This window comes from Kribbella kalugense (assembly GCF_004365875.1).
Classification (GTDB): domain Bacteria; phylum Actinomycetota; class Actinomycetes; order Propionibacteriales; family Kribbellaceae; genus Kribbella; species Kribbella kalugense.
Genome location: NZ_SODF01000002.1, coordinates 448,789 through 505,652 on the forward strand (window position 1 = coordinate 448,789; position 56,864 = coordinate 505,652).

Annotated in this window: 55 protein-coding genes and 1 pseudogene (1 of these 56 running past the window's edge); 14 read left to right on the forward strand and 42 right to left on the reverse strand. The window is 68.1% G+C overall.

From position 1 onward, the window contains the following. Positions 1–421, reverse strand: partial view of a hypothetical protein gene (locus EV650_RS19770; protein WP_134120525.1) — the 5' portion only. Its footprint begins 251 nt before the window's first position; the window shows 421 of its 672 coding nt (coding positions 1–421); the start codon lies at positions 419–421; its stop codon lies beyond the left edge, outside the window. A 24-nt stretch (positions 422–445) separates the two neighbouring features. Between EV650_RS19770 and EV650_RS19775 the strand changes: the two genes are divergently transcribed. Continuing rightward, complete coding sequence (locus tag EV650_RS19775; protein WP_305000024.1) at positions 446–1,342, forward strand: HhH-GPD family protein; 897 nt, start codon at positions 446–448, stop codon at positions 1,340–1,342. A gap of 45 nt (positions 1,343–1,387) precedes the next feature. Here the strand turns inward: EV650_RS19775 and EV650_RS41430 are convergent, their stop codons facing one another. From EV650_RS41430 to EV650_RS19805, 6 genes are all read right to left on the reverse strand, one after another. After that, on the reverse strand, positions 1,388–2,332 hold the full coding sequence (locus EV650_RS41430; protein ID WP_134120527.1) for a DivIVA domain-containing protein: 945 nt from the start codon (positions 2,330–2,332) through the stop codon (positions 1,388–1,390). Between the two features lie 72 nt (positions 2,333–2,404). Continuing rightward, a complete protein-coding gene (locus EV650_RS19785) occupies positions 2,405–4,387 on the reverse strand; it encodes a kinetoplast-associated-like protein (protein WP_134120528.1) in 1,983 nt (660 codons plus the stop codon). Between the two features lie 346 nt (positions 4,388–4,733). Continuing rightward, positions 4,734–7,289, reverse strand: a complete 2,556-nt coding sequence (locus tag EV650_RS19790; RefSeq protein WP_134120529.1) for an ATP-dependent Clp protease ATP-binding subunit — start codon at positions 7,287–7,289, stop codon at positions 4,734–4,736. A 355-nt stretch (positions 7,290–7,644) separates the two neighbouring features. Then, entirely contained in the window at positions 7,645–7,974 is a 330-nt protein-coding gene (locus tag EV650_RS19795; protein ID WP_134120530.1) for a histone-like nucleoid-structuring protein Lsr2, read from the reverse strand. A gap of 226 nt (positions 7,975–8,200) precedes the next feature. Next, on the reverse strand, positions 8,201–9,721 hold the full coding sequence (lysS, locus tag EV650_RS19800; RefSeq protein ID WP_134120531.1) for a lysine--tRNA ligase: 1,521 nt from the start codon (positions 9,719–9,721) through the stop codon (positions 8,201–8,203). 10 nt (positions 9,722–9,731) lie between these two features. Continuing rightward, on the reverse strand, positions 9,732–10,943 hold the full coding sequence (locus tag EV650_RS19805; RefSeq protein ID WP_134120532.1) for an MFS transporter: 1,212 nt from the start codon (positions 10,941–10,943) through the stop codon (positions 9,732–9,734). 58 nt (positions 10,944–11,001) lie between these two features. Between EV650_RS19805 and EV650_RS19810 the strand changes: the two genes are divergently transcribed. From EV650_RS19810 to EV650_RS19825, 4 genes are all read left to right on the forward strand, one after another. Continuing rightward, complete coding sequence (locus EV650_RS19810; protein WP_202874773.1) at positions 11,002–11,571, forward strand: ArsR/SmtB family transcription factor; 570 nt, start codon at positions 11,002–11,004, stop codon at positions 11,569–11,571. Between the two features lie 73 nt (positions 11,572–11,644). Further along, positions 11,645–12,091, forward strand: coding sequence for an NfeD family protein (locus EV650_RS19815; protein WP_134120534.1), 447 nt, complete (start codon positions 11,645–11,647; stop codon positions 12,089–12,091). After that, positions 12,079–12,984: an SPFH domain-containing protein gene (locus EV650_RS19820; protein ID WP_134120535.1), complete on the forward strand. Its 906-nt coding sequence runs from the start codon at positions 12,079–12,081 to the stop codon at positions 12,982–12,984. The genes EV650_RS19815 and EV650_RS19820 overlap by 13 nt, the downstream gene beginning before the upstream one ends. Positions 12,985–13,042: 58 nt before the next feature. Next, positions 13,043–13,699 carry a DedA family protein gene (locus EV650_RS19825; RefSeq protein WP_134120536.1) on the forward strand — a complete coding sequence of 219 codons (657 nt, stop codon included), beginning with the start codon at positions 13,043–13,045 and terminating at the stop codon, positions 13,697–13,699. Here EV650_RS19825 and EV650_RS19830 read toward each other — a convergent pair. Next, complete coding sequence (locus EV650_RS19830) at positions 13,685–14,989, reverse strand: hypothetical protein (protein ID WP_238174334.1); 1,305 nt, start codon at positions 14,987–14,989, stop codon at positions 13,685–13,687. The two genes, EV650_RS19825 and EV650_RS19830, sit on opposite strands and share 15 nt — an antisense overlap. Positions 14,990–15,132: 143 nt before the next feature. Here EV650_RS19830 and EV650_RS19835 point away from each other — a divergent pair, with 143 nt between their 5' ends. Further along, positions 15,133–15,693: a carboxymuconolactone decarboxylase family protein gene (locus EV650_RS19835; RefSeq protein ID WP_134120538.1), complete on the forward strand. Its 561-nt coding sequence runs from the start codon at positions 15,133–15,135 to the stop codon at positions 15,691–15,693. On the opposite strand, the gene EV650_RS19840 is transcribed toward EV650_RS19835, so the two are convergent. The 7 genes from EV650_RS19840 to EV650_RS19870 all read right to left on the reverse strand — a co-directional run bounded on the left by EV650_RS19840 (position 15,681) and on the right by EV650_RS19870 (position 22,766). Beyond that, positions 15,681–17,129 carry a multicopper oxidase family protein gene (locus tag EV650_RS19840; protein ID WP_134120539.1) on the reverse strand — a complete coding sequence of 483 codons (1,449 nt, stop codon included), beginning with the start codon at positions 17,127–17,129 and terminating at the stop codon, positions 15,681–15,683. The genes EV650_RS19835 and EV650_RS19840 overlap by 13 nt on opposite strands. Continuing rightward, entirely contained in the window at positions 17,130–17,558 is a 429-nt protein-coding gene (locus EV650_RS19845) for a hypothetical protein (RefSeq protein WP_134120540.1), read from the reverse strand. A 70-nt stretch (positions 17,559–17,628) separates the two neighbouring features. Next, entirely contained in the window at positions 17,629–18,393 is a 765-nt protein-coding gene (locus EV650_RS19850) for a type III pantothenate kinase (RefSeq protein WP_134120541.1), read from the reverse strand. Then, complete coding sequence (gene nadC, locus EV650_RS19855; RefSeq protein WP_134120542.1) at positions 18,393–19,265, reverse strand: carboxylating nicotinate-nucleotide diphosphorylase; 873 nt, start codon at positions 19,263–19,265, stop codon at positions 18,393–18,395. Before nadC ends, EV650_RS19850 begins: the two co-directional genes overlap by 1 nt. Next, positions 19,258–20,925 (reverse strand): L-aspartate oxidase, encoded by a 1,668-nt coding sequence (locus EV650_RS19860; RefSeq protein ID WP_134120543.1) that lies wholly within the window; start codon positions 20,923–20,925, stop codon positions 19,258–19,260. Before EV650_RS19860 ends, nadC begins: the two co-directional genes overlap by 8 nt. A gap of 141 nt (positions 20,926–21,066) precedes the next feature. Next, entirely contained in the window at positions 21,067–21,894 is an 828-nt protein-coding gene (gene panC, locus EV650_RS19865) for a pantoate--beta-alanine ligase (protein ID WP_134120544.1), read from the reverse strand. Next, positions 21,891–22,766, reverse strand: coding sequence for a Rossmann-like and DUF2520 domain-containing protein (locus EV650_RS19870; RefSeq protein ID WP_134120545.1), 876 nt, complete (start codon positions 22,764–22,766; stop codon positions 21,891–21,893). The genes panC and EV650_RS19870 overlap by 4 nt, the downstream gene beginning before the upstream one ends. An 82-nt stretch (positions 22,767–22,848) precedes the next feature. Between EV650_RS19870 and EV650_RS19875 the strand changes: the two genes are divergently transcribed. After that, positions 22,849–23,415, forward strand: coding sequence for a 2'-5' RNA ligase family protein (locus tag EV650_RS19875; RefSeq protein ID WP_134120546.1), 567 nt, complete (start codon positions 22,849–22,851; stop codon positions 23,413–23,415). Here the strand turns inward: EV650_RS19875 and EV650_RS19880 are convergent. Beyond that, positions 23,405–26,179: an AAA family ATPase gene (locus tag EV650_RS19880; RefSeq protein WP_134120547.1), complete on the reverse strand. Its 2,775-nt coding sequence runs from the start codon at positions 26,177–26,179 to the stop codon at positions 23,405–23,407. The genes EV650_RS19875 and EV650_RS19880 overlap by 11 nt on opposite strands. A 217-nt stretch (positions 26,180–26,396) precedes the next feature. Here EV650_RS19880 and EV650_RS40695 point away from each other — a divergent pair. Further along, positions 26,397–27,038: pseudogene (locus EV650_RS40695) on the forward strand (SAM-dependent methyltransferase); the annotation flags it as partial. A 104-nt stretch (positions 27,039–27,142) separates the two neighbouring features. Here EV650_RS40695 and EV650_RS19890 read toward each other — a convergent pair. Together EV650_RS19890 and EV650_RS19895 are read right to left on the reverse strand one after the other, a co-directional pair. After that, positions 27,143–28,549, reverse strand: a complete 1,407-nt coding sequence (locus tag EV650_RS19890; RefSeq protein ID WP_166678221.1) for a PH domain-containing protein — start codon at positions 28,547–28,549, stop codon at positions 27,143–27,145. After that, a complete protein-coding gene (locus EV650_RS19895) occupies positions 28,546–29,034 on the reverse strand; it encodes a PH domain-containing protein (RefSeq protein WP_134120549.1) in 489 nt (162 codons plus the stop codon). Before EV650_RS19895 ends, EV650_RS19890 begins: the two co-directional genes overlap by 4 nt. Positions 29,035–29,060: 26 nt before the next feature. Here EV650_RS19895 and EV650_RS19900 point away from each other — a divergent pair, with 26 nt between their 5' ends. Next, on the forward strand, positions 29,061–30,254 hold the full coding sequence (locus tag EV650_RS19900) for an NADH-quinone oxidoreductase subunit D (protein WP_134120550.1): 1,194 nt from the start codon (positions 29,061–29,063) through the stop codon (positions 30,252–30,254). 67 nt (positions 30,255–30,321) lie between these two features. Here the strand turns inward: EV650_RS19900 and EV650_RS19905 are convergent, their stop codons facing one another. From EV650_RS19905 to dacB, 15 genes are all read right to left on the reverse strand, one after another. After that, a complete protein-coding gene (locus EV650_RS19905) occupies positions 30,322–31,278 on the reverse strand; it encodes a hypothetical protein (protein ID WP_134120551.1) in 957 nt (318 codons plus the stop codon). Between the two features lie 58 nt (positions 31,279–31,336). Further along, positions 31,337–32,125: an inositol monophosphatase family protein gene (locus EV650_RS19910; RefSeq protein WP_134120552.1), complete on the reverse strand. Its 789-nt coding sequence runs from the start codon at positions 32,123–32,125 to the stop codon at positions 31,337–31,339. A gap of 12 nt (positions 32,126–32,137) precedes the next feature. After that, a complete protein-coding gene (locus EV650_RS19915) occupies positions 32,138–32,494 on the reverse strand; it encodes a hypothetical protein (protein WP_233714909.1) in 357 nt (118 codons plus the stop codon). Positions 32,495–32,589: 95 nt separating this feature from the next. Beyond that, the gene (locus EV650_RS19920; RefSeq protein ID WP_238174335.1) at positions 32,590–33,108 is read right to left on the reverse strand and encodes a DUF3180 domain-containing protein; all 519 of its coding nucleotides are present in this window, start codon (positions 33,106–33,108) and stop codon (positions 32,590–32,592) included. A gap of 2 nt (positions 33,109–33,110) precedes the next feature. Further along, positions 33,111–33,668, reverse strand: a complete 558-nt coding sequence (gene folK / locus EV650_RS19925) for a 2-amino-4-hydroxy-6-hydroxymethyldihydropteridine diphosphokinase (RefSeq protein ID WP_134120555.1) — start codon at positions 33,666–33,668, stop codon at positions 33,111–33,113. Beyond that, on the reverse strand, positions 33,665–34,054 hold the full coding sequence (gene folB, locus EV650_RS19930) for a dihydroneopterin aldolase (RefSeq protein ID WP_134120556.1): 390 nt from the start codon (positions 34,052–34,054) through the stop codon (positions 33,665–33,667). The genes folK and folB overlap by 4 nt, the downstream gene beginning before the upstream one ends. Further along, positions 34,051–34,524, reverse strand: a complete 474-nt coding sequence (locus EV650_RS19935; RefSeq protein WP_238174336.1) for a nuclear transport factor 2 family protein — start codon at positions 34,522–34,524, stop codon at positions 34,051–34,053. The genes folB and EV650_RS19935 overlap by 4 nt, the downstream gene beginning before the upstream one ends. Next, entirely contained in the window at positions 34,521–35,318 is a 798-nt protein-coding gene (gene folP / locus EV650_RS19940; RefSeq protein WP_134122572.1) for a dihydropteroate synthase, read from the reverse strand. Before folP ends, EV650_RS19935 begins: the two co-directional genes overlap by 4 nt. Positions 35,319–35,450: 132 nt before the next feature. Further along, positions 35,451–36,596: a S1 family peptidase gene (locus EV650_RS19945; RefSeq protein WP_134120557.1), complete on the reverse strand. Its 1,146-nt coding sequence runs from the start codon at positions 36,594–36,596 to the stop codon at positions 35,451–35,453. A 131-nt stretch (positions 36,597–36,727) separates the two neighbouring features. Further along, a complete protein-coding gene (gene folE, locus EV650_RS19950) occupies positions 36,728–37,300 on the reverse strand; it encodes a GTP cyclohydrolase I FolE (RefSeq protein WP_134120558.1) in 573 nt (190 codons plus the stop codon). A gap of 83 nt (positions 37,301–37,383) precedes the next feature. Next, complete coding sequence (gene ftsH / locus EV650_RS19955) at positions 37,384–39,423, reverse strand: ATP-dependent zinc metalloprotease FtsH (RefSeq protein WP_134120559.1); 2,040 nt, start codon at positions 39,421–39,423, stop codon at positions 37,384–37,386. Positions 39,424–39,598: 175 nt separating this feature from the next. Further along, positions 39,599–40,150, reverse strand: a complete 552-nt coding sequence (hpt, locus tag EV650_RS19960) for a hypoxanthine phosphoribosyltransferase (RefSeq protein WP_134120560.1) — start codon at positions 40,148–40,150, stop codon at positions 39,599–39,601. A 4-nt stretch (positions 40,151–40,154) separates the two neighbouring features. Next, positions 40,155–41,207 carry a tRNA lysidine(34) synthetase TilS gene (gene tilS, locus EV650_RS19965; RefSeq protein ID WP_134120561.1) on the reverse strand — a complete coding sequence of 351 codons (1,053 nt, stop codon included), beginning with the start codon at positions 41,205–41,207 and terminating at the stop codon, positions 40,155–40,157. Beyond that, complete coding sequence (locus EV650_RS19970) at positions 41,179–42,273, reverse strand: zinc-dependent metalloprotease (protein WP_134120562.1); 1,095 nt, start codon at positions 42,271–42,273, stop codon at positions 41,179–41,181. Before EV650_RS19970 ends, tilS begins: the two co-directional genes overlap by 29 nt. A gap of 39 nt (positions 42,274–42,312) precedes the next feature. Next, positions 42,313–43,662: a D-alanyl-D-alanine carboxypeptidase/D-alanyl-D-alanine endopeptidase gene (dacB, locus tag EV650_RS19975; protein WP_134120563.1), complete on the reverse strand. Its 1,350-nt coding sequence runs from the start codon at positions 43,660–43,662 to the stop codon at positions 42,313–42,315. 50 nt (positions 43,663–43,712) lie between these two features. Between dacB and EV650_RS19980 the strand changes: the two genes are divergently transcribed. Further along, positions 43,713–44,201: an inorganic diphosphatase gene (locus EV650_RS19980; RefSeq protein WP_134120564.1), complete on the forward strand. Its 489-nt coding sequence runs from the start codon at positions 43,713–43,715 to the stop codon at positions 44,199–44,201. Positions 44,202–44,495: 294 nt separating this feature from the next. On the opposite strand, the gene EV650_RS19985 is transcribed toward EV650_RS19980, so the two are convergent. After that, positions 44,496–44,927 carry a MarR family winged helix-turn-helix transcriptional regulator gene (locus EV650_RS19985; protein ID WP_134120565.1) on the reverse strand — a complete coding sequence of 144 codons (432 nt, stop codon included), beginning with the start codon at positions 44,925–44,927 and terminating at the stop codon, positions 44,496–44,498. Positions 44,928–45,014: 87 nt separating this feature from the next. Here EV650_RS19985 and EV650_RS19990 point away from each other — a divergent pair, with 87 nt between their 5' ends. The 3 genes from EV650_RS19990 to EV650_RS20000 are packed head-to-tail and all read left to right on the forward strand — an operon-like array spanning position 45,015 to position 47,635. Then, a complete protein-coding gene (locus EV650_RS19990) occupies positions 45,015–45,977 on the forward strand; it encodes a quinone oxidoreductase family protein (protein WP_134120566.1) in 963 nt (320 codons plus the stop codon). Positions 45,978–45,990: 13 nt separating this feature from the next. Continuing rightward, a complete protein-coding gene (locus EV650_RS19995) occupies positions 45,991–46,881 on the forward strand; it encodes a LysR family transcriptional regulator (protein WP_134120567.1) in 891 nt (296 codons plus the stop codon). Positions 46,882–46,927: 46 nt separating this feature from the next. Next, positions 46,928–47,635, forward strand: coding sequence for an SDR family oxidoreductase (locus EV650_RS20000; RefSeq protein ID WP_202874775.1), 708 nt, complete (start codon positions 46,928–46,930; stop codon positions 47,633–47,635). A 9-nt stretch (positions 47,636–47,644) separates the two neighbouring features. On the opposite strand, the gene EV650_RS20005 is transcribed toward EV650_RS20000, so the two are convergent. The 5 genes from EV650_RS20005 to EV650_RS20025 all read right to left on the reverse strand — a co-directional run bounded on the left by EV650_RS20005 (position 47,645) and on the right by EV650_RS20025 (position 53,451). Beyond that, a complete protein-coding gene (locus tag EV650_RS20005) occupies positions 47,645–49,057 on the reverse strand; it encodes a C40 family peptidase (RefSeq protein ID WP_134120569.1) in 1,413 nt (470 codons plus the stop codon). Positions 49,058–49,302: 245 nt separating this feature from the next. Then, positions 49,303–50,115, reverse strand: a complete 813-nt coding sequence (locus EV650_RS20010) for an endonuclease/exonuclease/phosphatase family protein (RefSeq protein ID WP_134120570.1) — start codon at positions 50,113–50,115, stop codon at positions 49,303–49,305. Positions 50,116–50,178: 63 nt separating this feature from the next. Continuing rightward, a complete protein-coding gene (locus EV650_RS20015; protein WP_134120571.1) occupies positions 50,179–51,249 on the reverse strand; it encodes a WD40/YVTN/BNR-like repeat-containing protein in 1,071 nt (356 codons plus the stop codon). Positions 51,250–51,270: 21 nt separating this feature from the next. After that, positions 51,271–52,542 (reverse strand): ThuA domain-containing protein, encoded by a 1,272-nt coding sequence (locus tag EV650_RS20020; protein WP_134120572.1) that lies wholly within the window; start codon positions 52,540–52,542, stop codon positions 51,271–51,273. Between the two features lie 42 nt (positions 52,543–52,584). After that, positions 52,585–53,451 (reverse strand): helix-turn-helix transcriptional regulator, encoded by an 867-nt coding sequence (locus EV650_RS20025; protein WP_134120573.1) that lies wholly within the window; start codon positions 53,449–53,451, stop codon positions 52,585–52,587. 99 nt (positions 53,452–53,550) lie between these two features. Here EV650_RS20025 and EV650_RS20030 point away from each other — a divergent pair, with 99 nt between their 5' ends. After that, positions 53,551–54,291 carry an SDR family oxidoreductase gene (locus tag EV650_RS20030; protein ID WP_134120574.1) on the forward strand — a complete coding sequence of 247 codons (741 nt, stop codon included), beginning with the start codon at positions 53,551–53,553 and terminating at the stop codon, positions 54,289–54,291. On the opposite strand, the gene EV650_RS20035 is transcribed toward EV650_RS20030, so the two are convergent. Genes EV650_RS20035 through EV650_RS20045 form a run of 3 tightly spaced genes read right to left on the reverse strand, consistent with a single transcriptional unit; the run spans position 54,280 to position 56,814 of the window. Next, complete coding sequence (locus EV650_RS20035) at positions 54,280–54,579, reverse strand: thiamine-binding protein (protein ID WP_134120575.1); 300 nt, start codon at positions 54,577–54,579, stop codon at positions 54,280–54,282. The genes EV650_RS20030 and EV650_RS20035 overlap by 12 nt on opposite strands. Positions 54,580–54,615: 36 nt before the next feature. Next, positions 54,616–56,196: an MDR family MFS transporter gene (locus EV650_RS20040; RefSeq protein ID WP_134120576.1), complete on the reverse strand. Its 1,581-nt coding sequence runs from the start codon at positions 56,194–56,196 to the stop codon at positions 54,616–54,618. Positions 56,197–56,208: 12 nt separating this feature from the next. After that, on the reverse strand, positions 56,209–56,814 hold the full coding sequence (locus EV650_RS20045) for a TetR/AcrR family transcriptional regulator (RefSeq protein WP_238174337.1): 606 nt from the start codon (positions 56,812–56,814) through the stop codon (positions 56,209–56,211). Positions 56,815–56,864 lie beyond the last annotated feature (50 nt).

The window sequence follows — 56,864 nt, forward strand, 5'->3', positions numbered from 1 at the left end:
CGGTGCCGATCGTTGCCTTGCACCCGTCACCGAGCGGGGCCAGCTGGACGACGAAGTTCAGCACGGAGCCGGAGACGATCTTCCGGTTCCCCGGCAGCGCGTCGATCCGGAGGTCCGAGCCCTTGCAGGTCAGGTCCGCGGGTGGCGTGGTCTTCGTCGGCGTCGGAGTCTTGGACGGCGTTCGAGACGGCGTCGTACTGGCGCCTGTATTGGGAGCTGTGCTCGGTCCGGTGGCCGGCGGGGCGCCGGACGGGTTCGGCTGGGGGTCCGTCGCGGCTGTGTTCCGGGCGTCGTCGCCACCGCCGGAGAAGAGCCGGGAGAGCAGGAAGACCAGCAGCACTACAACCGCGAGCACCAGTCCCCGGCGGAACCAGTACACGCTGGCGGGCAGGTGCCCGACCGGACGGAGCAGGCTGCTCATGAAGCGCACTCTAGTATCGGCCCCGTGCTGGACCACTCAGGCTCGCCGCTAGCCGCCGCTCTCCACGACCCGGTACTGCGTTGGTACGACGCCAACGCGCGAGTGCTGCCGTGGCGGGAGGCGGGTGCTGGGGCGTGGGCGGTGATGGTCAGCGAGTTCATGTTGCAGCAGACACCGGTCAATCGGGTGCTACCGGCGTACCGGAGCTGGCTGGAGCGTTGGCCGAAGCCGGTGGACCTCGCCGCAGAGGCGCCTGGTGAGGCTGTGAGGGCCTGGGACCGGCTCGGGTACCCACGGCGCGCCCTCCGGCTGCACGCGGCCGCTCAGGCGATTGTGGAGCGTCATGGCGGCGAGGTGCCGGACGACCACGCGGCACTGCTCGCACTACCCGGCGTCGGGACGTACACAGCCGCCGCGATCGCGTCGTTTGCCTTCGGCCAACGTCACGCGGTCGTCGACACCAACGTGCGCCGCGTACTCGCCCGAGCCCTGACCGGCGTAGCCCAGCCGAGCATCTCCCCCACCGCCGCCGACCAACGCCTGGCCGCGACCGCACTACCCGCCGACGAATCCACAGCCGCTCGCTGGGCAGTGGCCTCCATGGAACTAGGCGCCCTCATCTGCACCGCCCGTACGCCGCGATGCGCCGACTGCCCGATCCGCACCCAATGCGCCTGGGTCCTGGCCGGCAGCCCGCCGTACGACGGCCCGCCGCGCCGAGGCCAAACCTACGAAGGCACCGACCGCCAGACCCGCGGCCGCCTCCTCGCCGTACTCCGCGACGCCTCGGCTCCCGTCAGCAAAGCCCAACTGGACGCCTGCTGGCCCGACGCCGTCCAACGCGAACGCGCCCTGGACGGACTGGTGGCCGACGGCCTGGTCGAACCACTCAGCCGCGGGCGTTATCGGCTACCCGAATAGCAAGAGGCCGGCTCGACGACTCGAGCCGGCCTCTTAGGTCGTGCGTCAGTTCTTCTTGCCGGCGGCTTGTTCTTCGTCGTCGGCGAGCAGGTCGAGCGGCATCGCCGGCTGGCCGGACAACGTCGCCAGCATCTGGCGGACGTTGGTCAGCTGCGCGTTGATGCTGTCCCGGCGCTGCGTCGCGGCCGCGAGCTCGCGCTCGGACTCGGCACGGATCCGCTCGGACTTGTCCTTCGCGGCGGCGACGATCTCCTGGGCCTGCCGGTTCGCGTCGGCCAGCTGCTGCTGGGACAACCGCTCGGCCTCGGAACGCGACCGGTCGGCCTCCCGCTGCACCTGCGCGGCGCGGTCGGTGACGGCGGCCAGCTGCTGCTCGGCAAGCGCCGTACGGGCGGCGAACTCCTGCTCGACCTTGCCCCGGCGCTCGGCCAGGGTGGTCTCGAAGGCGGCCGCGGCCTGAGCGGACTTGGCCCGCTCCTGCTCGTACAGCGCCTGGGCCTCGCTGCGCCGCGCGGTGGCGTCGCGCTCGGCCTCGTCACGCATGTCGTCGGCCTGGGTCCGGGCCTCTTCGAGGATCCGGGCGGCCTCGGCGTCGACCTCGCTCTTCCAGTCCAGGGAGTACTGCTCGGCCTCCTTGCGGACCTTCTTCGCGTGCGCCTCACCGTCGGCGACGATCGCCTCCGCATCGGTGCGGGCGCGGGTCACCAGGTCACGGGCCTCGTCGTCGGCCAGCGACAGGATCTTCGCCACCCGCTCACCGAACTCGGTGAAGGTGGGCGCGCGGTCCTTGGAGTCCTCCTGGGCGGAGATGACGGCCGCTTCCGCCGCGTCCGTGCGGGACTGCAGCTCCTGCACATGACGCTGCAGCTGCTCTGACTGCTGCTGCAGCGCAGTCAGAGAGGTGGTCAGCTCACGGATGTGCTGGTCCACCTGGGCAGGCTCATAGCCACGCAGAACGGTACGGAACGGGGTTGGGCTTTCACTGCTCATGTTTTCCGATGCTCACTTCGATGGGTGGGTGGATCACACATTGTCACTGACAAGGATCTGACTGTCACGTCCTCATCCTGATTCCCCCGTGGAACCCTCACTGGAAGACATTCCACCACCTGGGCGGAACCCCGGTACAGCGAGTGCCTCGATCACACCCGAAAGCTGGGTGAGCTCCTTGGTGATCTCATCACGGCGCTGGTTCAACGCTGCGACCCTCGCCTCGGCGTCGGCGAGAAGTTTCCGGGCCTGGGCTCGCAGGTCGTCTGCGTGCTCACGGGCCTGCGCTTCGAGCTGCTGAGCCTCGGCGCGGGACTTGCGGATCACGTCGTGCGCCTGACGCTGCGCCTCGGACAGATCGTTGGCGGCGCGCTCCCGCAGTACCTGCGTGCTCGCCTCGGCCTCGGCCTCGCGGCGGTTGGCCCGCTCGATGATCTCGCGCGCGTCCTCCGCGGCCGAGCCCTTCAGCCGGTCGGCCCGGGCCTGTGCCTGGGCGGTGACCCGCTCGGCCTCCTGCTTGGCCGACGCCAGCGTCGCCTCGGCCTGCTCGCCGGCCGAGTACAGAGTGGTCTCGGCGAGTGCCGTCAGCTCGGCGTTCTCCTTGGCGATCGCGTCCTGGGTCTGCTTGAGCCGGCTGGTCGACCGGCCGACCACGCGGCGCAGGTGCGCGCGCTTCTGCCGGAGCAACTCGGTCGCTTCGGCGGCGGCTGTCTCGCGGATCGACTGCGCCTCGGATTCCGCGGCGCCGATCAGGTCGTCGACGGTCTTCTTGCTCCACAGCGTCTGCTTCTCGGCCTCGGCCATCGCCGCTTCGGCAACCTTGTTGGCGTCCTCGACAATTCGCTGCGCCTCGCCGCTCGCAGTACGGCGGTCTGCCTCGATCGAGTCCACGACCAGCTTGGCCTGCGCTCGCGCGTCCGCCATCAGTCGCTCGTTGCCGGCCTCGGCCTCGGCCTTCCGCTCGGCGATCTCGGCGACCGCCTCCGCGCGCAGCTTGTCGATCTCCAACGAGATCGCGGCCAGCTTGGCCCGCTCGGTTTCCTCGAGCTCCGCGGTACGGCGCTCCAGCTCGGTCCGGTTCTCGCCACGCAGCCGCTCGATCTCGGCATGCGCTTCGCCGATCTCACGCCGGGACTTCTCCCGGGCCAGCTCGACCTCGCGCTCGACCGAGGCCCGCAGCTCACTGGCCTCGGACTCGGCCCGCGCAATCAGATCGGCTTCGTTGCGTACGGCGGCCTGTGACACCAGCGCGGCCTGCTCACCGGCGTCGGCGACCAGCTGCTGCGCTTCCCTGCCGGCCCGGTCGACGTTGGCCTGCGCAGACTCGCGGGCCAACCGGGCGTCGGCGAGCAGCTCGTCGGCTTCTTCCTTGACCCGGGCGGCTTCGCTCTCGGCGACCACGATCCGGCGCTGGGCCGCGGCCTGAGACTCGGCCCGCAACTGGTCGGCCGCTGCCTGGCTCTCGATCTGCAACTGCTCGGCCGCCGCTTCCGAGTCAGCCCGACGCTTCGCGACCTCGTCGGCCACAGTGGCCCGGAGCTGCTCGGCGGCGGACTCGGACTCGGACTTCAACCGCTCCGCGATCGCGGCGGCCTCGGTCCGCACTCGCTCGGCAGCGGCGGTCGAGTCGGCCGTCAGCTTGTCGGCCGCGGCGGCGGCATCTCGTCGTACCCGCTCGGCTTCGGCGGTGGACTCGGCGCGCAGCCGGTCGGCGGCTTCCTCGGCTTCGGAGCGGACCCGCTCGGCGTCGGCGGTGGATTCGGTGCGGAGTTGCTCGGCGGCCCGCTCGGCGTCGCTCAGCACCCGCTGGGCGGCCGTCATCGCGTCCGTCCGGAGCTTGCGGGCGGCAGCCTCGGCCTCGGCCTGCAGGCGCTCGTTCTCGGCGCGGATCCGGCCGGCCTGGTCGCGGGCCACGTCGTTCTCGTGCTCGGCCTGCTCGCGCAGGGTGTCGGCAATCCGCTGCGCCCGCTCGAGCACACCGCCCGCCTGCCGCACGCCAAAGGAACCGGTGTCGGCGACCGGTTCCTGGGTCAGCGGAAGACGCGGAGCGTCCATGCGACGAGATGATTCCATCACCGGCCCCCTTTCCGACAGTCCGGGTCCGAACAGTGTGGTCACAGGGTTACAACGCGGCAGACAGGCCCAGGTAACTGCTTCATCAGCAGTTGCGCGATCTTCCCATCGAACCGAAGGCTGCCGCGAGTCGCTCCTGTATCGAACTGATCACGCTCCGCAGGACGATACGACCAATCAGTAGCCTCCGCGCAAATCAGGCGTGTCCGATCGGTACGCCGGGCCGCATCGCAGTACTCCGGCCTGGACCACTGTGCGCCGGCGAACGTGCAGAAGGCCCCGCCGAAGCGGGGCCTTCTGAGTTGCCGTGCTGATCAATCCTGCAGTCTTACGTGTCCTGCAGGCCGGAGGCCGTCCCGCCGCCGGTGGTGCCGCCGCCGGCCGTGAGGTCGGTCAGCTCCAGGTCGGAGGTCGAGGACTTCTCCGCACCGGTGAAGGTGAAGTACTCGGCCAGGCCGTCCTCGTTCACCGTGCCTTCCGGTGCGGCGTCGACCACGACGATCTGGCCGGGACGCAGCTCCCCGAACAGGATCTTCTCGGCCAGGATGTCCTCCACGTCGCGCTGCAGTGCGCGGCGCAACGGGCGGGCACCCAGGACCGGGTCGAAACCACGCTTCGCGACGAGTTCCTTCGCCGCCGGCGTGAGCTCGATGCCCATGTCCTTGTCCTTCAGCCGCTGCTCGATCTGGGCCACCATCAGGTCGACGATCTTGACGATGTCTTCCATGCCGTGCTGGTGGAACACCACGATCTCGTCGACACGGTTGAGGAACTCCGGCCGGAAGTGCTGCTTCAGCTCCTCGGTGACCTTCGACTTCATCTTCTCGTAGGAGCCGACGGTGTCGCTGGACTGCGAGAAGCCGAGGCTGCCCCGGGCGATGTCCTTGGTGCCCAGGTTCGTGGTCATGATGATGACGGTGTTCTTGAAGTCGACCACGCGGCCCTGGGCATCGGTCAGACGACCCTCGTCCAGGATCTGCAGCAGCGAGTTGAAGATGTCCGGGTGGGCCTTCTCCACCTCGTCGAACAGCACCACGCTGAACGGCTTGCGGCGCACCTTCTCGGTCAGCTGGCCACCCTCTTCGTAGCCGACGTACCCAGGAGGCGAACCGAACAGCCGGGAGGCGGTGTGCTTCTCGGAGTACTCCGACATGTCGAGGCTGATCAGCGCGTTCTCGTCGCCGAACAGGAACTCGGTCAGCGCCTTCGACAGCTCGGTCTTACCGACGCCGGACGGGCCGGCGAAGATGAACGAGCCGCTCGGGCGACGCGGGTCCTTCAGGCCGGCGCGAGTACGCCGGATCGAGCGGGACAGCGCCTTGACCGCGTCGGTCTGGCCGATGTAGCGCTTGGCCAGCTCCTTCTCCATGTCGAGCAGCCGGGAGGACTCCTCCTCGGTCAGCTTGAAGACGGGGATACCGGTCGCGGTGCTCAGCACCTCGGCGATCAGCTCCTCGTCCACCTCGGCGACGACGTCCATGTCGCCGGCCTTCCACTGCTTCTCCCGCTCGTTCTTCGCGTTGATCAGCTTCTTCTCGTCGTCGCGCAGTCGCGCGGCGCGCTCGAAGTCCTGCGCGTCGATCGCCGACTCCTTCTCCCGGCGAACCGTCGCGATCTTCTCGTCGAACTCGCGCAGGTCCGGCGGAGCCGTCATCCGGCGGATCCGCAACCGGGCCCCGGCCTCGTCGATCAGGTCGATCGCCTTGTCCGGCAGGAACCGGTCGGAGATGTACCGGTCGGCCATCTGCGCCGCGTTCACGAGTGCGGCGTCGGTGATGGTCACCCGGTGGTGCGCCTCGTACCGGTCGCGGAGGCCCTTGAGGATCTCGATCGTGTGTGCGATCGAGGGCTCGGCCACCTGGATCGGCTGGAACCGGCGCTCCAGCGCGGCGTCCTTCTCGACGTACTTGCGGTACTCGTCGAGGGTGGTGGCGCCGATGGTCTGCAGCTCACCACGGGCCAGCATCGGCTTCAGGATGCTCGCCGCGTCGATCGCGCCCTCGGCCGCGCCGGCCCCGACGAGGGTGTGGATCTCGTCGATGAACAGCACGATGTCGCCGCGGGTGCGGATCTCCTTGAGCACCTTCTTCAGGCGTTCCTCGAAATCACCGCGGTAGCGCGAACCGGCCACCAGGGCACCCAGGTCGAGGGAGTAGATCTGCTTGTCCTTCAACGTCTCCGGGACGTCACCGCGGACGATCTGCTGGGCCAGACCTTCCACGATCGCGGTCTTGCCGACGCCCGGTTCACCGATCAGGACAGGGTTGTTCTTGGTACGGCGGGACAACACCTGCATGACCCGCTCGATCTCCTTCTCGCGCCCGATCACCGGGTCGAGCTTGGCCTCACGAGCGGACTGCGTGTAGTTCCGGCCGAACTGGTCGAGCACCAGGGAGCTGCTCGGCGCCCCCTCGGCGGGGGTGCCGGCTGCCGTCGTCTCCTTGCCCTGGTAACCGCTCAGCAGCTGGATCACCTGCTGCCGGACCTTGTTCAGGTCCGCACCGAGCTTGACCAGGACCTGCGCGGCGACACCCTCACCCTCGCGGATGAGCCCGAGCAGGATGTGCTCGGTGCCGATGTAGTTGTGGCCCAGTTGCAGGGCCTCGCGCAGGGAGAGCTCCAGCACCTTCTTGGCGCGGGGGGTGAACGGGATGTGCCCGCTCGGTGCCTGCTGCCCCTGGCCGATGATCTCCTCGACCTGGGAACGAACGGCTTCGAGCGAGATACCCAGGCTCTCGAGAGCCTTGGCGGCGACCCCTTCACCCTCGTGGATCAGGCCGAGCAGGATGTGCTCGGTCCCGATGTAGTTGTGGCTGAGCATCCTGGCCTCTTCCTGAGCCAGGACGACTACCCGACGGGCGCGGTCCGTAAATCGTTCAAACATCGCCAAAGCGCTCCTTGCCTCAGAGGAGTCGGACGTGCCGTGTTGGCCGACCCCCGTACATGCATGCTAGTCCCCGGCACCGACAGCCTCGCTCTGGGCGAACAAGCCATCACGGTTCCATCGGTCACTCGGGCGGCATCACAAGGGAACAACCGCACTGATCTCCACAGTGTTCCCGCGTGACCCGGTTACGACAGCGTGTTCGCCACCAGCGAATTCCCCCGATCTACCTGCCAGGTCAGTGATCAGACCCGACACGCCCGGGATCCATCCTGTCCCACTCCGTGAAACAACCGGAATGCGGACGGTCCCGGCACCCCAATGACGGGGAGCCGGGACCGGCGGTCCGGAAAAATTACTTGGCTTCGGTGTACGCCGCGCGCACCTCGGCGGAGATCCGGCCGCGCTCGCTGACCTCGTAGCCGTTCTCCTTGGCCCAGGCCCGGATGTCCGCGGAGTCCGATGCCGAACGGCCCCGGCCCCGCGCCCGGCCCGCACTGCCGCGGCGGCCGGAGACCCGGCGCCCGGAGCCGACATAGGCGGCCAGGGCGTCACGCAGTTTGGCGGCATTCTTCTTGGACAGGTCGATCTCGTACGTCGTTCCGTCCAGCCCGAAGGTCACGGTCTCGTCGGCCTTACCGCCGTCGAGATCGTCCTCGAGAACCACCTGAACCCTTTGCGCCATCGATGACAACCTTTCCGCGCCCGCCATCGGGCACAATCCCTGCTGAATTGTTAACACCTGATTTGTACCGCACAAACCGGGTTCGTGTCATTCATCGACGCCGCACTGCCATCGTAACTTTGAGTATTCATCCCACTCGCAACCGGCTGGACCGGAATGCATTCGACCCCGGATTTGCGGAACCAGTCCGTTGTGCTATGCAACGACCTGCGAGGGGATTCGGGAATCACTCCGGCCTGAGCAACGGGAAGAGAATCGTCTCCCGGATACCGACCCCGGTGAGTAACATCACCAACCGGTCCAGGCCCATACCCATCCCGCCGGCCGGCGGCATCCCGAATTCCATCGCGCGGAGGAAGTCCTCGTCCAGGTCCATCGCTTCCGGATCGCCGGCGGCGGCCAGCAACGACTGCTCCACCAGGCGATCGCGCTGGATCACCGGGTCGTTCAGCTCCGAGTACGCGACCCCGAGCTCGACCCCGTTGACGAACAGGTCCCAGGCCTCGACCAGTCCCGGAATTTGCCGGTGCGGCTTCGCCAACGGCCGCGCCGACTCCGGATAGTCGCGCACAAACGTGGGCTGGATCAGCGTGTGCTCGGCCAGCTTCTCGAACAAGTCGACAGCGATCTCACCCGCATTCCGGCCCGGCTGCAGCTCGACGCCGTGCTGCTCGGCCAGCTTGGTCAGACTCGCAAGGTCCGTCGTCACGTCGACGGTCTCGCCGACCGCTTCGGAGAGCAGCCCGAATAGCGACGCATGCCGGAACGGCTGCTCCAGATCGATCGCCGAACCGTCGCGCGCAGTGACGGTGGTACGACCGATCGCACGGCCCGCGTTCCGGATCAGCTCCTGGATGAGTTCGGCCATCGAGTCGTAATCGCCGTACGCCTGATAGGCCTCGATCATCGAGAATTCCGCCGAGTGGGTGGAGTCCAGCCCCTCGTTACGGAACGTCCGGCCGATCTCGTAGACCCGGTCGACGCCGCCGATCATCGCTCGCTTCAGGTCGAGCTCGAGCGCGATCCGCAGCTTCATCTCCTGGTCGAACGCGTTCAGGTGCGTACTGAACGGCCGGGCCGCGGCGCCGCCGTTGGTCAGCTGCAGCACCGGCGTCTCGACCTCGATGAAGCCGTGCTCGTCGTACGTCGCGCGCAGCGCCTTCAGCACGGCTGCCTTCGCGCGGACCTGCTCGCGGGCCTCCGGCCGGACGATCAGGTCGACGTACCGCATCCGCACGCGGGCCTCTTCGCTGAGCGGATTGTGCTCGTTCGGGAGCGGGCGCAGCGTCTTGGCGGCCATCTCCCACCCGGTCGCCTGCACCGACAGCTCACCGCGCCGGCTGGTGATCACCTCACCCTGGACGGACAGCAGGTCGCCGATGTCGACGAGTTGCTTGAACCGGGCCAGGCCCTCCTCGCCGAGGTCGGCCACCGACGCCATCACCTGCAGCTCGGTCCCGTCGCCCTCCCGGAGCCGGACGAAGCACAGCTTGCCGGTGTTGCGCAGGAAGATCACCCGGCCGGTCACCGAGACCTGCTCGCCGGTCCGGGTGTCGGGCTCCAGGTCCTGCCCGTCGTACTTCGCCCGCAGGTCCTTCAGCAGGTGCGTCCGGGGCACCGAGATCGGGTACGCCGGTACGCCTTCCGCCAGCAGGCGGTCACGCTTCTCCCGGCGAACCCGCATCTGCTCAGGCAGGTCGTCCTGCCCGTTGTCGGGGTTCACCGGGTTCACGTGGTCATCAGTCATGCCCTAAAGGCTAGTGACTGACTGCCTCCAGCTCCGAATCCTTTGTTCGTACGACGAGGACGCCGGCCACCGCCGCGGCCACCACGCACGCCAGTCCACAGGTCACGAACGTCCCGCGCGGACCGAGCAGCGCACCCGCCGCACCACCGAGCAGCAGGGCGAGGATGCTGAACGACCGGACCGTCCCGTTGAGCGCCGCCAGCACTCGGCCGCGGACGTGCTCGGCCGACCTGGTCACGACCAGCGCGCTCGTTGCCGCGTTCAGCAGGCCGCTACCGAAGCCGATCGTGGTAGCCCCGATCATCAGCGTCACGAAGTTCCCGGCCACGCCCATCAGGACGCAGGATCCGCCGATCGCCGCCATCCCGACGACGACTGCGAAGGATCGCCTGCGGTCGCCGACCAAGCGGCCGCTGTACCAAGCACCGAAGATCGCACCAGCTCCGGTCGCCGCCCCGGCCGCGCCGTACAGACCGGGGCCGAGGCCGAGCTCGCCGGTGATCAGGAAGACCTCGACCACGTTGACCGCCTCGCCGACGACCACGAACAACCACAGCGCCGGCACGAGGATCCGCAGTACGTCGTCGCCGAAGATGGCCCGCAGTCCGGCCGACACCCCACCTCGCTCGCGAGCGGTGCCCGGCTCGGGCCGCCGGCGGGTCTGGACCAGGCGGGCGACGACGACAAGGGAAAGGAAGGTGCCGGCGTCGACGAGGAGGGCGCCTCGACTTCCGGCCCAGTCGACCAGGACGCCGCCGGCGGCTGAACCGCCCAGCGTCGCGACTCCGATCAGGGCCTGACTGGTCCCGGTGGTCCGGCCGACGAGTTCTTCACCGACGATCCGCGGGATCAGCGCTCCCCAGGCAGGACCGGCGACCGCCTGGCCGAGCTGCAGGACGCAGACCAGGGCCAGCGTGTGGACCAGGTCGTGTACGAACGCGAGCCCGACACCGGCGGCGGCTTGCAGCAAACCCGACCAGATCAACACCGTCCGGGAGTCGAAGCCGTCCACGATCCGCCCGGCGAACGGGATCATCGCGACGGTCGGTACGGCGAACGCCAGCAGCAGGGCCGTGATCGCGGCCGGGCCGTGGCCGTCGGAGACCCGCAGCATCAGCGCGATCAGGGCGATCGAGTCGCCCGCGTAGGACAGGGCGCGGGCGGGCAGCACGAGGCGGATGTCGCGGTGCGACCAGATCGAAGTCTGAAGTGTTTGCTTCATAGATGTGAAGTTAATGCTTCATATTCCACTTCGTCAAGGGGTTCGCTACGCTGACCTCGTGCCGAAGCAGAAGCCCGTGGTGGTGATCACCGATCCGCAGGCGATCCGCGCCCTGGCCCACCCCGCCAGGCAACGGGTCATCGACGAGCTCTACAACGGCAAAGTGCTGACCGCGACCGAGTGTGCGGAGCTGGCCGGCCTCACGCCGTCCGCGATGAGCTACCACCTCCGGGCACTGGAGAAGTGGGGCATCATCGAGCGCGCCGAGGAGTCCCCGGACGGCCGGGAGCGGCCGTGGCGGGCGCGGGCCGCGAGCCTGCGGATCGACTCCACGACCGCCGGAGCCGGACGGCTGGCAGGCCAGGCGATCATGCGGACCGCGATGAACGGGGTGCTCGAGCAGTTCGAGCAGCTGCCCGAGGACGACACGTGGGACGACGTGAGCACGCTGAGCCGGTCCCGCTTGTGGCTCACCCACGAAGAGGCAGTGCGGTTCAGCAAGGAGATGAGCGACCTGGTCGACCGCTTCAAGAAGAAGCGGACGCAGAGCGACCACCCGGCCGGCGCCCGCCAGATCAGCTCGCTGTTCGCCGTCGTACCGATCGGCAAGCCGCCGGAAGGCAGCTGAACCGTTAGCTTCCGATCGGCGTATGTCGGAGTACCTTCGAAGTAGCGGTACTTTCCGCCGTCGGGTGGTCGCCATGCAGTCCTGGGTCCTGTGGTTGATCGTCGCCGCCGTCCTCGGCACGGCCGAGTTGATGACAGCGACCTTCGACCTGCTCCTGCTGGCCGTCGCGGCGCTCGCCGCGGCCGCGGTCGGCGGGATCGGACTGGGCATCGCGTTCCAGGTGCTGGCGTTCGCCGTGACGGCCGCGGCCATGGTCACGCTGGTCCGGCCGGTCGCGCGACGGCATCTGACCGGGCATCCGGGCATACGCACCGGAGTCGCCGCGCTGATCGGGCGGGAGGCCGTCGTACTGGCCACCTGCGACCGGGACGACGGCCGGGTCCGGATCGGCGGCGAAGAGTGGAGCGCTCGCTCCTACGACCCCGACCTGCGCATCCCTGCAGGTACCCGGGTCGACGTGTTCGCCATCGAGGGGGCTACCGCCCTCGTGCATCCACAGGAGGAACCATGGCCGAACTGATTATCGGACTGGTCGTCGCCGTACTCGCCGTTGTGCTGGTACTGCGGACGGTCCGGATCGTCCCGCAGGCGCGGGCGAGCAACGTCGAGCGACTCGGCCGGTACCTGCGCACCCTGGAGCCCGGGCTGAACATCGTCATCCCGTTCATCGACCGGCCCCGGCAGCTGATCGACCTGCGCGAGCAGGTGGTCTCGTTCCAGCCGAACTCGGTGATCACCGAGGACAACCTGGTCGTGCACATCGACACGGTGCTGTACTTCCAGGTCACGGATCCGCGCGCGGCGGCGTACGAGATCTTCAACTACATCCAGGCGATCGAGCAGCTGACCGTGACCACGCTGCGCAACGTGATCGGCAGCCTGGACCTGGAGAAGACGCTGACCTCGCGCGAGCACATCAACTCGATCCTGCGCGGCGTACTCGACGAGGCCTCCGGCAAGTGGGGTATCCGGGTCAACCGGGTCGAGCTGAAGGCGATCGAGCCGCCGGTGTCGATCAAGGAGTCGATGGAGAAGCAGATGCGGGCCGAGCGGGAGAAGCGGGCCGCGATCCTGAACGCCGAGGGCGCGCGGCAGTCCCAGATCCTGACCGCCGAGGGCGACCGGCAGGCCGCGATCCTGCGGGCCGAAGGTCAGGCGAAGGCGATCGACACGGTGTTCGAGGCGATCCACCGCAACGACCCGGACCCGAAGCTGCTGGCGTACCAGTACCTGCAGATGCTCCCCGAGCTGGCCAAAGGCCCCGGCAACACCTTCTGGGTGATCCCGTCCGAGGTGACCCAGGCGCTGCAGAGCGTCACCAAGGCGTTCACCACCGAGACGCCGGCGATTCCGTCGGAGAACCCGGCAGTTCCGTCGGAGAACGGGCACACCCCTGAGATTCCCCGGAAGTAGACCCCGAAATAGTTGCCCCGGCACCTAATCGGTTGCTTGCCGATGTCACTATGGGTGCATGGGGGAACCTTTGCTGCTGGCCCAGGCGATCGCCATCCCGACCGGGGTGGCCGTCGTGGCCTACCTGGTCGTCGGACTCGTCATCGGCGTCGAGAGCATGGGCGTACCGCTGCCAGGTGAGACCACCCTGGTCGCGGCCGCGCTGCTCGCCTCGCAGCACCACTTGAAGATCGAGTTCGTCATCCTGGCGGCGGCCGCCGGTGCGATCGTCGGCGACTCGATCGGGTACTTCATCGGCCGCAAGGCCGGCCGTCAGTTGTTCGACCGGCTCGGCCGCCGGTTCCACCACTTCTCACCGGACCGGATCGTCCGGGCCGAGAAGTACTTCCACAAGTACGGCGTCTGGACGGTGTTCTTCGGCCGGTTCGTCGCACTGCTGCGGATCTTCGCCGGCCCGATGGCCGGCATGCTGCGGATGCACTACCCGCGCTTCCTGGCCGCCAACGCCGCCGGCGGTATCGCCTGGTCGGCGACCATCGGCATCGTCGCGTACAAGGTCGGCGACAACGCCGACAAGATCTTCGGCCGGGTCTCGCTCTGGGCCCTGGTCGCGATCGCGGCCGTCGCGGTCGCGCTGTACGCCGTCCACAAGATCCGCAAGCGCCGGCGTACCCAGGCCGAGGAGCCCGCGCCGGCCGAATCAGCGGATGTGTAGCTGCAGCCCACCCGTGGTGATCCCGTCCATCGGACGGCCGAACATCATCGCGCCCGGGATCACGAACCGGTAGACGAAGTCACCCGGCTGCCCGGCCTTGAACGCCAGCGCGGTCTGCCCCTGCCGCATCGCCATCGCCTTGAGGTTCGCCCATTTGCGGGTCTGCCGGTTCCAGGCCTGCAGCATCACGGTCGTGTTCAGGGCCGGCTTGACCGTCGCCGAGATGCTCACCATCGACCCGGCCTTCTTCGCCGTGTCCCCACCCGCGAACCCGGCCGACGCGACCCGGACCACACTCTTCGTGTACGCCGGCCTACTGCTCGACGTACCCGCGATCAGGCCGCCCTTGCTGTAGACCGGCACGGTGATCTTGTACGGCCTGCTCCCACCGGTCGGTACGCCGATGTCGTAGTACCCACCGGCCGTCGTCGCACCGCGGGCCGCCGGGGTCCACCGCGCACCGGGCGTGACCTGCGTCAGCACCTCGACCGGAACCCCTGCCGGTGTTGCTCGCTGACTCGTGCACGGTGTCTCAAGCTCGCATCCCACCTGGTGCAGGATGACCCGCCCGCGGACCCGGATCGGCACGCTGAACTGCGCCAGCGGGGGTACTGCGGCATTGATCGAGCTGGTCAGCCCGAGTACCTGCCCGCCGATCTGCGTGCTCCACTCGTTCTGCGTACGGAGCTCGAAGACGTACGGCGGCTTGATGCTCTTGATCAGCTGCCGGTTCGACGTGGTCGCCGGGCCGATCGCCTTCAGCATCTGTCCGGGCCGTCCGATCATCGGCACGTACCGCTGCGTCTTCTTGCCCTTCACGTCCAGCGGGTCGTTCGGGGTGAAGTCCTGCGGCGCGACCGGTACAGACCACCTGATCAGCACCCCGCGCCCTTGCGGAGCCACCGCGGCCGCGCTCGGCCGGACTGGCCCGTCGGTGTCGAACACCGGCGACTTGGCGAGCTTGCTGGTCACACCACCCTGCGACGTCCCGGTCGCGACCGCGACCTTGTAGTTCCCGTCCGCCGGGAACGCCGACGTCGGGATCTCCCACTGGTTCGGCTCACCGGCCTGGATGTACTTCAGGTACGACGGACTCTCGCTGAGCACACCCTCGATCGTGATCCGGTTCGGCTGGGCGGTGTCCTTCCAGGTCACCAGCACCGCCGCCCGGCCCTTCGGCGCCCAGGCCACCGCGACATCGGTCGGCGCCGGATCCGAGGCACACGCGGTCAGCGCGGTCGCTCCCACGACCACCGCCAGCGCCACGGAAAGCACGCGCCGCACTTCCATCACCTCGTCTCAGCTGCCTCACTGTGCCGGTGTCACGACCGACCGGTGAACCATACCCAGTCCGCAGTACCGGACCCCCAGGGCCGTTGCCGGATCGGTATCACGCTCCTACGGTGAAAGAAGCCACAAGGGGGAAATCAACGATGGCATTCATCGACACGCCCAAGGAACCGGAGTTCTTCGACGCGAACCGGGCACCGGCCGGGCACATACCCAACTTCGTCCAGACCTTCGCCGCACGACCTGCCGTGTACGACGCCTGGAAGCAGCTGAACGGTGCGATCAAGGAGTCCATGGACCTGCGCCGGTACGAGCTCGCCACGCTAGCGGCCGCGACCGCACTGAAGTCCAGCTACTGCAGTCTCGCGCACGGGCAGGTGCTGGCCGACAAGTTCTACACGGCCGAGGAGGTCGCGGCTCTCGTCGGCGAACCGGCGAACGATCCGACCGACCGGGCCGTGATGGCGTTCGCACGTAAGGTAGCGCTCGCTGCCGACACCGTCACGCAGGCGGACGTCGACGAACTGAAGGCGATCGGCCTGACCGATGCCGACGTACTCGACGTCGCGCTGGCCGCGGCCGCCCGGGCGTTCTTCTCCAAGACCCTCGACGCCACCGGCACCCAACCCGACTCCGCCTTCAACGGCCTCCCCGAGACGCTGAGAAGTGCCTTGACCGTAGGCCGCCCGATCTACTCGGGCTGATTGTCCGGGGCGCCGCCGAGGTGGAACTTGGTGGTGACACCGGTGTACATCAGGTGGGCGACGAGGCCCTGGGCTGCGTGCGGCAGGTTGTGGCAGTGGTCCATCCAGATGCCGGGGTTGTTCGCCACGAAGGCGACCTCGTAGGTCTCCTTGTCCTCGACGTTGAGGGAGTCCGTCCACCACGGACTCCCGGTCGCCGTCACGCCGTTCCGGCTGAGTACGACGAGGTGGTGGCCGTGCAGGTGCATCGGATGGACCTGGCCCGAGGTGTTCTTGATCGTCATCCGGACGATGTCGCCTTCGCTGACCACGAACATCGGCACGTCCGGGTACTGATGCCCGTTGATCGTCCACCACCGCAGCCCGGGCTTCCCGTCGAAGAACCCGACCCGCCGGCCGATGTCGTACCTGAACACCCGCGTCGCCTTCGCCGGGTCGAACCCGATCGCCTTCGGTGACCCATAGGTCAGCAGATCGACTCGATCCGTCGGCTGGGTCCCGGTCGGCGCATCGCCGTCCCCGATCACCAGCGTCGTCGGTCCACCGCCGAGCCCGATCCGGACCGGCTTGTCCGTAGCGACCTGGAGGTCGACCCGCCCTCCCGCAGTGACGAGGACCGCCTTCCCGCTCACCTCGGTCGGTGCGTTCACCTCGGTCCCGTCAACAGCGACCACCTTGTACGGCGCCCCGTCGACCCAGGCCGCCATCGGTCCGTTGTCGGTGTTGATCAACCGCACCTGTGCCGTCGGACCGGGCGCCTTCACCCGACGTTCGCCGTACTCGCCGTTGACCGTGCGGACCTTGTCGTACGTATGCACAGCCGCGATCACATCAGCGGACGTGGGCTGGACGATCAGTACGCCGTACAGCCCCTTCTGCACCTGCTCGTGGGAGACCTGGTGCGAGTGATACCAGTACGTGCCGGCGTCCTTCGCGATGAAGCGGTACACGTACGACTGCCCCGGCCTGACCGCGTCCTGGGTGACGCCGGCGACACCGTCCTCGGCATTCGGTACGTCGACACCGTGCCAATGCAGCGTGATCCCGTCGGTCACATTGTCGTTGTGCAGCGTGACCTGGATCAGATCGCCTTGTTTTGCGACGATCCGCGGACCCGGCGAAGTGTGGTTCAGCGTGAAGCCGTCCATCGGGCCGCGACCGGGAATGTCGAACCGCTCCTTGCGGGCAACGAGATCGACGGCCACATCCGGCTTCTGGTCGGGCGGGCCGGTCAGCTCACTGACATCCACGCCGTGGTGGACGTGTTCGGACACCGGTCCGCCGCCGTAGTCGGCGTACCCCATTGTCATCGGCGACAGGTCGTTCGGGACCAGGCTCCGTTGCCAGAAGAACGCGATCGGCGCCAGCACGACGAGGGTCGCCGCGACGGCGATCACCAGCCGGCGCCGACCGGCCAGTTTGGTTGCCAACGGCATCTACGCAGTGGCGGTCTCGGCAGCCGGCTGCCCGCTGCGCGCGACCCGACGGGCCGCCATACTCGCGACGCTGAGCAACGCGAAGGCATTCAGGCCGTGCAACAACCCGACCACCGGCGCCGCGAACGAGGCGAAGGCCAACACGATCTGCAGAACGACCAGGCCGAAGACGTACAGCGCCCACTTGATGCCGCCGTCGACCTTCGCGAAGAACGACACGATCAGCAACAGCAGCGCGATGATCGGAATGGCCAGCACCCCGACCTGACCGTGCAGTGTGTGCCCGATGTTGCCGTCGTAGTTCTTGTCGATGACCAGGCCGTCGTCCATGTCCTTGATCGCCAGGAACCAGGCCAGCGCGATGAACATTGCCTGCAGTACGACACCGATCGCAACGAGACCGGCAAGGATCCGATAAGCAGCTCTCATGGTCTCCCCCCAAAGTAGCTGCCTTCATGGTGAGCCGATCACCTCAAGGGCACAAGAGGTCAAGAGACCTTCAGCTGTGGTTGCGGGCGAAGGCTTGATACAGACCGTGCAGGGGCAGCAACGGTTCGTCGCGGATCGGGGTGACCAGGTCCGCGGTCAGCAGCGGCGCGAGGGCGCCGGTGAGGACGACAGGCGTGTCGTCGTTCAAAGACTGCTCGGTCCGGATCCGGGCTACCAGACCGTCGACCAGTGCTGCGAAGCCGTGGATCGCTCCGGACTGCAGAGCCTCGACGGTGTTCTTCGCGACCACCGATCGCGGCCGGATCAGCTCGACCCGGCGCAGCTGTGCGGCGGCGTACCCGAGCGCGTCGGTCGCGGTTTCGATGCCTGGGGCAATCACTCCACCGATGAACGCACCGGCTGGACTGACCACGTCGATCGTGATCGCCGTACCGACATCGACCACCAGGCAGGGTGCGCCGTACTTGCTGACCGCGGCGAGCGCGTTCGCGATCCGGTCCGTGCCGACTTCCCGCGGATTGTCCACCAGCACAGGCAGCCCGGTCTTCACTCCCGGCTCGACCACGACGCTCGGCACGTCCTGGTAATACCGAGACACGACGTCCCGCAACTCATGCAACACATGCGGTACGGCGGAACACACCGCGATCCCGGACACCGGCGACTCACCAGCCAGCAGGCCCTGCAACAGGACCGCCCACTCGTCCGCCGTACGGCGTGGATCGGTGCCGACCCACCAATGCCGTTTGACCGTGCCCTCGAACACCAGGCCTACCAGCGTCCTGGTGTTCTCGACGGCAACGGCTAGCAGCATCAGGCGTCCTTGAAATTCAACTCAGCCCTTAAATCCAAGGCGATGTCGAGCACCGGCGCGGAGTGGGTCAGCGCGCCGACCGCCAGGTAGTCGACCCCGGTCTCGGCGACCTCACGGGCCTGGTCCAGCGTCAGACCGCCAGAGGCCTCGAGCCGCGCCCGGCCACTGACCTTCTCGACCGCTTCCCGCAGCAGCGGGATGTCCATGTTGTCCAGCAGGATCAGCTCGGCCCCGGACTCGACCGCGATCAGCGCGTCGTCGACCGAGTCCACCTCGACCTCGATCGAGATGTCCGGGTACGCCTTGCGCACCAGCCGGTACGCCTCGGCGACTCCGCCCGCCGCGATCACGTGGTTGTCCTTGATCAGCGCGGCGTCGGACAGCCCCATCCGGTGGTTCTTCCCGCCACCGCAGCGTACGGCGTACTTCTCCAGGGATCGGAGCAGTGGCATCGTCTTGCGGGTGTCGCGGATGACCGCGCCGGTGCCGGCGACCGCGTCCACCCAGCGCCGGGTGAGCGTGGCGACACCACTCAGATGACAGAGCAGATTCAGTGACGTGCGCTCGGCGGTGAGTAACTGCCGGGTCTTTCCGCGGATCGTCATCAGTACGTCGCCGGTGTGCACGAACGCGCCGTCGCGAACGGAGTACTCGACCTCGACCTCGTCCGGCGCGGCGACAAGTCGCAGTACCAGCTCGGCGATCTCCAGCCCGGCCACGACGCCATCGGCGCGCGCGACCAGCTCGGCGACCGAGATCTGTTCCGGGTCGACGGTGGCCGTGGTGGTCACGTCGACGCCACCGGCCAGATCTTCCTCGATGGTTGCCCGCACGAGGTCACCGACCCATTGCCGGTCGACTGTCTCATCCATGCCGCTGATTCTCCTCGGAAATGTGGGAAACAAACGTGGCCTGCGGCACAGCCTGCTCGCCCAGCGCCGGCAGCGTCAGGTCCAGACTGCCCGACCAGTGCAGGTCGTCGCGATCCGGGTAGTCCTCGCGCCAGTGCGCGCCACGGCTTTCCTCGCGGACGGTCGCCGCCTCGAGCAGCGCGGACGCCACCGTGACCAGGTTCGTCGCTTCCCATCCCGGCGTACCGGGCTCGTCGACCGGTTGCTCGATCAGCTTGCCGATGGTCGCACCCGCCTCCGACAGACCGGAGGCGCTACGGATCACGCCGGCGCCGACGGTCATCGCGCGCTGCAGCTCGGGTACGACGTCCGCGTCGACCAGGCCCGGCGTACGGACGTCGACGGCAGGCTCACGCTGCTCGGGCAGGCCGTCCGCGAGGTGCCTGGCGATCCGGCGAGCGAAGACGAGGCCTTCGAGCAACGAGTTCGAGGCCAGCCGGTTGGCGCCGTGTACGCCGGTGCACGCGACCTCGCCGCACGCGTAGAGGCCCGGCATCGAGGTCTGACCGTTGAGATCGGTCCAGACGCCGCCGGAGGAATAGTGGCAGGCCGGCGCGACCGGGATCAGCTCGCGCACCGGATCGATACCGTGCGAACGGCAGGATGCGAGGATGGTCGGGAACCGGACCCGCCACTTCTCGTCGCCGAAGTGCCGGGCGTCCAGGTAGACGTGATCCTTGCCGGTGGCAAGCATCTGCCGCATGATCGCCTTCGCGACAATGTCCCGTGGTGCGAGGTCGGCGAGCTCGTGCTGGCCCTGCATGAACCGCTTGCCGGTGTGGTCGACCAGGAAGGCGCCCTCGCCGCGGACAGCCTCGGAGACCAGCGGCTGCTGGCCTTTCGCGCTCTTGCCCAGCCAGAGCACGGTCGGGTGGAACTGGACGAACTCCAGGTCGCGGACCTTCGCCCCGGCCCGCAGTGCGATCGCCATGCCGTCACCAGTCGACACGCTCGGGTTGGTCGTTGCCGCGTACAACTGACCGATACCGCCGGAGGCCAGGATGACTGCCCGTGCACGGATCGCGCCGACGCCGTCGAGCTGGCCTTCGCCCATCACGTGCAACGTGACGCCGGCGACCCCGCCGTCCTCGGCGGTGAGCAGGTCGAGGACAAGGGCGTGCTCGATCAGCCGGATGTCCTTGGCCCGCTTGACCGCGGCGACCAGGGCGCGCTCGATCTCCGCGCCGGTCGCGTCGCCGCCGGCGTGTGCGATGCGGTTGCGATGGTGCCCACCTTCTCGGCCCAGCGAGATCTCGCCGTCGGCCATCGTGTCGAATCGCGCGCCCAGGTCCATCAGGTCGCGAACCGCGTCCGGCCCTTCGGTGACGAGTACCCGGACGGCCTCCGGGTCGCTCAGCCCGGCGCCCGCGACCAGGGTGTCCTGAAGGTGTTCCTCGGGCGAGTCCTCCGGGTCGAGGGCGGCGGCGACGCCGCCCTGCGCCCACTGGGTGGAGCCGGAGGCGACGACGTCCTTCGTCACCACGAGGACGGAGCCGAGTTCACGAGCCTTGAGCGCGGCGGTCAGCCCGGCAACGCCGGAACCGATCACCACCACGTCAACATCGTCGGTCCAGCCGGCCTCCGGAGCCGTCAGCCGTTGCGGGACTGCGGGTCCGGTCACGGGGCCTCCCGGCCTGGACTGAGGAGCGCAGGGAGCGAAGCGACCGGAGCGACGAGGGAAGGCCGGGAGTTGCAGCCCCGTGACCCCCGCGCCGGAGGCGCGGCATTCAACAGAGTCATCCCGCGACCGTATCAACCGAATTCATCGAAGGGTGATGGAAATGTTGTCAATGAGACGAGTCAGACCGACCCGGGCCGCGATCAGCATCCGGGCTTCACCGGGGCCGATCACCGGCCCGAGATCAGGCGCCCGGAGCGCCAGATAGTCGATCTTCACCGATGGAACGGCCTCCAGCTCGGCGTGAGCCGCGGTCATCACCGCGTCCGGTCCGTTCATGCCTGCCTTCGCGCCGGCACTCAATGCCCGGTACAGCACCAGCGCCTCGTCACGCTCGGTCTCGCTCAGATACCGGTTGCGTGAGGACATGGCGAGACCGTCCGGCTCGCGGACGGTCGGCACCGGCACGATGTCGACGTCCATGTCGAGGTCGCCGACCATCTCGCGGATCAACGTCAGCTGCTGGTAGTCCTTCTCGCCGTACAGGGCGAGGTCGGGCGCGGTCAGGTGCAGCAGCTTCGACACCACAGTCAGTACGCCGGAGAAGTGGCCGGGCCGGAAGACTCCTTCGAGTTCGTCGGCCAGCGGGCCGGGATGCACCGTGACCGACGGCTCGTTCGGGTACAGCTCGTCCCGGGAAGGGTTGAAGACCAGGTCGACGCCCTCGTTCTTCGCGATCGCCAGGTCGCTGGCGAGCGTTCGCGGGTAGCGGTCAAAGTCCTCCGCCGGCCCGAACTGCAACGGGTTCACGAAGATCGTCAGGACGACGCTGCCGTCGGGGCCGACCCGTTCCCGGGCCTCGGCCAGCAACGCCGCATGCCCTTCGTGCAGGGCGCCCATCGTCATCACGACCGCTCGTGGCCGGATCGCGGCCGCGGCTCGCAGTTCGGCCTTGGTCTGGGTGAGTCTCATCGCGGTGTCTCCCCTGTCCGATCCTGCCCTGGCCCCACCGTTCGGTGCCCGTCCAGCACCTCGGTGAACCGGCTGGCCGTCTCCGCGTCCAGCCGCCCGTCCGCCGCTGCCATCTCCACCGTCGCGCGGGCCAGTTCGGCGTACGTCGTCGCCGTCCGGTCCCGCAGTACTTGTAGTGCTGCCAGATGTGCTGCCACCGTGTCGACATCGCCGCGGGCGATCGGCCCGGTGAGCGCATGATGACCGGATCGCAGCGTGTTGTCGAGGGTTGCGGCCAGCAACGGCCGCAGTGTCGCCACCGGATCCGCCACCCCGGCCTCCCGCAGTACGGCGACCGCCTGGGAGAGCAACGTGGTCAGGTGGTTCGCACCGTGCACGAGACCCGCGTGGTACCGCGCACGCTGCTCATCGGCGACCCACTGCACCTGTGCACCCAACGACTTCACCAACCGCTCCACAACCGACCGTGCAGCGTCAGGAGCGGTCGCGGTGAACATGACGTCGTCCAGCTGCACCAGGCCACCCGGAAAGGTCATCGAGGGATGCAGCGCGACCGGTGTCGCGGCCAGCCCTTCGAACGGGCTCAGCCCGTGTGCTCCGGACAGGTGTACGACGTACTGCGCACTGGTCAACGGAAGCGTGTGAGCCACGTCGCTGATCAGGTCATCCGGTACGGCGACCAGTACGACGTCGGCGCTGGCGGTGACCTCGTCTGCGGTCAGCACAGGCACACCGGGTAGGAAGCGGGCAGCGCGGTCCCGGGACGCGTCCGATCGCGCGGTGACACCGACCAACCGATGTCCGGCTGCCGCCAAGGCTGCTCCCACGGCGGTCCCGGCCCGGCCGGCTCCGATCAAGCCGATCCGTTCCATCACTCACTCTCTTCTCGTTCCAGTCCCACAGCGGGGTACCAGACGATCTCCCTGTCAGAGTAGGCGATGAGACCATGGGGCAGTGAGCGATGCATGGGCAGCCCGGACGGAACTGACCGCGATTCTGATCACAGTCCCCGAGTTGGCGGAGTACACGGACCGATGGCGTTCGGTGTCGCGATCGTCGGCGAGACCCCAAGTCCCGTTGACGGAACTCATCCCGCCGCATGTGACTGTGCTGGTCCCGTGGGTCGCCGAGCCGACAGATGCCGACGTCGCTCGGTTGAAGTCCGCGGTCTCGTCCATCGAGCCGTTTGATCTCAGCTTCCCGACCGCCGGTCAGTTCCCGAACGGCACGGCCTGGTTGAAGCCGGAGCCCTTCGAGACGGTCCGGTCCATGCTGCTGAGAGTGTTCGAGGCCTTTCCGGAGTGCCCGCCGTACGGCGGTGAATTCCCGGACGCCCAGCCGCACCTAACCATCTCGTCGTCCAGGGACGGCGGTACAGCCGTGGTCGACGAGGCGAACGCCGCTCTCGCAACGACCCCGGCCCCGACCGTCCGGCTGACCGAGCTGGGGTTGTGGCGCGAGGACGCCGACGGGCAGTGGCACCAGTTCGGCGCCGTACCGCTCGGGTCGACTACCGCCTGACCTGGAACCCAACCACCCCGGCCGCGTCCTTACCTCGCCAGTCCTCCGGTACGTCGGCCTGCGTCAGCTCACGCACCTGATCGACACCTGGGTCGGTGAGAGTGCTGATCCGGACGGACTGCTGGGAGACAGTGGCCTCGAACAGGTTGCGGACGTCTCGCCCGTTGCCGAAGTCCGCTGCGTTCCTGACCCGTTCCAGCAACCAGCCGACCCGGTCCAGCACGCCGTCGGCCAGCAGGTAGCCGGCCTTGCCGCTCAGGTACTGGAAGATCTCCTGGAGCTCCGTGCGCGAGTAGTCCGGGAACTCCACCGTCGTCGGCACCCGGGACTTCAGACCGGGGTTCTGCAGGAACAGCCCCTCCATCGGCTCGGTGTATCCGGCCAGGACGACGACCAGGTCTTCGCGGTGCTCCTCCATCAGCTTGATCAGCGTGGCGAGCGCATCGGTCCCGAAGCCTCTCGCATCGCCCAGCGTGTACGCCTCGTCGACGAACAGCACCCCACCCAGGGCCTGGTCCACCAAACGCTGCACCTTGGGTGCGGTCTGACCGACGTACTCGCCCATCAGCTCATTGCCGCTCGTCTCCACCAGGTGACCGACGCCGAGCAGACCGAGGTCCCGGTAGATCTCCGCGATCAGCCGCGCCACCGTGGTCTTCCCGGTCCCTGGATTGCCGGTGAAGACCATGTGCCGCGACCGCTCGGTCGGCGGCATCCCCGCCGTGGCCCGCAGTACGTCGGCCTTCGCCTCCGCGGCCAGCCGCTCGACGGTGGCCTTGACGTCGGCCAGCCCGGTCATGGCTGCGAGCTCGGCCCGCGGGTCTCCGTGCCGGTCTCCGATGTTGTCGTCGGCCAGGTCTGCGACGTCGGCCCGCTCGAGCGTCCGGACCTGATCCATGGTCGGCGACTCCAGCGTGGCCAGCCGGACCGCCTGCAGCGTCGCGATCCGCTCGAGCAGCGTCCGTACCGCCCGCGCGTTGCCGAAGCCAGGCGCCCGCGGCACCTTGTGCAGATCGGCCAGCACCCGCTCGGACACCCCTTCACCGAGCACGAACCCGGCCCGCTCGACGGCCTGGAGGAAGATCTCGTGCAACTCGGCGTCGGTGTAGTCCGGGAAGTTGACGAACCTCCGGATCCGCGACTTGACCCCCGGGTTGCTGTCGACCAGGTCGTACATCTCGTTGGGGTAGCCGGCCATCACCACGATCAGGTTGTCCCGATGCGTCTCCATCAACTGGATCAGCGTGGCCACGGCCTCCCGGCCGAAGTCCCGCTCGGAGCCGTTGAACAGCGAGTACGCCTCGTCGACGAAGAGCACTCCGCCGAGCGAGCGCTCGACCACCTCGGTCACCTTCGGCGCGGTCTGACCGATGTACGACGCGACCAGGTCGGCCCGGCCGACCTCGACCAGGTGACCGGACGAGAGCATGCCCAGATCGCGGTACACCTCGGCCAGCACCCGAGCGACCGTGGTCTTGCCGGTGCCGGGGTTGCCGCTGAAGACCAGGTGGCCCATCGGCTTCGGCAGCCGCACTCCGGCCTCGATCCGTAGCTTGGCCAGCTTCGCCTCGGCGACCAACTCGTGGACGCGGGCCTTCACCGGGCCCAGACCGGTCATCGCGTTCAGCTCGGCGATCGGGTCGCCGGCCGCCGGCGAGTCGGCCCGCTGCTTGTCCGGGCCGACCGCATCGGCATCGACCTTCGGCGGCCGGAACGAGTACAGGTCGCGCAGTCCACGGCGGAAGCCGGAGACGAGGTACAGCTCCTTCGAGGCCTTCGGCTTGTCGGGCATCCCGTTGAGGCTGGCGCCGAGCTGGTACGTCGCGGCCAGCCACTCGCGGGCCGGGAACGCCGCCCCGGCCTCGACCGCCCGGATCAGCCACGCCTGCCGACGGCGCCGCCACTCGGCCGGGTCCACCCGGGTCGTCTTCTTTTCGAGCTCCTTCTGGACCGCGGCCGTGCCGGACGGGCCCAGCGACGAGAACGACAGCCCGGCCGGCAGGTCGGGCCGCCCGATCTGCCGAAGCAGTCGGGCGACCTCGTCGGTGAACGGCCGCTCGGCCTCCGCGGTCACCTCTGTCACCGCCGTGTACGCCGCCTCCAGCCGGTTCATCCCGAACACCAGCAGGTCGAGCGGGTTCCCGGCCATGTCCGGGAACGCCTGCCGGAGGTCGTCGTCGCTGAACTCCTCGATCCAGCGCTTGGTCACCGTGGGCCGCTCTATGGTCGTGTGCAGCTCGAGCAGCTCCGGACTGGCCAGGATGCGGTCGTGCATCGTGGCCATCGCCGTACGCCGCGCCTCCAGGCCCGGGATCCCTGTCAACAGGTCCAGCATCTCCCGGCTGGCCCGGATGATCTCCTCCTGGACGGCACGGTCGCGACGCAACGGGAACGGGATCGCGAAGGCTGCGTTGGTCTCGCGCCAGGCGGTGATGTCGGTATCGATCTCCGCCTGCTCCTCCCGGTACTCGTTGAACAGCAGGAAGTGCAGGTTCCGCGCTCCGCCGACGAGGATGCCCATCGGCGGCCAGAGGCTCCGGAACAGCTGGTAGAAGGTGTCGATCAGCAGCGGCGTGCCCTGTTTGAAGTTCTTGTTGCCCTCCGAGACGTCGCCCAGTGCCGGGCGATCGGCCAGCTGCGCGATCTTCGCCTTGGTCAGGTCGAGCCACTCGGGCGTGACCACGAACGGCGGCTCGGCGCCGACCACGTCGAAGACCGGATCGTCGCCGAAGAGGACCGCGAGCTGCTCGGGAAGGTTGGCCACGATGCCTGATCCTAAGATCGTTGCGGTCCAGGGTGTTGCTCCCGATCCCACGCCGTTGCGAGCAGGTGCTCGGTGCGGTGCATCGGCGTGCGGGGGCGAAGGTCTCGATGCGGAGCATCGTGGCCTTTGCACCCGTGCGGCGAGGTGCCGTGCCGAGTGCCGCGCAGTAGGCGTGGGATCGGGAGCAACACCCTCAACCTCTTTCGAACGGCAGGCAATGAGCGAGACCTTCAGGGCGGCCTGGCAGCGGGCGCTCTACGGCCCCGACGGCTTCTACCGGCGGGAGCGTCCGTCCGCACATTTCCGTACGTCGGTGCACGCATCGGCCGACTTCGGGCACGCAATCGCCCGCCTGGCCGGCCTGGTCGGTCTGGATCAGGTGGTCGACATCGGGGCCGGCTCCGGCGAGCTGGGCAAGGTACTGCGCACCGAGGGCCTGCAGGTCCTGGACATCGAGCTGGACGACGAGCTGCCGGAGCGTCTGACCGGACTGGTGATCGCCAACGAGTGGCTCGACAACGTCCCGTGCGAGGTGGTCGAGTGGGACGAGGACGGAGTACCGCATTACCTGTCCGCCGACCTGACACCAGGTGACGTTGTTGAGGGCAACGACCTCGACTGGCTGCAGATGTGGTGGCCCGGCGAGCCCGGCGACCGGGCCGAGGTCGGCACGACCCGTGACGCGGCCTGGCAGGACGTGGTCCGGCGGCTGACCGACGGCGCCGTAGCGATAGCCATCGACTACGGCCACGTGAACTCAACCAGGCCGCCGTACGGGACCCTGACTGGCTTCCGCTCCGGCCAGGAGTGCGCACCCGAACCAGACGGCACTTGTGACATCACAGCGCACGTAGCCCTCGATTCGCTGGGCGGGACCATCGTGAGCCAGCGCGACGCTCTGCGAGCTCTAGGGCTCAGCGCGACCAGACCCCCGCTCGAGCTCGCTCAAACGGACCCGATGCGCTACCTGTCCGAGCTGTCATCCGCCGGCGAGGCTGCCGAGCTGCTGGACCCGTCCGGGCTGGGTGCGTTCGGCTGGGTCTGGACCGCGACCGGCGCGGAGACGGTACGCCGTGCTTCGCGCGCCCTCTCGGCCTGAGCCTGCACCAGGGCCGCGGCCTCAACCTGGTCGCGGTGCAATGCCACGGCATCGGTCGGCCCCATTGGCGTGTCCACATGTACGTCGGCCAATCCCAGCCGGCGCTGCAGCGGTCCCTGCTCCATCCGGACCGACTGCGTCTTGTGGTGCAGCACAATCGACGTACGGCGACTCACCCAGCCCCGCGTGGTCACCATGACCTGGTCGTCGACGCCGTACGTCAGGTAGCGCCAGCCGATCGGACGGAGCCACTTGGCCCGCTCCGGCGCCACGTGCATCTGGATGTTGGCCAGGTTGAAGCCTGGTAGGACGCGGGAGAGCACGTAGGCCACCTCGGTACGTTCGCCGACCGGCAGCAGCTGTGCGCCCTCGTGCTCGTCGTCGCCGTCCTCCTTCTGACCGGCCACACCGGCGATGTCCAGCTCGACCCTGGACCAGCCGATCAGCCGCCAGATCAACGGCTCGGTGATCAGCAGCCCCTGCACCCGGCCCGCCGGGATCGTCTGCCGCTGGACGTCGAACAGCCCGCGCTTGGTCCGCAGGCCGTGGCTGGTGTCGGAGAGCGTGAATCCGTGGTTGCCGACGACCTGCTTCCAGATCGGCTGCACCACACCGAGCAGCAGCGGCAGACCGGCGAACAGACCGACGTGGAAGTTCAGCACCGTGGTCGCGACGATCAACCAGATCAGTGCACCGGCACTACCGATGACAGTGGACGACAGCAGGGTCGCACCAAGGAGTCGGGCGGTCGGGACGGTCAACAGCGGCGGAGCTTCGGCCTCGGCCTGCTGCTCGTGCTCCTGCTGCTCGGCGGCCTGCTCGCCCTTCGCCCGGACCAGCAGGGTCGTGCGGAGCTCCTGTGCCTCGGCGTACGTGAAGTAGCTCAGCTTGCCGTCGCTCTTGCCACCACCGGCCACGTCCATCCGCAGCTCGGCCATGCCGAACAGTCGCGCGACGAACGGCTGCGCGACGTCGATCGCCTGGATCCGGTCGAACCGGATGATCCGGGTGCGACGGAACAGGAACCCGCTGTCCACCCGGATCGCATCGCCGGTCAGCTGCCATTTGGTGTACCACCAGGACAGCGCGCCGAGCAGGATGCCGCCGACGAGTACGGCGCCCAGACCGATCCCGGCGAAGGTCAGATTGCTCCGCAGGCCCTCGTTGTTGACCAGTGCGACGGCCGCGACGACGAAGTACCCCCAGCCTTTGACGAAGGGGGTGAGTGGATGGAGCCGCTGCCCGACGGTCTCGACAGCCTGCTCGGTCACAGGCCCCACGCCTGCGCCTGACCGAGGGCGGACAGCCGGTCACGCAGCCGGCCGGCCTCGTCCGGGTGCAGCCCCGGGATCTTCGCGTCGGTCGACGGCGTGGCCGTGTGCAACTCGACGGTGGCCATCCCGTACGCGCGCTCCAGCGGCCCGGCCTTCACATCGACGAACTGCATCCGCCCGTACGGTACGACGACCAGCTCGCGGAACATGATCCCGTGGCTGACCAGCAGTTCGTCCTCACGTTCGGCGTACCGCCAGGACCGCTGGTTGCGGCCGATCAGGATCCACGCCCAGCCGAAGAGCAGGGCGATCACGACCACCGCGAGTACGCCGTACAGCCAGCCCAGCGACAGCCCGAGCGCGAGCAGCGCCACGATCGCGGCCAGCCCGGCCATGATCGCCGCGTTCAGCCGCCGCAGCGTAGCCAGCTTGGGCGAAACCGGCGTCCAACTGACATCCGAGGGTGCGAAAAGGTCGTCCACGCACCAAGCCTGTCACGATAGGGGGCATGAGCACCGAAAGAGTGGTCGGAGTCGGCGCGGGAGCGGCTGGATTCGACCCGGCCTTTGAGCGCGGCGGAGCCGGCTCGGACCTGCCGACCACCGACATGGTGCTCAACATCGGACCGCAGCACCCGGCGACCCACGGCGTACTCCGGCTGCGGCTGACCCTGGACGGCGAACGGATCGTCGGCTGCGAGCCGATCATCGGCTACATGCACCGCGGCGCGGAGAAGCTGTTCGAGGTCCGCGACTACCGGCAGATCATCGTGCTGGCTAATCGGCACGACTGGCTCTCCGCCTTCGCCAACGAGCTCGGCGTCGTGCACGCGGTCGAGCGGATGATGGGTCTCGAAGTACCGGTCCGGGCAGTCTGGTTGCGGACCCTGCTGGCCGAGCTGAACCGGGTGCTGAACCACCTGATGTTCCTCGGCTCGTACCCGCTCGAGCTCGGCGCGATCACGCCGGTGTTCTACGCGTTCCGCGAGCGGGAGACGATCCAGGCGGTGATGGAGGAGCTGTCCGGCGGCCGGATGCACTACATGTTCAACCGGGTCGGCGGACTGAAGGAAGACCTGCCGTACGGCTGGCTCGGCCGCACGGCAGCCGCCTCGGCCGCGGTCCGCAAACGCCTGCCCGACATCGAGGACATCATTCTCGGCAACGAGATCTTCCGGGCCCGCACAGTCGGCGTCGGCAAGCTCGCCCCCGAGCTGATCGCGCAGTACGGCATCTCCGGCCCGATCGCCCGCGCCTCCGGGGTGGACGCGGACCTGCGCCGCGACGAGCCCTACCTGGCGTACGGCGAACTGCAGGACGTACTCCGCGTCGTGACCCGCCCCGAAGGCGACTGCTTCGCCCGCTTCTCCGTGCTGCTCGAGCAGGTGAAGGTCTCGCTCGACCTGGTCGACGCCTGCCTGGACAAGCTGTCCTCGCTACCGGCCGGCCCGGTGAACGTCCGCCTGCCGAAGATCCTCAAGGTCCCCGAGGGCCAGACCTACGCCTGGACCGAGAGCCCGCTCGGCATCAACGGCTACTACCTCGTCTCCCGTGGCGACAAGACGCCCTGGCGGCTGAAACTCCGGTCCGCCAGCTTCAACAACATCTCCGTCCTGCCGGCCCTGCTGCCCGGCACGATGATCCCCGACATGATCGCCATCCTCGGCAGCATGTTCTTCGTCGTCGGCGACATCGACAAGTAGCGGCCGGTGGGGAAAGAAGTTCGCATCTGGTGACAGATTCTTTCCCCGCCAGAGCCAACGGCACGGCTCAGCGAACGGGGCAGGTCGGGCTGCAGGGGCGTGCGGGGAGATCCGGCTGCTTTCGGCGCATCACCTGTAGAACCTGTACGGCGGCATCGCACGGACGGCTCGTGGTGTCGAGCCAGCCATAGCGCAGAGTGACCTCCGACCGCAGGGCCGCCCGGTTGTCGCGCGCGAGATCCCGCCACCGCTGCCGTGGGGCGAAATGGAAGCGGCCGTCGAGCTCGACCACCAGCTCGAACCCCAGGTAGGCGACATCGGTGAACTCGTTGTCCACGGCACGCTGTCGCCGCCCCGGGGGCAGACCGTGGGCACGTTCGACTCTGCGCAGGTAGTGGAGTTCGAGCAGCGAATGCGATCCCCCGGCGACATCCGCCAGGATCGGCCGCAAGACGGCCCGATGACGAAGCTGCGGCCTGCTCGCGAGCGCCTGCAGAATCTGGGTAGGAGTGACGCGGCCGCTCTGACACGCCTCCGCCAGCACCGCTGCGGCGTCGTCCAGGCGGCGGCAGATGCCAACGATCTCGAGCACCGCGTCCGCGGGCCGGCTTCGCGGTGGAATACCTGCGGCCAGTCGGTCCTCCCAGAGCCTGACCCGGGTGATCACCAGACCGGGCCGCGCCCGAACCCGCCGGCGCCACGGGATGGTCACATACGCCGGCCGCCGGGCATCGGATCTGATCAGGCCGAGCTGCTCAGCGGCCGTGTAGTGACTCCACGCCGCGTCCGGTCCGGCGTAGAGCAGGGCAGCCAGGCGCCGTTCGTCGTACCCGATCGGACCGGTGTGGGTTGCATAGACGCCTGGGTGGACGGTCTGCCATCGCCGGGCACGCAGCGATCTGCGAACGTCGATCTCGGTCCACCCCGCAGCCAGCGCCTGGTCGCGGGACACGATCCGCTGCTGCTCGTGGATCAGCACCTCGATGCCTTCGTCCTGCAACTGTTGCCGCCACCACCAGTCCACCGATCCAGCGTGACGGATTTGCGCAGCTGACGTCGGAGGGGCTGTGGACAACTCCTCGTCAGGTGGTAGGCATCGCCTGGCCAAGGATTTCCAGGAGCGGGTCGGCGAGGCCGGCTGAGACGGCGAAGGTACCGCGGGACTCCGGGGCGTGCTCGGTGCCGTCGAGATCGAGGACGCGGAGGCCGGCCTCGCGGCAGATGCTGACGCCGGCCATGGTGTCCCAGGGCTTGTTGGAGAACATGATCATCGCGTCGAAGAAGCCGTTCGCGGTCCAGGTCAGCGCGGTCGCCGCCGTACCGATCATCCGGAGGCGCTGGGCCCGCGGGTAGAGCAGTTGGGTGAGCGCGAACCGCTGGGCGTTCTGGGCGGCCGCGTCCGGGCCGACGGCATAGTCGCCCACGGCAACCAATGCGTCGGTGAGGTTGCTGCACTCGCTGCCCCGGATCGCCTTGCCGTTGCAGGTGGCACCGAGTCCTTCCGCGGCGGCGTACCTGGTCCCGAGCGCCGGATGGTCGATCACACCAGCGACCGCGCGCCCCTCATGGATCAGACCGAGCGAAATAGCCCACAGCGGTACGCCGTGGATGAAGTTGACCGTGCCGTCGATCGGGTCGAGGACCCAGCGCGTGCCGTCGGTCGCGCCGCCCTCTTCTTCACCGAGTACGCCGATGTCCGGTGTCTCCCGCTCGAGGAACGCCCGTACCTCTCGCTCGACGGCGAAGTCCACCTCGGACGCCATGTCCCGATCGCCCTTGGACGTCAGCACGCCCGGCGCGCGCGAGTCGGTGATGACGCGTCCGCGATCGACAGCGGCTTCGGCAACCTTCAGCAGCTCGGCGAGATCCACACCCAGAACCTACTAGGAGGCAGCAAGGCCCCGGAGTTTGAGGTCGACCACGGTCGGGGCATCGGCCTGCGAGTGTTTGTCGCCGGCGGCAACGACCGTGGCGACTTCCTCGTCGATCTTGTCGAGGCGCTGGTCGATCTTGTCCAGCCGGCGCTGCATCAGGTCGACGAACTCCGCGTTCTCGACCACGCGGGCACTGGTGATCCGCGAGTACTCCTGCGCGACCTGCGCGCGTTCGTCCGAATGAGCCAACCGCTCGACCAGCAACTGGTGGCGGAAGAGGACGGCGCCGGCGATCGCGACCAGAGCGGCACCGACGGCGGCAGCCCGGAGAATCCAGGCATTCTGCGAGAAGAGCGCGACACTCACGCCCAGGCAGACAACGATCAGAGATGCGTTGGCAACGGTGAGAACTGTGGTCCTGGTTCGGCGGCGGTTACCCCTTGACCCCATGGACCGACATGTTAGGGGGTTTCGTCCGGGTCCTCGGGAATACGACACGCGCGTTCGAGCAACAATCCGGCCGTGACGACCAGCACTGAGATCACCGCCGCGAGAGCGGCCATAATCACCCGGTTACGGGGTCCGGAGGATCCCATCGCCCGCAGGAAGCTTAACGCGAACCCTGCGTAAACACCGGCGCACAACGCGCCGACGTACGCGCTGGCCTTTCCGATCATCAACAGGAACACGGCCCGGGACGATTCGATCCGCTCCCGCCGTACCTGGATGCGCTGGTTGGTGTTGCGGGCGGCGGCGAACAGCAACGCGGCCAGGAACGCCCACGCGATCAGCGTCAGCCACGACACCGTCGGCGCGACCCCGCCGCCGGACTCGATCGCCTTCACGATCGTGACGCCGATCGCGATGCCGAGAACGGCGATCGCTACCAGCAACCGGCGCGACGTCGGCCGCACCGAGCCCGGGCGGGGCGGTTCGTTCTTGTCCTTAGGGGCCCGGCCGGGCTCGGTATCGCCCGACACCACTACTGCAGCTCGATGTCGAGCTTGGTCACGCCGTCGGTCCCGACCTTGGCGAGCAGGTCCGCGACCGGACCACGGCCCGGCAGTACGGCGTCCCGCTCGATGTCGAGCCAGGGCGCCAGGACGAACGCGCGCTCGTGGGCCCGCGGGTGCGGCAGGGTCAGCTCGTCGGACTCCACCGTCTTCTGCCCGTAGGTGATCAGGTCGACGTCCAGCGTCCGCGGCGCACCCGGCACGCTGCGCTCCCGGCCGAACGCCTGCTCGATCGCCTGCGCGCGCTCCAGCAGCAGGTCGACGGCCAGCGTCGAGTCGGCCAGCAGGACGACGTTCAAGTACGGACCGGACTCCTCCGGGCCGTCGATGGGTTCGGTCTCGTACACGGGCGAGACGTCGACCACCACGAGGTCCGGAGTGTCCCGCAACGCGTCGACCGCGCCCTGCAGGTTCGCCTCACGGTCGCCGAGATTGCTGCCGAGCGACAGGATCACCTGGCGGATCGGCTTCAGGCCTCCGCTCAGAGTGTCCGCGTCGATGACGTGGGGGCTAGGGGTCTCAGTCACGAGGATTCTCCGGCTCTGCGCTGCACGGTCAGGACAACGTCGTCGAACGGCACCGAGATCGGCGCCGAGGGTTTGTGGATGGTCACGGCCGTCGCCGTCACGCGTTTGTCGGCGAGACAGAGATCGGCGATGCGCTGGGCGAGGGTCTCGATCAGGTCCACCGGCTCGGTCTCGATCGCCTGGTGCACCTGCTCGGCCACCACCCCGTAGTTCACGGTGTCGGCCAGGTCGTCGGAGGCCGCCGCGGTCCGGGTGTCCAGCTCCAGCCGGACGTCCACGACGAACTCCTGCCCGTCGGCCCGCTCGTGATCGAACACTCCGTGCCGCCCGAATCCACGGATGCCACGAATCTCGATCACGTCAGGAAGCGTCCCGGGACCGCTCATTCCGCCTCCTCCTGTCGGCCCCCAGACGACAGTACCGGTGAGGCATGGTGGATCCACAACCGCCAGCCGCTGGAAGTTCGACGGAAAACGTTCGTGGCCAGTGCCTTGCCACCCGCGAACCCCTCTTCGGGTGCACCCTCCCCCGAGGACAGGACATTCTCCGTACACGTGACGTATGCCACGTCTTCATCAACCCGTACCTGCACATCGGTCAGGAAGAACTGGATGTACGGCGTGTTGGCGAAGATCATCGCCCACGCCCGCATCATCTCGGCGTACCCGGAGATCGCCGCGTTGCCCGGATGGATGCAGACCGGATCCGGATCCGGCAGCCAGACGGCCGCCATCAGGTCCAGGTCGCCGGCCTCGAACGCGTTGTAGAACGCGGTGTTGGCGTTCAGGACGACGTCCTCGACGGTCGCACCGCGTGCACCATCGCCACCGGTGCCCTGCCGCGGTCCGTCCGTCATACCGTTCCCCATCTCTTGGCCACTCGGACCGCGTCCACGTTCGGTGCCACCGCATGCGCCCGGACACACCAGGCTCCTGCTGCGGCGGCCAGGGCGGTTACGGCCACGCTCGCGTCGTCTCGTCGTACGGCCGGTCTGGGTTCGCCGGTCTGCTCGTCGGCGAGCAGCCTACCGAGGAACGCCTTCCGGGACGCACCGATCAGCAACGGTCTTTCCAGTACGGCGAATTCCCGTAACCGGCGAAGAATCTCCCAGTTGTGGTCCGCGTTCTTGGCGAAGCCGAGCCCGGGGTCGAGCGCGACCCGGTTCAGGTCGATGCCGGCGTTGCTCAGCACCTCGAGCCGCTCGGCCAGCTCGGCGATCACCTCGGCGACCACGTCGCCGTACTCCGCGCGGTTCTGCATGTCGATGGAGTGCCCGCGCCAATGCATACACAGGTACGGCGTCTTGCGGTCGGCGACCAGCGCGAGCATGTCCGGGTCGGCCTGGCCGCCGGACACGTCGTTGATCATCGTGGCGCCGGCATCGAGCATCAGCTCGGCGACGTGGGCCCGCATCGTGTCGACGGAGATGATCGCACCCTCGGCCGCGAGCGTCTCGATCACCGGGAGCACCCGGCGGATCTCTTCGTCGGGCGACGGGCGGACGGCGCCCGGCCGGGTCGACTCGCCACCGACGTCGAGCAGGTCGGCTCCTTCGGCCAGCAACTCCTGCCCGTGCTTGATCGCGGCACTCGGCTCGAACCACTCACCGCCGTCCGAGAACGAGTCCGGCGTCACGTTCACAACGCCCATGACGAGACACCGGTCCACCACCGGCAGCCCGTCAACGTGACCCCACGACGCGTTTCCCACCCAGACACCGTAGTAGGCGCCTCCCCCACCCCAACACCCAGCCGGACATTTGGCTGGGATTGGGCTAGGGAGTCAGTTGGCCAGGATCAGGCGCGACTTGGTGGACTGGAGGACCTCGGCGATCGGCTGGGCGTACGACTCGTTGGTCTGACCGGACTTCTCCAGGCACTGCCCGTCGATCAGGGCCGCTCCGCTGGTGATGCCCTGGGCGTAGTTCCCAGTCATGTTCGCGCCGCCGGAGTCGCCTGCCTCCACACACGCGGTGTGCTGGAACAGTCCGCGAACCACGCGGTTGTTTCCGTAGTTGACGGTGACGTTGCGAGCGACGATCCGCCCGCAGGTCCAGCCGGTGGTCTTCCCCGACTTGCACAGCGTCGATCCGACGGTCGCGTCCGCGAGCCCCTTGACCGCGACGTTGCCGGCTCCCCAGCCCTCGACGTACCCCTGCTGGTCCCAGCCCTCGATCACGCCGACCGACCCGAAGTCGTTGCCGGGGAAGCTCGAGGTGTACGTGTTGCCGAGGACGTAGCCGTTCCGCGAGAACGACGGCTTGCCCGCCGTGCAGTGTCCTGCGGTCAAGAAGATCCGGTTCCCCTTGCGGGTACGGGCGTTGAAGCCCAGCGAGCACACGTACCCGGTGTTCTTGTCCACCTGCACGCCGCCGCGCAGGCTGAAGTCGTCCGCGGTCGGCCGGACCGTCCCGGTCACGTGGCGGACCGTCACGCGGTCGCCGTTGGCCTCGGCCCGAGACATGAACCGGTCAGTGATCGAGTCGTGCGCGCCCTTCGGCACGGAGACGACCACGGTCCCCGACAGCGGATCGACGTACCAGGACCGGACTTTGCCGGCGCTCGACGTCGCGGAGAGCTCGTTCAGCTGGTTCTGTACGGCGTTCAGCTGCTGGAAGGTGTACTTGACCAGGCGCGGGATCGCACCGATCTGGCGGACCAGCTCGGCCGTCGACAGGTCCGATACCGCGACGACCAGCTTGCCGGTCTCGTCGTAGTAGCTGCCGACCACGCCTGAGTCGGATCCGAGCTCGGATTCCAGCGTCTTCGCGACCAGAGGACTGCCGGTCGTCTTCTTCTTGGCGGGCGCTGTCTGCTGTCCGGCCTTGGTCCGCGTATCCGCGGTGGCCCAGTTCGCCGCGACCAGCCCGCCGGCCGTCAGGGCGACGACCCCGGTAAGTGCGGCGCCGACCCGGAAACGCCCCGACATCCTGTCCTCCTCACACCAGCACTTGATCCCCGTTGGCCAAGTGCCACTACGGAAAGTAAACGCTCGGCGACAGAATGTCCATAGTGCTGGACTCTAAAACTTCAACGAGGGTCGGTGCAGTGGAGCTACGGTCAGCCCACGATCAGGCTCATCGCCTCCGCGCGGGTGACCGGATTGCGCAGCTGACCCCGGACCGCCGAGGTGATCGTCTTCGCGCCCGGTTTCCGGACACCGCGCATGGTCATGCAGAGGTGTTCGCACTCGATCACCACGATCACGCCGCGCGGCTGGAGGATCTCGACCAGGGACTCGGCGACCTGAGTGGTCAGCCGTTCCTGGATCTGCGGCCGTTTCGCGTACACGTCGACCAGCCGGGCGAGCTTCGACAGCCCGGTGACCCGGCCGTCCCGGCTCGGGATGTAGCCGACGTGCGCGACCCCGGTGAACGGGACCAGGTGGTGCTCACACACGCTCCAGACCTCGATGTCCTTCACCAGCACGAGCTCGTCGTGCTCGAGGGCGAACGTCGTACTCAGGACGTCCTCGGCCGTCTGGCCCAGCCCGGCGGTGATCTCGGCGTACGAGCGTGCCACCCGGGCCGGTGTGTCCCGCAGCCCTTCGCGATCCGGGTCCTCCCCGATCGCGAACAGCAGCTCCCGCACGGCCCGCTCCGCCCGCGCGTGGTCGAAATTCGGTGAGGTCATCCGGCCACTGTAAGTTCGGCCGGCGGAAAACAGCGACGCCGCCACCCGATGGGGTGGCGGCGTCGCTCAGTGCACTGCTGGGGTCACTGCTGGGTCGGCGGCGTCGGGCCGCTGCCGTAGTCCGGCGGCCGGATGGCCTCGTCCGGACCGACGGAACCGCCCGGCAGCACGTCGTGCAGCGAGCCGTTCTGCTCGGCGCGGGTGGAACCGTTGGTCGGCATCACCGGCGGCTGGTCCGACGGGACCCGGGTGGACGAGCCGGTCCAGGCCGGCCGCCGCTCCCGCATGATCACCGGCACGAAGATCCTGGCGATCTGGTTCTTGTCCAGGGTCTCCTTCTCGAGCAGCTCCTCGACCAGGTGGTCCAGGACGACCCGGTTCTCGACCAGGATGTCGAAGGCCTCCTGATGCGCGTTCAGGATCAGCTTGCCGACCTCCTCGTCGACCGCGGCCGCGATCTCCTCGGAGTAGTTCCGCTGGCTGCCGAAGTCGCGGCCCAGGAACGGCTCGCTGCCGTCCGAGCCGAACTTGATCGCGCCGAGCCGCTCGGTCATGCCGTACTGCGTGACCATCGCCCGGGCCAGCGCCGACGCCTTCTCGATGTCGTTGCTCGCGCCCGTGGTCGGGTCGTGGAAGACCATCTCCTCGGCGGCGCGGCCGCCGAGCATGTAGGCCAACTTGTCCAGCATCTCCGACCGGGTAGTGGAGTACTTGTCCTCGTCCGGCATCACCATCGTGTAGCCGAGCGCACGGCCACGCGGCAGGATCGTCACCTTCTGCACCGGGTCGGAGTGCGGCAGCGCCGCGGCGACCAGCGCGTGTCCACCTTCGTGGTACGCGGTGAGCACCTTCTCCTTGTCCGACATCAGCCGGGTACGACGCTGCGGACCGGCGATGACGCGGTCGATCGCCTCGTCCAGCATGTGGTTGTCGATCGTCTGCAGGTTCGACCGGGCGGTCAGCAGGGCCGCCTCGTTCAGCACGTTGGCCAGGTCGGCGCCGGTCATACCCGGCGTCCGGCGGGCCACCGCGGTCAGATCAACGTCCGGCGCCATCGGCTTGCCGCGCGAGTGCACCTTGAGGATCTGGGTGCGGCCCGGCAGGTCCGGCGCGTCGACGGCGATCTGCCGGTCGAACCGGCCCGGCCGCAGCAGCGCCGGGTCGAGCACGTCCGGCCGGTTGGTGGCCGCGATCAGGATCACACCGCCGCGGACGTCGAAGCCGTCCATCTCGACCAGCAGCTGGTTCAGGGTCTGCTCGCGCTCGTCGTGACCACCGCCGAGGCCCGCACCACGGTGCCGGCCGACGGCGTCGATCTCGTCGATGAAGACGATCGCCGGAGCGTTCGTCTTGGCCTGCTCGAACAGGTCGCGGACCCGGGAGGCGCCGACACCGACGAACATCTCGACGAAGTCCGAACCGGAGATCGAGTAGAACGGCACGCCGGCCTCGCCGGCGACCGCGCGGGCCAGCAGCGTCTTACCGGTACCGGGCTGGCCGTAGAGCAGGACGCCCTTCGGGATCTTCGCTCCGACCGCCTGGAACTTGCCTGGTTCCTGCAGGAACTCCTTGATCTCGCCGAGCTCCTCGACCGCCTCGTCACAGCCGGCCACGTCGGCGAACGTGGTCTTCGGAGTGTCCTTGGTGATCAGCTTGGCCTTCGACTTGGCGAAGCTCATCACCCGGGAGCCACCACCCTGCATGGAGTTCATCAAGAAGATGAACACCACCGCGATCAGCAGGAACGGGATCAGCGTGGAGAACACCTGGCCGATGAAGCTCGGCTTCGGGTTCTCGACGTCGTACCGCTCGATCTTGCCGTCCTGGAACAGGGACTGCAGGTCGGTGCCCAGCGTCTCGGCCTGGCCGTCGACCCAGTTGGCCTTGATCTTGGTGCCGTCGGTCTTCTCGACCCGGATCTCCTGGTCCGGGTCGATCAGCGTCACCGACTTGATCGTCTTGTCGCTCGACGACTTGGCCTGCTGGATCAGCTGCACGACCTGGCCGGTCGCCTCGGTCTTGTACCCGGTCGAGCCGGTCAGGAGCTGCCCGATCACCAGCACGCCGAGGAAGGCGACGACGATCCAGAACAGGGGTCCGCGGAAGATGCGCTTCACGTCCATGATCGGGGCCTAGGCCCCGTCCCTCCTAGCTCGGCAGGCCCGGGTGTGGCGGGCTTGTGACGGTAATACCAGTCCAAGTGTCTCGTGTCGCACAAGACAACACAGCACGAGGGTCACCAATGGGCAGTACGACCTGTTGTACAGGCCGTCACCAAAGTCTGCCTTGAAGGCTGTCTCAGGAGTAGACGTGCGGCGCCAGGGTGGCTACGCAGCGCAGGTTCCGGTACTTCTCCGCGTAGTCCAGACCGTAGCCGACGACGAACTCGTCCGGCAGCTCCAGGCCGACGTACTTGACCGGGACCCGCATCTTGGCGGCGTCGGGCTTCACGAACGCGGTGCACAGCTCGAGCGAGGCCGGCTTGCGTGACTCCAGGTTGCTGACCAGCCAGCTGAGCGTGAGCCCGGTGTCGATGATGTCCTCGACGATCAGCACGTGCCGGTTGGTGATATCGGTGTCCAGGTCCTTCTGGATCCGCACCACCCCGGACGACTTGGTGCCCGAGCCGTACGACGAGATGGCCATCCAGTCCATCTCCACGTGCCGGCTGAACGACCGGGCCAGGTCGGCCATCACCATCACCGCGCCGCGCAGGACGCCGACCAGCAACAGGTCCTTGCCCTCGTAGTCGGCCTCGATCCGCGCCGCCAGCTCTCGCAGCTTCGCGAGGATCTGATCCTCGGTGTAATGGATCTTCGCCAGGTCCTTCTCGATGTCCGCCGCATCCACGCGGTCAGCCTGTCACATTCGGCCCGAGGATGATGAATCCGCCCTGGCGGATCGCGCGGACGCCCTGGGGAAGGTCGATCCATCGCTGACCGCGCCAGTCGGTCACCAGCGCGTCGACGGCCGCCACGTGCCCTGCGGTGAGGTCGGTGGCCCGGCAACCGGCTTCCAGCGCGGCCTGACGCAGTACCCGGGTCCGGATCGCGGTTGGCTCGTCCGTGAGTACGCCGACTTCGCCGCGGACCTCGCTCTCAGCCCGACTCAGTGCGGTCTCCGCGACGTCCGCCGCGAGCTGGTCGAGCGCATCCGCGTCCGCTCTGAGCAATCCCGCCGTACGGGCCAGTGCTTCGACCACGCCAGGCCCCAGCGCCTCTTCCAGCACCGGCAGCACCTCATGCCGCACCCGGACCCGCGTGTACTGCGGATCGTCGTTGTGCGGGTCGTGCCACGGCCGGAGCCCCGAAGCGATACACGCCGCCGCTGTAGTAGCCCGGCGTACCTCCAGGAAGGGCCGCCGGACCCGACCGACCGCCGAGGCCATCCCAGCGAGTGATCGGGCCCCAGATCCCCTGCCAAGCCCGAGTAGGACAGTCTCGGCCTGATCGTCCCGGGTGTGGGCCAGCAGTACGACGTCCGCTCCGAGCTCATCGGCCGCGTCCCGGAGTGCGTCGTACCTCGCTGTGCGCGCAGCGCCCTCCGGACCGCCCTCGGTGCCGACTGTGACGGTCCACACCCGGACAGGGTCGAGTCCTAGCGTCCGGCACTGCTTGGCGGCCGTCTCGGCGACGTGAGCGGAGTCAGGCTGCAGATCGTGGTCGACGATGACCGCGCCGGCGCGGAGGCCGAGCTTGGGCGCCTCGAACGCGGTAGCGGCGGCCAGAGCTAGCGAGTCCGTGCCACCGGAACAGGCGACCAGGACGGTCGTTCCGTGTGGCAGCTCGGACAGTGTGGTGCGCACCGCCTCCCGGGTCCGGGCGACAGCCGGGTGCAGCTTTCCGCGCCTCTGCTCGACCAGCTCCTCCACAGCCTGGTCAGCCGTGGAGTCGGGAGACCCAGGCATCCGGGTTCGCGATCTCGTTCTTGGTCGGCAGCGTGTTCGGACCGGTCCAGACCCGGTTGAAGCCCTCCATGCCGACCTGGTCGACCACGCGACGTACGAACGCCGCACCGTCCTTGTACTGCCGCATCTTCGCGTCCAGCCCGAGCAGCCGCTTCAGCAGCTGGTCGACCGGGTTGCCGCTCTGCCGTCGCGACGTGAACTTGGACCGGATGGCGTCAACGGTCGGAATGACCGACGGCCCGACCCCGTCCATCACAAAGTCCGCATGACCTTCCAGCAGTGACATGACCGCGGTCAGCCGGTCCAGCACCGCCCGCTGCTCCGGCGACTGCATCAGGTCCACCAGGCTGAACTCGGCCTCACCACGCACCGACTGCCCCAGCCGCTGCACAGCCTCCCGGAACATCGCGGCGTACGCCGATGCATCCAACTCGGCCTGGTCGAGGAACAGCGCGATCTCCGACCGCAGGTGGTCCCGCAGCCAAGGAACCGCAGTGAACTGCACCCGGTGCGTCTCCTCGTGCAGACACACCCACAACCGGAAGTCCCGCGGTACGACGCCCAGCTCGGACTCCACCTGCATCACGTTGGGAGCCACCAGCAGCAGGCGACCGGTCAGACCGGGGCGGTCCGGGTCCGGCTGCGCGGGGTAGAACGGGTCGAACTGACCGAGCACCCGCGACGACAGGAACGCCAGCAGCGCGCCGGCCTCGATCCCGGTCACCCGGGAACCGACCGCCGAGGACAGACCGGCAGTCCGGTCCGCCTTCTCCCGCAGCTTGTCCGCCAGCGGCTGCAGAACGGTCCGGAAGCCGTCCGCGTTCGCCTGGACCCAGCCGGGCCGGTCGACGATCACTACCGGTGCCGTCGCCGACGTGGCCTGCAGTCCGGTGAACTCGCGCACGTGTCCCTCGGACTCGGCTGCGAACTGACGCAGCTCGGCGACCACCTGGTCCGCCTCCGCACGGCTGACCGCAGGGCCGGGGCGCACCAGCTTCCGCGCCACGCCGGTCGCCAGCTGCCAGTCGACCATCTCGGTCGTGGTCCCGCCTTCCGCCGTACTCATACAACGACCCTAGTGCTATGTCCCAACAAGCGGGGGACTTCAGCAGCCGCAGTTGGCCAGCGCGGCCGCAGCCCGGTCCAGCGATGCGCGCGCATCCAGGGTCTTCGGGACAGGCACGCTGTCACTGGCGATCGCAAAGACCAGCAACGTTCCAGTACGGTCCCGAGCCATCCCCGCAAGGCTGTGCACGCTCGTGAGGGTCCCGGTCTTCGCACGGACCAGTCCGGTCCCCGTGCCGGTGCCTGCGGTGGTGAAACGCTCCCTGAGGCTTCCGTCGAAGCCGGCGACCGGGAGGCTGGTCAGCAGGCGCCGCAGCTCAGGATGGTCCTTCGAGGACGCCACCTTGACCGCACCGGCGAGGAGCGCGAGCGGGACCTTGTTGGCCCGGGTCAGACCGCTCCCGTCGTAAATGGTGGCCTTGCTGACATCCAGACCGAGCTTGGTGAGCGTGGCGCGGACGCCCTTCACCCCACCCACGTACGAACCGCCGTTGCCCGTCGCGATACCCACCTGTCGCAGGAGGACCTCAGCACCGTCGTTGTCGCTGTGCAGGTTCACGTACTCGATGATCTGGCCGACAGTCGGCGACTTGACCTGAGCCAGCGGAGTGGCCGCAGTCGAAGCGACCGCAGGCTTGACGGTCGGAGCGACCGTGATCCCGTACGTGCCCAGCAGCTTCCCGAACGACGTGGCCGCGGCCTGCGCCGGAGAGGTCGCTCGCTTGGCCATGCCTGGTGACAGTCGGCCCTCGTTCACCCACAGCGCCGAAGTAGGCGCCGCGATGCCTTCCGGTATGTAGTTGGCTTCCCAGTGCGTGTTGACTGCCGGTCCGGTGAACAGAGAAGCGTCGTACCCGAGGGTGACCCGGCTGAGGCCCTGCGCCTTCAGAGCCTTCGCAGTACTCGCCGCGAGCGTCTGGAGTGTTGCGCGGGCCGGGTAGTCGGCAGCCTGCTTCACCGCGAGCAGCGGGTCGCCGCCACCAACCAGGACGATCGAGCCCTTGCCGGCGCTCACGACCTTGGTGGAGAACGTGTGCTCCGCGCCCAGGGTCGACAGCGCCGAGACCGTGGTCAGGAGCTTCATGGTCGAGGCAGGGGTGTACGGCGTCGCGGCACCGACCGAGAAGACCGGCTTGCCGCGCGAGGCGTCGTACACATAGACACCGTGGTGCGGACCGAGTGACGGGTCCTTGAGGATCGCGGCGAGCGCCGCGCCGACACCGGCCGCTGTCGGGGCAGCACCCTCGGTCGTTGCCGGAGCCAGGACAGCGGGCGCCTGCTGGGCGGTGGCCTGGACTGATCCGGGTACGGCGCGCGCACTGCTCACCAGGCTGGTACACAGAGCCGTGGTCAGCAGCGTGACGAATGCCGCACGGGCAGGTCGAGCCACCGGGCTGCTCCTGTCATTCGGTCGGTCGGAACCGTGACAGTATCTGCCGTATGGAGTTCGACGTCTTCATCGAGATCCCCAAGGGCACCCGCAACAAGTACGAGCTGGACCACAAGACGAACCGGCTGCGCCTGGACCGCACCCTGTTCACGGCCACTCAGTACCCGTCCGACTACGGATTCATCGAGGACACCCTCGGCCAGGACGGCGACCCGCTGGACGCGCTCGTGCTGCTGACCGAGCCGACCTTCCCCGGCTGCCTGATCAAGGCCCGGGCGATCGGCATGTTCCGGATGACCGACGAGAAGGGGCCGGACGACAAGGTCCTCTGCGTCCCGGCCGGCGACCCGCGGCAGGAGCACCTGCGCGACATCCACCACGTGCCGGAGTTCGACCGGCTCGAGATCCAGCACTTCTTCGAGGTCTACAAGGACCTCGAGCCCGGCAAGTCGGTCGAAGGCGCCAGCTGGGTCGGCCGCGCCGACGCCGAGGCCGAGGTCCGCGCCTCCTTCGAGCGCCTCAAGGCCGAAGGCCACTAACCCCGGCGGGCGGCGGCTGGCGGCTGGCGGGTTATGTGACCGCTGGCGGGTTGTATCTCGCCAGCGGTGAAACAACCCGCCATCCGCACGGAACCGGCCGGCGATCGGGCCGGCTCGCCTCGCGGGTTGGCTGGCTGCGGACGTCCACGCCATCACAATGCCGTGCGCGGGAGCCGGCCAGGCGGGGCCGTCGCTGGCTGGACGCGGTTGTGATGGCCTGGCGGTACGCCGCGATGCTCCAGCACCCACGGATCGAGCAGGAGATCCGGGCATCCCTTGAGATGGCGGGGACGCTCAGTCGCCGGTGAGGCGGGTGAGGAGAGTTAGCAGGGTCTTGCGCTCCGTCGCCGTCAGTGGCTGCAGCAGGTCTGCTTCGGCGGCGTAGATGAGCTGGTCCATCGAGTCCAGCTGCTTCTCGCCGGCCGGGGTGATGGTGACGATCTTCCGGCGGCGGTCGGCGGGGTCCACCTGACGGGCGAGGAATTTCAGCTCCTCCAGCTCGTCCAGAAGCGTCACCAGGTCGCTGCGGTCGAGGCCGATGCGGTCGGCCAGCGTCGCCTGAGCGCCCGCGCCGTCGTCGGCGAGGCTGGCCAGCACGTGGTAGTGCTGGGTCCGGATGCCGGCCTGCGTCATGTGCTGGCGAACCAGCCGCTGGGACTGCATGTTCGCCCGCCCGAGCGCCCACAGCACCCGGTCGGACAGCCGATGCGTCGCCGACTTCTTCACCCCGCCACTCTATTGGCAACGCCGACCCGTACCTATATCGTGGGCATCTCCCATTATTTCTAACTCCCACGATATGGAGCACCCACAATGCGCGCAGTGCGCTTCCACCGTCACGGCGGCCCCGATGTCCTGCAGCTCGAAGAGGTCGCCGTACCCGAACCCGGCCCCGGCCAGGTCCTGATCCAGGCCGAGGCGATCGGCGCGAACGCGATCGACGCGGTCCTCCGTCGCGGCGGCTCCCCCTGGGACCGCCCGCTCCCCGGCACGCTCACCGGTGACGTCGTCGGCCGCATCGTCAAGCTCGGCCCGGACACCCCGCCCGGCGTCGCCGTCGGCCAGCGCGTCTCCGCGCTCACCGTCGACGCCTTCGCCGACTACGCGGTCGCGGACGCCGGCTTCCTGGCCCCGATTCCCGACGACGCCGATGCGGGCGAAGCGACGATGATGTCGCTGACCGCCCCGCTCGCCCTCCGGGTGCTCGAGTCCGGCCGCATCCCGGCCGGCGGCACCGTCCTGATCCAGTCCGCGGCCGGCACCATCGGCCACCTCGCCACCCAACTGGCCCGCTTCTACGACGCCAAGACGATCATCGGTACGGCGTCCAGCCCGAAGAAACTCGACTTCATCCGGGAGCTCGGCGCCGAACCCGTCGACCTCACCGACCCGGACTGGCCGGCGGCGGTCCGCGCCCTGGCCCCGGACGGCGTCGACACGGTCCTGGACGCGGTCGGCGGCACGGTCTTCGCCCAGGGCCTCGACCTGGTCAAACCACTCGGCACCATGGTTTCGTACGGCGCCATCACCACCGAGGTCCCGACCGTGCCGGTGCTCGGCCTCCAACTCCGGAACCTCACCGGCGTCTCCCTCTACGGCTGGCAGCAGGCTCGCCCGGACGAGGCCCGCGCCGACATCGCCGAGGTCACCCGCCGCTGGCAGTCCGGCGAACTCCGCCCGGTCGTCGACACCACCTATCCGCTCACCGAAGTTGCCCGCATCCACGAAACCCTCGACGCCCGCAGCAACCTCGGCCGCCTGATCGCCATACCGTGAATAAAATCGTCGGGTGGAGCTTCGGCAGATGCGGTACTTCGTGGGTGTCGCCGAGCAGCTCCATTTCGGTAAGGCCGCGGAGCGCCTCTACATCTCCACCCCGACCCTGAGTCAGCAGATCAAGCAGCTCGAACGCGAGGTCGGGACCACCCTGTTGATCCGGCACAGCCGCGGCGTCGAGCTGACCCCGGCCGGCCGGGTGTTCCTGGCCCGCGCCCGGGAAACCATCCAGGCGGCCGGCCTGGCGCTGAAGGACACGCGCCGGGCCGCCGGCCTGGACGAACCGGTACTCCGGCTCGGCCTGCTGAACGGCATCCCCGGCTGGCTCCCCGCCGCCCTCGAACAGCTCGCCACCGAACGCTTCCCGAACAGCACGGTCACCCTCGAGGCGGGAACCACCACCGATCAACTCCGAATGCTCACCGCCGGCGAGATCGACCTCGGCCTGGTCCGCACGCCCCTGACGTTGCCTCCAGCAATCACTTCCGAACACCTCGCCGACGAGGAACTCGGCGTCCTGCTGACCGCTACCCACCCGCTCGCCGCGAACCCCGAGCTCACCCTCGACGACCTGACCGGCCTCGAGCTGATCTGGATCCCACGCGCCGCGGCGCCGGAGTTCCACGACGACACCCTCCGCCGGATCGGCCCCGGCGTACGGCTGAGCGACATCAGCATGAGCCACTCGCAACTCCGCTCGGCCCTCCTCGTCCGCCGCTCCGCGTTCAGCCTAGGCTCCCGCCGAGCCGCCACCCCAGACGTCATCTGGCGTCCCCTTCAAGGCCGCCCACTGATCGCCCGCTACGCCGCCGTCTGGCCCACCGACTCGAACAACCCGGTGCTCCAGGCAATGACCGTTAGTCCTGGCCTAACGGTGGTTAGGCAACAAGTCGTGGAGTACTGAAGCTCCCGGTGGTTGGCTCGGAATGTCAACCACAGAAGGAGATTCGGTGCAGGAACATGTAGTGATCGTGGGCGGAAGTTCCGGGATGGGGCGAGCGCTCGCAGAGGAGCTTGTTGCCCAGGGCAGCGAAGTGACGGTCGCCGGCCGGTCGCCTGACAAGCTCGACGCAGTACGGCGGGAACTCGGCGTACAGACCGTTGCCATGGACATCGGAGTCGAGGAAGACATCGAGCGGCTCTTCGCGACCACCGGCAAGGTGAACCACATCGTCACCACGGCTGCCGACGTCGGCGGTGCCTACCAGCCGATCAGCGAGTACGACGTGAACGCGGCGCGCTCGGCGGTCGACTCCAAGTTGTTCGGCCCGTTGCTGCTCGCCAAACACGGCGCGTCCATGCTCGAACCCGGCGGCTCGATTGTGTTCACCTCGGGCATCGCGGCGTACCGCCCGGGACCGCGCGCGTCGTTGCTCGCGGCACTCAACGGCGCGCTGGCCTCGCTCGCCGCGGCGCTCGCGGTCGAGCTCGCGCCGATCCGGGTCAACGTGGTGTCACCCGGCTGGGTCGACACCACGATCTGGCAGGACGTGGCCGGCGATGCCGCGGCCGCGACCCTGGCCGCGATGGCGGCCCGTCTCCCGGCCGGCCGGATCGGACGGACCCAGGACATCGCCGCCGCGATCATCGCCTTGCTGCGTAATGGTTTCATCACCGGCACCGTTCTACATGCCGACGGCGGACACCGGCTGGTCTAGAAGGGACAGCTACGGACGGCCGAAGAAGTTCGGCGCGATCCAGTAGTAGACGCTGGAGATCTGCACCGGCTTGCCGGTTCGGGGCGCGTGCACCATCTGCCCGTTGCCGATGTACATGGCGACGTGGTGGATGGTGGCCGGGTCGTTCGGGTTGGTGGCCCAGAAGATCAGGTCGCCGGGCCGCAGGTCGTCCTCGTTGATGTGCTGGATCTGCTCGTACTGCGCCGCGCTGTAGTGCGGCAGTTGGACCCCGGCCCGCTCCCAGGCACCCATCACCAGGCCGGAGCAGTCCCACCGCGACGGCCCGGTGGCACCCCACAGGTACATATCGCCGAGCTGCCGCAGCGCGAAGTTGATCGCGTCCCGCGCGTCACCGCCGCCCGAGCTGTGACCGCCACCGTTGTCACCGTTGTCGTCGTTGCGCCCCGGCGAGGAAGGCTTGTGCTTCGCCGGCTTCTTGCCGTGGTTCTTCTTCGCTTCCTCCCGCGCTTCCTTCGCCTCGCGGGCCCGCTCGGCCGCCTCGGCGCGCCGCTCGGCGGCCTCCCGGGCGGCGATCTTGCGCTTCAGCTCGGCGGCTTTCTTCGCGGCGATCGCGGCGGCTCGTTGTCGCGCAAGCTCCTCGAGCCCTCGCTGCCGCTGGGCGGCGACCTGCACAGACACGCTCTGCAGTACGGCGAGCTGTGCGATCGACTGCTTCCGCTGGACGCCGATCGCGGTCACGGCTGCCGCCTGCGCGGCCTCCGCATCCTCGGCGGCCTTCTTCGCCGCGGCGGCCTCATCGGTCGCCTTCTTCACCTTCACAACCGCCTGGTCAGCCTGCACCTTGAACAGGTTCGTCATCACCTGGGTCGCCGAGAACCGCAGGTACGAACCCTGCATCGCGGCCGACACCGAGTGCGCGGCCCCGGCCGAGTCGAGCAGGTCCTGCGGACCGTCAGCGGTGAACAGCGGCGCGATCTTCGCCACGTCGCCACCACCCTGGTACGACGCGGCGGCGAAGCGGCCGATCTGCTGCCGCTGCGTGGCCAGCGTCTTCTGCGCCTCAGCTGCCCGGGCGGCAGCTGCGGCCGCCTCGGCCTTGGCCTGCTGCAGCCGGTAGATGGCGCCGTTGTAGGCCTCGTCGGCAATGCCGGACTGGATGCCGAGCTGCTCGAGCCGCGCGTTCGCCGCGGCCAGCTGGCGCTCGATCGCGGCGACCTGGCCGGCCTTCGAGGCGGCCGCCTGCTTGGCCCGCTCGACGGCGGCCTTGGACGGAATCACCGGCGGCTTCGGCTTGGCCGCGTCGGCCGCAAGGGGCTGGATGGCCATCGAGCCGGCCAGACAGATCGCGAGCACCCCGGAGAGCAGTGCTTTGCCTGCCCGACCGGTCTTCCCAGTGCTCCCGACCCGCCCGCCGGACGTAGCCCTCGAGGGGGTCCGCATCGGGATCGTTCCTTCCGCCGGTCACGAACCCCTTCCCCAGGGTTCGTGAGCTTTTGGTCCTCCTGGACCACATACGTGACACTAGTTGCCTACAGCCCCATTGGGAACACTCTTCACACAAGTAACTTTGTTTCACCCGTGTGTCGACTTGACAAACTACAAGCTTGTAATTCCGCGAAGCCGCAGGTCGGCGCACAAAAACACCCCTCCGACCGAAGCCGGAGGGGTGCTGTGGACGAACTAGGTCAGCGCAGCAAGAACGACGCAACCACCGGAAGATGGTCAGACGCCGGTGTCACAGGTACGGCGGCCTTGGTCGGCTGAAGCCCGTCGCTGTGCAGCTGGAAGTCGATCCGCTTGGTCGGGTTGCCCGCCTCGATCGTGTAGCCGGGACCAACCCCGACCTCGGTCCAGGTGTCGTCGTACACCGCGGTCAGCGTCTTGATCTCCGGCGCTTCCGGCGTCGCGTTCAGGTCGCCGACGAGCAGAGTGGGCGTCTTCGACTTGCCGAGCAGCTCGACCACCTTCTGCGCCTGCTCAAGCCGCTCGGCGTTGTTGTTGCTGGTCAGGTGCGTGTTCGCGAACCGTAGGTCGGCCCCACGGACCTTGATCTTCGCGACCGCCAGACCCCGCTGCTCACCGGTCGGGTAGAGCGGCAGGAGGGTGTTCTTGAAGTCCTTGATCGGGTACTTCGACAGGATCGCGGTCCCGTACTGGCGCCGCGGCTCCCCCGGGTTGACGGGCGGGAGGTCGAGGTTGGCGGCGTACGCGTAGTGCATCTTGAGCCGCTGCGCGAACCAGGCCGGCTGGTCGACCCAGTTGCTCCGCACGTCCCAGTGCCGATCGACTTCCTGCAGCCCGATCACGTCGGCCTTGGACTGCTCGATCAGTACGGCGATTCGCTCGAGATCGAGGACTCCGTCGATCCCCGCGCCGTGGTGGATGTTGTACGTCATCACGGTCAGCGGTCGCGCCGGCCGGCCGCCATCGGGCTGGGCCGCAGCAACGGTCGGCACCACCATCAGGACTCCGACCAGGGCGGTTAGCAATTTACGCATGCACCCATCTTTCCGGGAAACCGGCGACACGCGCACAACGAGCGAGTGTCGCCGGTCTGAACGTCAGTGCATCAAGCGCCCGACTGCACCATTCGCGCCGGAGGCCCAGCAGCCCGCCTGGAAGCCGTGCCCGGCGCACTCGACGCTGTCGAAGCTGCCGTCGTAGAACTGCTTCCAGCTGCGACCACCGTCGACGCTCACGTCACTCCCGGACGGACCGACCGCGAGAACGGTCGACGGTGACCACGGCACGAAGTGCGACCCACTCCGATAGCCCTTCGGCGCCTTATCGGCCGGGACCAGCTTCCAGGTGCGACCACCGTCGTACGTGATCGAAGCTGCCTGCACCGCCTCGGTCGGCTTCTCGAAGTCGCCACCGACCGCCACGCCGAACAGCGGGTTCCGGAAGGCGAGGCTGAAGATTCCGGCGGCCTCACCACTGGCCATCGGCGAGTCGCTGACCTTCCAGTGCCGGCCACCGTCGATCGTCCGGAACACCCGCGGCCGATCGCCACCGCCGGTCGCGAACCACGCCGTACGCCCTGGTCCGGCGACCAGGCAGGTCCCGCTCGCCGCGAACCCGAACTCACCGGTCAGCGCGGCCGGCATCCCGTCGGTCGGCTGCACCTTCCACGACTTGCCGCCGTCCGACGTCGCCGCGATCCGGAACTTCCCGTCGACAGGGTCGCTCATCGCCAGCCCATGCTTGTCGTCGTTGAACGCAAAGCAGTCGTAGAACGCGTTCGCGTCGGTGTTCCGGAACGTCTCGGTCCAGCTTTTGCCGCCGTCGGCGGTGCGGTAGACCCGGGAGTCCTCGCCGTTCCCGATCGACAGCGCGACCGCCCGCTTCGCGTCGAACGCCTCGACGTCTCGGAACTGCAGCGCCTCCGCACCGGCCGGGCTCACGTTCTGCCAGTGCTTCCCACCGTCGACCGTCCTCAGTACAGTCCCGGCGGTCCCACCAACCCAGGCCACGTCCTTGCTGACCGCCGCAAGTCCGCGGAACTGCGCCGTACTCCCGGTCGGCGTCAGCTCCCAGCGGTACGACGACCCGCCGTGAGCCTGGGCTGGAATGACCTGAGACATCAACAGCAGACCTCCTGCCGCACAAGCGGCCACACGCAGGATTCTCATGCGCGGCAACCTAGCCCAAGTTCACACCGCCGTCAGCCGGAACGACTGGGAGCCGCTGCCGTCGCAGGTGAGTTGGACGAGTTGCGTGCTGTCGGCGGTCGAGCCTCCGGGGACTGCCAGGCACTTGTTGCTGAAGCGGCTGACGAGGTGGAAGTAGCCGCTGCCTTCGGAGACCGCCTGCCATTGCTGGTTGTTGCCGTTGCTGTACGTCCACAGCTGCAGGCCGGCGTTGTCGGCCGCGGACACCCCGGTCACGTCGATCACCTTGGTGGCGTCGTTGTGGTTGTTGACCCGGGTGAATCCGCCGGACGTCGGCTGGAACTGGAACTGCTGCGCCTGTGTGGCGTTGCAGCTGTACTGCTGGATCACGGTCCCGTTGGCGACCCCGGCCGCGCGCGCGTCGACGCATTTTCCGTTGGCCTTGTTCGCGACCGTGTACCACGAAGTCGGCGACGGCTGGTCGACCGGCGGCGTCGTACCGGCGCCTCCCAGCCATTTCAACGCGTCCATCATGAACTGGTTCTGCGCCGGGCTGTCGAACGTGGACGAGAGCCGGGTGTTGGTCTCGTAGTTCATCGCGTTGTGGCCGAAGTTGGCGTAGATCACCTTGTAGTTCTTGTTGGTCCAGATGATCGGGTAGTAGCCGGAGGTCCAGATGTTGCCCTGCTGATTGCCGACCGGGAAGCTCGACGGGTCGATCGAGGCCAGCACCTGGATGTTCGGGTTCTGCCGCAGGTCGTTCTGCCAGCTGTACCACTCACTCACCGACGACTGGAACGTCGCGGCGGTGTTGACCAGTGCCGGATGCGAACGGTTCTCGGTCTTCAACGTGACCGCGCTCGGTCCCCAGGTGTTCGAGACGAACCGGCCGGTGCCGAGCAGCGTGTTGTTGAACCACGGCCAGCCGCCGCTCTCGTCGTTGTACGCCGAGACATGGAAGCCGAAGAAGGCTCCGCCGTTGTTCATGTAGTTCTGGAACCCGTTGCGCTGGGCATCGCTGTGCGGCGAGTCGTCGAGGAACATCACGACCTGGTACTGCGAGGCCGTCAGGTTGTTCAACTGATCCCAGTTGTTGGTCGCGGTGTAGGAGAACCCGTTCTGCGCACCGAACTGCGGGAAGCGCTGGTTCGCTTCCTTCTCGAAGTCGATGTGCGCGGCGTCGTAGGTGCCGCTGTAGAACGCAAGCACGTTGAAGGTCGCTTGAACCTTCGCGACCGCGGTGGAGGTGAGCCCGCTGATCAGCAGGACGATGGCGAGCAGAAGTGCGGGCAGGCGAAATCGATCGGAAAGCATGGGGGCGGACCTTTCCGTCAGGACCTTCTGAAATTTCAGGACTTAAATTAACTCCCGATCAAAGCCCTGTCCAGAGTTCATCGCCTGACTGCCCAGAACGCTGAGCAACCGCAACTTCTCCGCGCTCTCGCTGCCCGGTTCGGCGGTGAACACGATCAGCGTCTGCTGCCCGTCCCGGTTGTCGATCAGTTCGCAGTACAGCTCGAGGTCGCCGACCACCGGATGCCGGAACCGCTTGGTCCGGCTGTGCGCCGGCACGACCTCGTGCGCGTCCCAGATCGCGCTGAACTCCGGGCTCAGCTTCTGCAACGCCCGCACGATCGAGGCGGCGTACGACTTGCGCCCGTCGATGGTGGCGACCGTGCGCAGGATCGAGACCTGCAGCCGGCTGTGCCTGCTGAGCTCGGGCTCCGCGTAGAGCGCGCGGGACTCCGGGTGCGCGAACCAGCGGTAGATCTCGCTGCGCTCCATACCTTCGAAATTGGTCAGCTCACCGGCGAACGCGACGTGCGCCGGCGTCTGCGCGAGCACCTCACCGAACCGGTTGAGCAGCATCGCCGGGGTGTCGTGCAACCGGTCCAGGATCCGCAGCATGCCCGGGTCGACGTGGCACGCCCGCGTGGTGCGCGGCGGCGTACCGTGACCGGCCAGCAGGAACAGGTGGTCGCGCTCCTCCAGCGTCATCCGGAGCGCGCGGGCGATCGCGCCGAGCATCTCGACCGACGGTTGCGGACCCCGGCCGCCTTCGAGCCGGCTGTAGTAGTCGGCCGACATCGACGCCAGCGCGGCGACCTCCTCGCGGCGGAGTCCCGGCGTACGGCGTCGTCGGCCGCGCGGCATCCCGACGTCCTCGGGCTGCAGGGCCTCCCGGCGTTTGCGCAGGAAGTCGGACAGGTCGGCGTACTCCATGACTCCAGTGTCCACGCACTTCAGCGGTTAACCACTGCTTGCCGGGCACAGGCTGAACGCGGCCTGGTTGCCAACGACATCCGACCGCAGGCTGGAGCCATGAGAACAACAGGCAACACGATCTTCATGACCGGCGGTACGTCGGGAATCGGCCTCGAGCTCGCCCGCCGGTTCCGCGACCTCGGCAACACCGTGATCATCAGCGGCCGGCGCCAGGACCTGCTCGACAAGATCGCCGCCGAGGACGGTATCGAGGGCATCGCGCTCGACGTCGCCGACCCGGATTCGATCGCGGCCGCTTTCGCCCAGGTGACCAGCAAGCACGACGTCAATGTGCTGGTCACGATGGCCGGCATCATGCAGCCCGAGGACCTCCGCGACCCCGGTCATCTCCCGACCGCCGAGCAGACGATCGAGATCAACCTGCTCGGGACGATCCGGGCCGTCGCGACGTTCACGCCGTACCTGCTGAAGCAGAGCGATCCGGTCATCCTGACCGTCTCGTCCGGTCTCGCCTCGGTGCCGCTGTCGATCACACCGACGTACAGCGCCACGAAGGCCGCGATCCACAGCTACACGCAGAGCCTGCGGATCCAGCTCGCGGACACCGGGATCCAGGTCATCGAAGTGGTCCCGCCCGCGGTCCGGACCACGCTGATGAACCAGGAGAACGACGAGCGCTCGATGCCGCTGGACGAGTACCTCGACGAGACGATGACCCTGCTCCAGCAGCAGCCCGACGCCGACGAGATCCTGGTCGACCGCGTCCGCATCCTCCGCGACGCCGAACGCGAGAACCGCTACGACCAGGTGATCGGCCTGCTCAACTCAGTCGGCTAGCGCCTGCTCGATGCGTTCGACCTTGGCGGTGAGCTGGCCGGTGTAGCCGGGGCGGATGTCGGCCTTGAGGACGAGGCTGACCCGGGGCGAGACGGCGGCGACCACGTCGACGGCCTGCTTGACCACGGCCATCACCTCGTCCCACTCGCCCTCGATGTTGGTGAACATCGCGTTGGTCTCGTTGGGAAGACCGGAGGCGCGAATGACGCGGACGGCCTCGGCCACCGCCTCACTCACCCCTCCGGTCTCGTCACTGCCGGCCGGGCTGATGCTGATTGCAACGATCATGCGGCCAGCTTGCCAGCACTCTTGTCAGGACTACTGTCAGACCTCGTCCTGTACGGCGGCCTCGTTGGCGCGACGCTCGGCGCCCGAGGTCGTCAGCAGGGCCTTCTCCTTGATGAAGACGACCGCGATCAGCGCGAGTACCGCGAACGGCACCGACATCATGAACAGGTCAGCGGTCGCCGCGCCGTACGCGTTCTCCACCACCGTCCGCGCCTCCTCCGGCAGGTCCGCGATGTTCGGCACCGTGCTGCTTCCGCCGGACGAGGCTCCGCCCGGGTTCAGCGTCTCGGTGACCTTGTTCGCCAGGATCGCGCCGAGCACGCTGACGCCGATCGTGCCGCCCATGCTCCGGAAGAAGCTGACCGCCGAGGTGGCCGCGCCCAGCTCCCGTGCCGGTACGTCGTTCTGCGCGGCGAGGACCAGGTTCTGCATCACCAGGCCGATGCCGACACCGAGGACGACCATGAACGCCCACAGCATGTACTTCGAGGTGTGCGCGTCGATCGTGCCGAACAGCGCCAGCCCGATCGGCAGCAGGATGCTGCCCACGACCAGGTAGATCTTCCACTTGCCGTACTTCGTGATCAGGCCACCGGCGATCGTGGACGCCACCATCATGCCGAGGATCATCGGCAGACTCATCAGGCCGGCCTTGGTCGGCGAGTAGCCCTGCGCGATCTGGAAGTACTGCGCCAGGAACACCGAGCCACCGAACATCGCCACACCGACCAGCGCGCTGGCGATGATGGCCAGCGTCACCGTGCGGTTGCGGAACAGGTCCATCGGGATGATCGGCTCCGGGTGCCGGCGCTCGACCAGCACCGCGGCGAGCAGCGCGACCAGTGCGACCGCGATCAGGCCGAAGCTCCAGCCGGAGACCCAGTCGAACTTGTTGCCCGCGAACGAGGACCAGACCAGCAACGTGCTGACCCCGCCCAGGATCAGGACCGCGCCCCACCAGTCGATCTTCACTTGTCGCCGTACAGTCGGCAGCTTCAGCGTCCGCTGCAGCAGCACGATCGCCGCGAGCACGAACGGCACGCCGACCAGGAAGCAGGCCCGCCAGCCGAGCGGCGAGTCGACCAGGAAGCCACCGAGCAGCGGTCCGCCGACGGTCGCCGACGCGAAGATCGCTCCGAAAATTCCGGAGTACCGGCCGAGCTCACGCGGCGGGATGATCGCCGCCATCACGATCTGGACGAGCGCGGTCAGACCACCGCCGCCGAGACCCTGGAGGACTCGGCTGCCGAGCAGCACCTCGATGTTCGGCGCGAAGCCGGCGACCAGCGAGCCGACCACGAAGAAGCTCAGCGACAGCTGGATCAGCAGCTTGTTGTTGTAGAGGTCGGCGAGCTTGCCCCACAACGGCACGGTGGCCGTCATCGTCAGCAGCTCGAGCGTGACGACCCAGGTGTACGACGACTGGCTCGCACCCAGGTCGTGAATGATCCGGGGCAGCGCGGTCGACACCACGGTGCCGGCCAGGATCGCCACGAACAGCCCCATCATCAGGCCGGACATGGCCTGGATGGTCTGCCTCGGCGTCAGTGTTGCTACCGAGGTATCGGTGACCTCACCCGGCGCCGACTCGGGCGTGGACGAAGAGGTCGTCGTCATGTGTGACCTTTCTTAGTTGTTCGGCCCGAAGGCGGGATCGATGCCTTGGGCAAGTAGTTGGAAGCCTTCGTCGACGAGCTCGCGGATCGGCCGGTCGGGAGCGGTCTTGTGCAGCTCCATCGCCACCCGGCAGGCCGCGCCGGCCGCGCTCACGATCAGCGCCGGCCGGGTGGAGCCGACGGGTTCGCCGAGCCGCTCCGCGAGGGCAGCGGTGAGCTGCCGCTCGTCGTCGATGCTCGACAGCATCAGCTGGTACAGCAGGGCCGGGGAGCTCATGATCAGCTCACCCCGCCGGGACAGCTCGCCTTCGCTTTCCAGATCCCGCAGTACGTCGTGGACGACGAACCACATCGTGGTCAGCGGCGACTCCTCGGCCGGCGCGCTCCGCATCCGCTCCAGCGCCCGCTCGAGGTGCTCGGGATTGCGCCCGAGGATCGCGTGCTCCTTGTGCGAGTAGTAGTTGAAGAAGGTCCGCACCGAGACGTCCGCCGCCTCGGCGATCTCCTCGACCGTGACGTGGTCCGGACCCTTCTCCAACGCCAGCCGCAGCGCGGCGTCGGCCAACGCCGCCCGCGTCTGCAGCTTCTTGCGCTCTCGCAACCCACCCTCTGCCCCCACCAGACCAGGCTAGGCAGCTTCTTGCACTCACTGCAAACTATTAACGATGA

What these genes read in the sequence shown, in the direction of transcription:
- EV650_RS41430 (WP_134120527.1), bottom strand. Translation starts at nt 2,332, where the DNA reads ATGAGCAGTGAAAGCCCAACCCCGTTCCGTACCGTTCTGCGTGGCTAT.
- EV650_RS19785 (WP_134120528.1), bottom strand. Translation starts at nt 4,387, where the DNA reads ATGGACGCTCCGCGTCTTCCGCTGACCCAGGAACCGGTCGCCGACACC.
- EV650_RS19790 (WP_134120529.1), bottom strand. Translation starts at nt 7,289, where the DNA reads ATGTTTGAACGATTTACGGACCGCGCCCGTCGGGTAGTCGTCCTGGCT.
- EV650_RS19795 (WP_134120530.1), bottom strand. Translation starts at nt 7,974, where the DNA reads ATGGCGCAAAGGGTTCAGGTGGTTCTCGAGGACGATCTCGACGGCGGT.
- lysS (WP_134120531.1), bottom strand. Translation starts at nt 9,721, where the DNA reads ATGACTGATGACCACGTGAACCCGGTGAACCCCGACAACGGGCAGGAC.
- EV650_RS19805 (WP_134120532.1), bottom strand. Translation starts at nt 10,943, where the DNA reads ATGAAGCAAACACTTCAGACTTCGATCTGGTCGCACCGCGACATCCGC.
- EV650_RS19815 (WP_134120534.1), top strand. Translation starts at nt 11,645, where the DNA reads ATGCAGTCCTGGGTCCTGTGGTTGATCGTCGCCGCCGTCCTCGGCACG.
- EV650_RS19820 (WP_134120535.1), top strand. Translation starts at nt 12,079, where the DNA reads ATGGCCGAACTGATTATCGGACTGGTCGTCGCCGTACTCGCCGTTGTG.
- EV650_RS19825 (WP_134120536.1), top strand. Translation starts at nt 13,043, where the DNA reads ATGGGGGAACCTTTGCTGCTGGCCCAGGCGATCGCCATCCCGACCGGG.
- EV650_RS19830 (WP_238174334.1), bottom strand. Translation starts at nt 14,989, where the DNA reads ATGGAAGTGCGGCGCGTGCTTTCCGTGGCGCTGGCGGTGGTCGTGGGA.
- EV650_RS19835 (WP_134120538.1), top strand. Translation starts at nt 15,133, where the DNA reads ATGGCATTCATCGACACGCCCAAGGAACCGGAGTTCTTCGACGCGAAC.
- EV650_RS19840 (WP_134120539.1), bottom strand. Translation starts at nt 17,129, where the DNA reads ATGCCGTTGGCAACCAAACTGGCCGGTCGGCGCCGGCTGGTGATCGCC.
- EV650_RS19845 (WP_134120540.1), bottom strand. Translation starts at nt 17,558, where the DNA reads ATGAGAGCTGCTTATCGGATCCTTGCCGGTCTCGTTGCGATCGGTGTC.
- EV650_RS19850 (WP_134120541.1), bottom strand. Translation starts at nt 18,393, where the DNA reads ATGCTGCTAGCCGTTGCCGTCGAGAACACCAGGACGCTGGTAGGCCTG.
- nadC (WP_134120542.1), bottom strand. Translation starts at nt 19,265, where the DNA reads ATGGATGAGACAGTCGACCGGCAATGGGTCGGTGACCTCGTGCGGGCA.
- panC (WP_134120544.1), bottom strand. Translation starts at nt 21,894, where the DNA reads ATGAGACTCACCCAGACCAAGGCCGAACTGCGAGCCGCGGCCGCGATC.
- EV650_RS19870 (WP_134120545.1), bottom strand. Translation starts at nt 22,766, where the DNA reads ATGGAACGGATCGGCTTGATCGGAGCCGGCCGGGCCGGGACCGCCGTG.
- EV650_RS19900 (WP_134120550.1), top strand. Translation starts at nt 29,061, where the DNA reads ATGAGCACCGAAAGAGTGGTCGGAGTCGGCGCGGGAGCGGCTGGATTC.
- folB (WP_134120556.1), bottom strand. Translation starts at nt 34,054, where the DNA reads ATGAGCGGTCCCGGGACGCTTCCTGACGTGATCGAGATTCGTGGCATC.
- EV650_RS19935 (WP_238174336.1), bottom strand. Translation starts at nt 34,524, where the DNA reads ATGACGGACGGACCGCGGCAGGGCACCGGTGGCGATGGTGCACGCGGT.
- folP (WP_134122572.1), bottom strand. Translation starts at nt 35,318, where the DNA reads ATGGGCGTTGTGAACGTGACGCCGGACTCGTTCTCGGACGGCGGTGAG.
- EV650_RS19945 (WP_134120557.1), bottom strand. Translation starts at nt 36,596, where the DNA reads ATGTCGGGGCGTTTCCGGGTCGGCGCCGCACTTACCGGGGTCGTCGCC.
- folE (WP_134120558.1), bottom strand. Translation starts at nt 37,300, where the DNA reads ATGACCTCACCGAATTTCGACCACGCGCGGGCGGAGCGGGCCGTGCGG.
- ftsH (WP_134120559.1), bottom strand. Translation starts at nt 39,423, where the DNA reads ATGGACGTGAAGCGCATCTTCCGCGGACCCCTGTTCTGGATCGTCGTC.
- tilS (WP_134120561.1), bottom strand. Translation starts at nt 41,207, where the DNA reads ATGCCTGGGTCTCCCGACTCCACGGCTGACCAGGCTGTGGAGGAGCTG.
- EV650_RS19970 (WP_134120562.1), bottom strand. Translation starts at nt 42,273, where the DNA reads ATGAGTACGGCGGAAGGCGGGACCACGACCGAGATGGTCGACTGGCAG.
- EV650_RS19980 (WP_134120564.1), top strand. Translation starts at nt 43,713, where the DNA reads ATGGAGTTCGACGTCTTCATCGAGATCCCCAAGGGCACCCGCAACAAG.
- EV650_RS19990 (WP_134120566.1), top strand. Translation starts at nt 45,015, where the DNA reads ATGCGCGCAGTGCGCTTCCACCGTCACGGCGGCCCCGATGTCCTGCAG.
- EV650_RS20005 (WP_134120569.1), bottom strand. Translation starts at nt 49,057, where the DNA reads ATGCGGACCCCCTCGAGGGCTACGTCCGGCGGGCGGGTCGGGAGCACT.
- EV650_RS20010 (WP_134120570.1), bottom strand. Translation starts at nt 50,115, where the DNA reads ATGCGTAAATTGCTAACCGCCCTGGTCGGAGTCCTGATGGTGGTGCCG.
- EV650_RS20015 (WP_134120571.1), bottom strand. Translation starts at nt 51,249, where the DNA reads ATGAGAATCCTGCGTGTGGCCGCTTGTGCGGCAGGAGGTCTGCTGTTG.
- EV650_RS20020 (WP_134120572.1), bottom strand. Translation starts at nt 52,542, where the DNA reads ATGCTTTCCGATCGATTTCGCCTGCCCGCACTTCTGCTCGCCATCGTC.
- EV650_RS20025 (WP_134120573.1), bottom strand. Translation starts at nt 53,451, where the DNA reads ATGGAGTACGCCGACCTGTCCGACTTCCTGCGCAAACGCCGGGAGGCC.
- EV650_RS20030 (WP_134120574.1), top strand. Translation starts at nt 53,551, where the DNA reads ATGAGAACAACAGGCAACACGATCTTCATGACCGGCGGTACGTCGGGA.
- EV650_RS20035 (WP_134120575.1), bottom strand. Translation starts at nt 54,579, where the DNA reads ATGATCGTTGCAATCAGCATCAGCCCGGCCGGCAGTGACGAGACCGGA.
- EV650_RS20040 (WP_134120576.1), bottom strand. Translation starts at nt 56,196, where the DNA reads ATGACGACGACCTCTTCGTCCACGCCCGAGTCGGCGCCGGGTGAGGTC.